This window comes from Pseudomonas sp. Larv2_ips, from assembly GCF_963879675.1.
GTDB lineage: Bacteria > Pseudomonadota > Gammaproteobacteria > Pseudomonadales > Pseudomonadaceae > Aquipseudomonas.
Genome location: NZ_CAWOAW010000027.1, coordinates 1,774,564 through 1,829,601 on the forward strand (window position 1 = coordinate 1,774,564; position 55,038 = coordinate 1,829,601).

Genomic DNA, 55,038 nt, shown 5'->3' on the forward strand with positions numbered 1-55,038 from the left:
GAGTAACCCAGTTCCTGCAGCCCATTGAGCAGGTAATTGCCGGCCTTGGGTTCGTCTTCGACTACGAGGATATGCATGGGAAGTGCCCTGGTTCTGTGCGTGGCGCAAGTGTAGCCCGATCAATTGTCACTGGCGCAACCGATGCCCTGTACTTGGTAGTCCAGCACATGTTCGCGACCCTGGTGGTCGAGGTAATCGAGGCGAGCGGGGACGATGCCACACTGCCCGTAGGTGTCGGTGCTCGACAGCACTTTGTCGACGTCCAGGTGCACGAAGAAGCCGGTCTTGTCGTGGATCACGTTGGGGGCGGAAGGGGCGTCGGCAGCAAATGCAGAACCGGTGGCAAGCAGTGCGGCGAAGCCCAGAATAAACAGTTTCATGGCAGTAGTTCTCTTAAAGGGTCGGCTGCCGGGATTGGCAGTGAGTTCACAGTAACCAGGCGCCCCAAACAGCCAACCAACAGGATCATGACAAGTTCGTAATCAACGGATTCAAGGCTGGCGACCGGACGCTTCGAGGATCAGGTCAGTGATTTCCTTGGCGTGGGACACCAGCGACAAGTGGCTCGAAGGCAGCTCGATGGTGGTGGCGTTCATGCGCTTGGCGAGGAAGCGCTCCAGGTCCGGGTTGATGGTCTGGTCATTGCTCGACACGGCGTACCACGACGGTTTGGTGTGCCAGGCGGCATTCACGGTGCGACCACTGAACAGCGTTTTGGTGATCGGTTGTTGTACGGCGTACAGCTCCAGTGCTTTGGCGCGGGGCACGTCGGCGGCGAAATACTTGAGGAAAGCGTTCTGGTTCAAGGTCAGGTAACCGTCGTGCTCTTCAACGCCGGCTCGCACCGGCATGCTCGGGTATTTGGCAGAGAGCGCGACGAAGTCTTCATTGGCGTCCGGCGCGCGGGCTGCCACATACACCAGGGAGCTGACCTTCGGGTTCGCGCCGGCGTCGCTGACCACGGTGCCGGCGTAGGAATGGCCGACCAGTACGGTAGGACCGTCCTGTTGATCAAGTACGCGGTTGGTGGCGGCGACGTCATCGGCCACCGAGGTCAGCGGGTTCTGTACGGCGGTGACATGCAGGCCGGCGGCCTGAAGACGGGTGATCACCTCGGACCAGCTCGAGCCGTCCGCCCAGGAGCCGTGTACCAGGACCACGTTGTTGGCTTTGATCGGTGCGACGGTGCCGGCCATGGCGGTAGCGGTGCCCAGCATCAACAAGCTGGCGGCGATCAGGCAGAGTGTGCTTGCAGGTTTCATCGTGCGGCCCTTCATCAGTGTGCAGGTGTGTCACCCGGTGTGGGTGACTGACGACTCCACTGTATGAAGTGAGGGTGCTGACAAGACTTACAGCTTCATTACAAGCTTGTAATGCAAAGGGGGAGGGCAGTGCTCTGCAGCGTTTACAAGTGTTGACGTGATCCGTAGATTGCATCGGGGTCAGCATTTGTTACCGATAAAAAGGAAATCCCACAGTGTCTATTCAAGGTCCAGCCGCCTTTACCCAGCGTTACCGCGCCTTTTTATTCGACATGGATGGCACCTTGCTCAACTCCATCGCCGCCGCCGAACGGGTGTGGAGTATCTGGGCTGAACGCCACGGCCTCGACGTGGCGGCCTTTCTGAGCACCATTCACGGTGCACGAGCCATTGATACGATTACCCGGCAGGCATTGCCAGGCGTGGACGCTGAAGTTGAAGCGCAGTGGATAACCGAGGCGGAAATCAACGATGTCGAGGGTGTCGTCGCGATTTCGGGCGCGGTCGAGTTTCTGAACAGTTTGCCTGGCGATCAGTGGGCGCTGGTCACGTCTGCGCCCAGGGAGTTGGCGATGCGCCGCCTGCAAGCGGCGGGCATTGCGCCGCCGGTAGTGCTGGTGACGGCTGAGGATGTCGCCAGCGGCAAGCCGGACCCAGCTTGTTATGTGCTGGGTGCGCAACGTCTGGGCGTACCGGTGCAGGACTGCCTGGTGTTCGAGGATGCGACGGTGGGGATTCGCGCCGCGGAGGCGGCGGGGGCTGACGTGGTAGTCGTGACTTCGACGCACTTGCAGCCGATGGCCACGGTACATACGTCGATTGAGGGGTATGAGCAGGTGCGCGTGCATCGTAACGATGACGGTTTGCTGCGTTTATCGATCGCCGTGGCTTGATACGCGAAAGCCAACCGCGTTATGGCCAAGGTTTTATCAGCTGTCAGGTCTGTTCGGTCTTACGCTGTTTTCCGGTAGGGCGTGCAGTCGGCTGCTGCGAAGGCCCTGCCGGGACATCACCATTTCCCTGAGGATTTCGTTCGCCAGCCGGGCTATCGCTTCTGCGCCGCGATAGTGCGCGCGGACGATGCCGGTGATTGCAAAGTGGTCAGTTTCAGGGCCGCTGAGAACAGCCGACAATGTGCCGTCAGCGTGCAGTGTGCAGGCGATTGTGTAACTGGGCAGGCGGGCCGCCAGCGCAGTTTCGATTTCGGATTTACTCAGGGTATCCATCTGTTTCAGCCCTTAATACTGACCTTGCAAGCCCAAGCATAGGTCTTGCCACGACACTGTAAATACCGGTGATCTGATTGCCCGCAAGGAGGCGTCATCGTGCAGTTTTGTGATGCGTTCGTTGGGCCGCGCGTTGGCATAACTTGCGCAGAATTGCCTTCTGAATAGGCTTGAGGCAGAACGCAAACAGGTAAGCGCATAGAAACAGCGCCAGATCAGGCCAAGAGCTGCCACTGGAGGCGCTGGTACTTTCAATTTCGTATCTCAGGCCATAACCCACCGTCACGAAGACCAGCCCTATCAGCAGGACGATCCACCAGGACTTGGAAACTAGGGGCTTGGGGGCGGTAGGCCTCATCGACGTGCTCCTGAATGCACTCGGACGGCAGGATAATAGTCAGAAGATTCGGCTGTGGATTACGCAACAAGTTCCAGTCGTCAAGACAGTTTCATCTTGGGGCGAAGCGCGAGGCGCAAAGCGAGCTGTTCACGCAAGAGAGGCGAGCAGGCTTGAAGGGTCTTCGCCAGCCGTTACAGTGAACGAAAGGGCTGGCTACTGAGAGTGCGTCAAGGAGTCTGATTTTTGTCCGGAGCCGTCAGGCCAGCCTGGATGCGCTGGTAAATCTCCTCGCGATGCACGGCAACGTCCTTGGGTGCGTTGATGCCGATTCGTACTTGCTGGCCGCTGACGCCCAGAATGGTGATCGTGATGTCATCACCGATGTTTATGCTTTCACCGACTTTGCGGGTGAGTATAAGCATGGACTTCTCCTTGATTACTTTTAAGGACACATGTTTCAGACAGGGCAGATGTCGGATGTGTGTAGCTTACTGCTAAGCGCTTCCCTGTGACTGCCTCTTTTAGGACGCATAGAGGCGACATTAATTCCCATGGCGGCATCATACAGGTCTGCGATACATCATTCGCATTGTTTAAGCCAACGTTTATGACGGCCAGAATAGACAGTGAATGATAAAGTTGCCTCTTTATCCTCAAAGGAGCAGGGCAGTGCGTAAAGTAGCGATGGCAATTGCGGTGTTGGCATTGGCCGGTTGCGGTGAAGGCAAACCTGTCGAAGCGCCCAAGGCCAAGCCTGCCGTGACTGAAAGCCAGCCAGAAACCGGCGCGATTGCCGCTCAGGAATGGGACGTGCGGGTTGGCCCGCCGGACCATAAGCTCCAGGCAATCACTGACTTGACCGCCTGGTTGCTGGAACATGGGTTTAGCTTTTATATCGTGAAAACAGACGGCAAGGACGATGTCCTGCTGGGGCCGTTCGCCAGTAAGGCCGAAGCCGAAGCCAAGCAAGCGCAGCTGACCGAAAAACTGGCGCGCGCCAAGAAAAATGACACCGAGTCGCAGGTGATTGAACACAAGGTTGCGCAGTAACCAAAAGCGGGCGGGAGCCTCTCCCGCCTTCAACCACAGGCTTTGAGGTTAACCGGGCCGACAAATTCGTTGCCCCGACCCATCACGCAGGCCACGGTCTGGTTGCGCTGGCGTTCCCAGGTTTGTACCGGGTAAGTCCTGTTCCAGGCTTCATACAGTTGGCGGTCCTGTTTCGACAGGCGCAAGCCATATTGTTTGCTCATGTAAAAGTAGGTTCGGGCAATCATTCCGCGAATGGACGGGCGTGGCATGACCTTTTTTGCCTTGAAGTCCACTTGGGTCAAACAGGAACCGTACTGTCCGGTTTGCACCGGCAGCCAACCGAAACTGAAGTTATTGCGGTCACCATTGACCTCCCCGATGCTCGGCACCAGGTTGTGCAAGTCGGCCTCTGCACGCTTGAACACATCATCGCGGCGCGTACAGTTCTTGCGTCCACCGTTCTGCCAGCATTGGCGCTGATGTCCGATCTGCCAGGCTGGAACGATATGCTCCCACTCGATGCGTGCGGCACGGTTGGCATTTTTGCGCGGAATGTACCCGCAGGCTTTCAAATCCACCCGGTTGCCGGTGTATTTACAGCCGCAGTAAAACTCTGTGGATTGTGGGGCATAGAGCTTCCAGGCGACTTTCTTGGCCTCGCTGAAGGTTCGAGGCGCCTGGGCGTTGGCGGTAATGGCAAAAAACAGACAAAACAAAGCAGTAAAGCGAACACTCATTGAATCAATCTTCCTTCGGCACAACCCAGAAAATCTGCACGCCACCGTCGTCCCGATAAGCGAGGGTGACGTTGTCGTTCTCAGCAATTTCTTCCAGCAAGCGCGCCCATTCATCTTCCGGCTCTTCCGGTAAACGGAAGATCAAGGCTGCCTTGGCTTTCTGGGCATTGGTCGAATTGATGATTTTTTGCACGCGAACGGCTAAGCGTGCGTAAGCATCAGGCGGAGTTGGGGCTGCGGAAGAAGACTTTGCCACGGAGCATTCCTTAGTTTGCTGTATGTGCATACAGTATTTAATTATAAGGAATTTCGCAACTGCTTAAAACTCAGGACATTCGCGGGGAAGTTGTAGCGGGGAAGTCTCAAGGGAAAGTGGAGGCGAGTAAACCCGCCTCCACAGTGTTACCAGATATCAATATTCCCAGAACATCCGTTGCAGCTCTTTGCTGTCCTGGGTCTTGGTCAACGCAACCATCGCCAGGATCCGCGCTTTCTGCGGGTTCAGGTCATGGGCAACCACCCAGTCGTACTTGTCGTCAGGCTGTTCGGCGTTACGCAGCACGAAACCGCCAGCATTCACGTGGGACGAGCGAATGATTTGTACGCCTTGTTTGCGCAGTTCCTGCAGGGCAGGGACGACCTTGGAAGACACCGAACCATTGCCAGTGCCAGCATGGATGATGGCTTTGGCGCCAGCCTGAGCCAGGGCCTTGACGGCGGTGTCGCTCACATTGCCGTAGCCATAAGCGATTTCAACGTCCGGCAGGCTTTTGATGGTCTTGATATCGAATTCAGAATCCAGGGTGTGGCGCTTGGCCGGCAGGCGGAACCAGTAGGATTTGCCTTCAACCACCATGCCCAACGGGCCCCATGGGCTCTTGAACGCTTCGGTCTTGATATTGATCATCTTGCTGACGTCACGACCCGACTGAATCTCGTCGTTCATGGTGACCAGCACGCCCTTGCCGCGTGCATCCTTGCTGCCGGCGACGGCGACGGCGTTGTACAGGTTGAGCATGCCGTCCGCCGACATGGCGGTGCCTGGACGCATCGAGCCGACCACCACGATTGGCTTGTCGGTTTTTTCCACCAGGTTCAGGAAGTAGGCGGTTTCTTCGAGGGTGTCGGTACCGTGCGTAATCACGATGCCGTCGACGTCCTTGCTGTCGGCCAGTTCGGCAACACGGCGACCCAGTTGCAGCAGGTTTTCATTGTTGATGCTTTCTGACGCAATTTGCATCACTTGCTCGCCGCGCACATTGGCAATCTGGCTAAGCTCAGGAACACCAGCGATCAATTGCTCGATGCCCACCTTGGCCGCCTGATAAGTGGCGCTGTTGGCAGCGCTGGCGCCAGCGCCGGCAATAGTGCCGCCGGTGGCAAGAATCACCACATTGGACAGTTTGGTCTTGGTTTCAACATCCTTTGCCTGAGCGGCAACGGGGAACAGCAGCAGAAGGGCGAGTGCGCCCGGAACAAAAGACTTCAGTGCAGATTTCATTATTTTTCTCTCTGGTTTTTGATGAGTGCGGTCGCAGGTTCATCTAGAACACCCGGCGGTTCTCAACGCCGCGAGGTGCCAGGAAAGAGCAGGATTTGTACCAAGCTGATTGTGTTCGTGTTTATAAATTAAGGCATTGATTTAAAACAGTATTCATAGATATTTCAGATGACGTGAAAGCTCGTTCGTCCGGCTTTCCGAACGGGAAGGCAGTACCGTGTTCGGTTGTCCGAAAGCCATGAGGGTTAATCGACGGGTTGCGTATGACATGAGTGTCACAGGCTGTCGTTTTAGAGAACGGACGGGCGAGGGCGATGTTTAATCGCATCCATCCAATAGCGTAATGGCAGGTAGCAGTGGGCTTGGATGAAAGGCGGTTTTCACCCGTTGACAAATCTCGACAAGGTTCTCATAGTTTGGCTAACGCAAACGTTTGCGAGACGGTCTGCCGTGCAAGCGTTGCTCACAATAATCATAAGATCGGAGTGAACCCATGAAGCTGCCATTTGCTGGACGTCTTCTTGCTGTCGCTGTGCTTGCCGCTGCATCCGCTGCGCTACCTCTTTCCTCTGCCTTTGCTGATGACGCCGCCACCAAACCCAAGGTCGGCCTGGTGATGAAATCCCTCGCCAATGAATTCTTCGTCACCATGCAGGATGGCGCCAAGTCCTATCAGAAAGACCATGCTGCCGACTTCGACATGATCACCAACGGTATCAAGAACGAAACCGATACCAGCGCGCAGATCGATATCGTCAACCAAATGATTCTCGCCAAAGTCAACGCCATCGTAATCGCCCCGGCTGACTCCAAGGCGTTGGTCACCGTGTTGAAGAAAGCTTCCGATGCGGGCATCAAGGTCGTCAACATCGACAACCGCCTTGATCCGGAGGTATTGAAAAGCAAAAACCTCGATATTCCGTTCGTAGGCCCGGATAACCGTAAAGGCTCCAAGCTGGTTGGTGACTACCTGGCCAAGCAACTGGCCGCGGGTGACAAGGTCGGCATCATCGAAGGTGTCCCGACCACCACCAACGCGCAGCAGCGCACCGCAGGCTACAAGGACGCGATGGACGCTGCCGGCATGAAGATCGTCTCCACTCAGTCGGGCAACTGGGAAATCGACCAGGGTCAGAAAGTCGCCTCCGCCATGTTGAGCGAATACCCGGACCTCAAGGCACTGTTGGCGGGTAACGACAACATGGCCTTGGGCGCTGTCTCTGCCGTACGCGCTGCGGGCAAAGCCGGCAAAGTGCTGGTCGTAGGCTACGACAACATCGAAGCCATCAAACCAATGCTGCAAGATGGCCGTGTGCTCGCGACCGCTGACCAGGCTGCAGCCCAGCAAGCCGTGTTCGGTATCCAGAACGCGCTCAAGCTGGTCAAGGGTGAGAAAGTCGATGCCAAAGACGGCGTGATCGAAACCCCAGTCGAACTCGTCCTCAAGAAGTAATCCTGGCAGCACCCAACAGCGCCCGCTCGTCCTGAGTGGGCGCCTGGAGATTTTCCTATGTCATCTTCCGCCCCGAACGCTGTCCTCTCGGTCAGCGGTATCGGCAAGACCTATGCCCAACCGGTTCTGTCCGACATCACCCTGACGCTCAACCGCGGGGAAGTGCTGGCGCTGACCGGTGAGAACGGCGCGGGTAAAAGTACCCTGTCGAAAATTATCGGCGGGCTGGTCACGCCGACCACCGGGCACATGCAGTTCAATGGTCAGGACTACCGTCCCGGCAGCCGCACCCAGGCTGAAGAGCTGGGCGTGCGCATGGTCATGCAGGAGCTCAACCTGCTGCCCACACTGACCGTGGCCGAAAACCTGTTCTTGGATAACCTGCCCAGCAAGTGTGGATGGATCAGCCGCAAACAGCTGCGCAAAGCCGCGATCGAAGCCATGGCTCAGGTCGGTCTGGATGCGATCGACCCGGATACCCTGGTTGGCACCTTGGGCATTGGCCATCAACAGATGGTCGAAATCGCCCGCAACCTGATCGGCGACTGCCACGTACTGATCCTCGATGAACCCACGGCGATGCTGACCGCGCGTGAAGTCGAAATGCTCTTTGAACAAATCACCCGCCTGCAGGCTCGGGGCGTGGCGATCATTTATATTTCACACCGGCTCGAAGAGCTGGCCCGTGTTGCCCAGCGTATTGCGGTATTGCGCGACGGCAAACTGGTCTGCGTCGAGCCGATGGCCAACTACAACAGTGAGCAACTGGTCACCCTGATGGTCGGTCGCGAGCTGGGTGAAAAAATTGACCTGGGCCCGCGCACTATCGGCGGCCCGGCCTTGACCGTGAAAGGGCTGACCCGCTCGGACAAGGTGCGTGATGTGTCTTTTGAAGTGCGCGCCGGTGAGATCTATGGCATCTCCGGCCTGATCGGCGCCGGCCGCACTGAGCTGCTGCGCCTGATCTTCGGCGCGGACCTGGCGGACAGCGGCACCGTCGCTCTGGGATCGCCGGCCAACGTGGTGAGCATTCGCTCCCCGGTAGATGCGGTCGGCCATGGCATTGCCCTGATCACCGAAGACCGCAAGGGTGAAGGCCTGCTGTTGACCCAGTCGATCAGCGCCAACATTGCCTTGGGCAACATGCCGGAAATTTCCGGCGGTGGCGTGGTGAACAGCCGCGATGAAACCGCCTTGGCCAAGCGCCAGATCGACGCCATGCGCATCCGCAGCTCCAGTCCGGCGCAGTTGGTGTCTGAGCTGTCGGGCGGTAACCAGCAGAAAGTCGTGATCGGCCGTTGGCTGGAGCGCGATTGCGCGGTGATGCTGTTCGATGAGCCGACCCGAGGCATCGACGTCGGTGCCAAGTTCGACATTTATGCCTTGCTCGGCGAATTGACGCGCCAGGGCAAAGCGCTGGTGGTGGTGTCCAGCGACCTGCGGGAGCTGATGCTGATCTGTGACCGCATCGGTGTGCTGTCCGCTGGGCGCCTGATCGAAACCTTCGAGCGCGACAGCTGGACCCAGGACGAATTGCTCGCCGCCGCCTTTGCCGGCTATCAAAAACGTGACGCGCTGCTCAACGACGCAGTGCTTAGGGATACCCCATGAAAACCACACATTCCCCGGGTAAAACCGGCGGCAACTTCTACGGCCTGGGCACTTACCTGGGCCTGGCCGGTGCCTTGCTGGCGATGATTGCGCTGTTCTCAGTGTTGAGCGATCACTTCCTGTCCTACGACACCTTCAGCACCCTGGCCAACCAGATACCGGACTTGATGGTACTGGCGGTGGGCATGACCTTCATCCTGATTATCGGTGGCATCGACCTGTCGGTTGGCTCGGTGCTGGCATTGGCCGCGTCGGCGGTCAGCGTGGCGATTCTCGGCTGGGGCTGGAGCGTGCTCCCGGCAGCGTTGCTGGGCATGGGCTGTGCGGCAGTGGCAGGCACCATCACCGGCTCGATCACCGTGGCCTGGCGAATCCCATCGTTTATTGTGTCCCTCGGTGTGCTGGAGATGGCGCGTGGTGTGGCGTACCAAATGACCGGCTCGCGTACCGCGTATATCGGTGATTCGTTTGCCTGGCTGTCGAATCCGGTTGCCTTCGGGATTTCGCCGTCGTTCATCATTGCCTTGCTGGTGATCATTGCCGCTCAGTTGGTGTTGACGCGCACGGTATTTGGTCGCTACCTGATCGGCATCGGCACCAACGAAGAGGCCGTGCGCCTGGCCGGGATCAATCCCAAACCCTACAAAATCCTGGTGTTCAGCCTGATGGGGCTGTTGGCCGGTGTGGCGGCACTGTTCCAGATTTCGCGCCTGGAAGCGGCGGACCCGAATGCCGGCTCCGGCCTGGAGCTGCAGGTGATCGCCGCTGTGGTGATCGGCGGCACAAGTTTGATGGGCGGGCGCGGTTCGGTTATCAGTACCTTTTTCGGTGTGTTGATCATTTCGGTACTGGCCGCAGGCCTCGCGCAGATCGGCGCTACGGAGCCCACCAAACGCATCATCACCGGTGCGGTGATCGTGATTGCCGTGGTCCTCGACACTTACCGCAGCCAGCGCGCCAGTCGGCGAGGCTGAGCCATGGCAACGATCAAGGATGTGGCAGCGCTTGCGGGTATTTCCTACACCACTGTGTCACACGTGGTGAACAAGACGCGGCCGGTGAGTGAGCCTGTGCGGATCAAGGTCGAAGCTGCGATCAAGCAGCTCGACTATGTGCCCAGTGCGGTCGCGCGATCGCTTAAGGCCAAGACCACCGCCACCATCGGCCTGTTGGTGCCGAACAGCCTCAACCCGTATTTTGCCGAGTTAGCCCGCGGGATCGAGGATTACTGCGAGCGTAATGGTTATTGCGTGATCCTCTGTAACTCCGACGACAACGCTGAAAAACAGCGCAGCTACTTGCGCGTGTTGCTCGAAAAGCGCGTCGACGGCTTGATCGTGACCTCGGTGGGAGGCGACGACAGTGGCCTCGCCGCTGGCTTGAGCGCGGTGCGCACGCCTATGGTGATCGTCGACCGTGCACTGGATGGTATCGATGTCGATCTGGTGCGCATCGACCACGAGGAGGGCGCCTACCTGGCGACCCGGCACTTGCTTGAACTCGGTCATCGCGACATCGCCTGCATTGGCGGCCCCGGCCACACCCGCGTGGCGCAAATGCGTCTGGCGGGGTATCACCGGGCGCTGCGTGAGGCGGGTGTGCAAGTGGCGGTCAATCGCACTCAAGAGAGCGACTTCACCAGCACCGGCGGGTATGCCGCAGCCGTGCAGTTGCTGGCGGACAATCCACCGAGCGCGATCTTCGCCAGTAACGATATGATCGGTTTTGGCGTGTTGCGTGCTGCGGCAGAGCGCAATATTCGCGTGCCCGGCGATTTGTCGGTGATTGGTTTCGATGACATTCAAATGGGCCGTTACGTTTACCCGGCGCTGACCACGGTCGGTCAGTCGATCGTGCAACTGGGCGAAACGGCGGCCGAGCTTTTGCTGCGAAGAATTGCAACCCCCCAACTGCCGATCGATCAACGTATCGTGACGCCGAGTATTGTTTTGCGTGAGTCAACGGCGCCGGTCGCCGGTGTGTTCGCCCAATACCGCTGAACCGAATTGATGAGTACTGATGTATGCCAGCAAAAGTAGTGGTAATAGGCAGCTTGAACATGGACTTGGTCACCCGCGCCAGTCGGTTGCCGCGTGCCGGTGAAACCCTGATCGGCCAAACGTTCTCTACCGTCCCCGGCGGCAAGGGCGCCAACCAGGCGGTGGCTGCTGCGCGTCTGGGCGCTGATGTGGCGATGATTGGCTGTGTCGGCACGGATGCCTACGGCGCCCAGTTGCGTGATGCGCTGGTGGTGGAAGGCATTGATTGCCAGGCCGTAAGCACGGTAGACGGCTCCAGCGGCGTGGCCTTGATTGTGGTGGATGACAGTAGTCAGAACGCGATTGTAATCGTGGCCGGCGGCAACGGTGCGCTGACACCAGCCTCGTTACAACAGGCTGACGCAGTGTTGCAGGCCGCCGACGTCATCGTCTGCCAGCTGGAATCGCCGATGGACACGGTGGGTCAGGCCCTCAAACGCGGACGTGAACTGGGCAAGACGGTCATCCTCAATCCGGCACCCGCCAGCGGCCCTTTGCCGGCCGAATGGTACGCCTCGATTGACTACCTGATTCCCAATGAAAGTGAAGCCGCCGCCTTAAGCGGCGTGACGGTCGACTCTCTTGACAGTGCCAAAGTCGCTGCGACGCAGTTGATCAAGGCAGGCGCGGGCAAGGTCATCATCACCCTCGGTGCCCAGGGCGCATTGTTTGCCGATGGCCACGGCTTTGAGCATCTGGTGGCGCCCAAGGTCAAGGCGGTAGACACCACGGCGGCGGGCGACACCTTTGTCGGTGGGTTTGCCGCCGCGCTCGCCAATGGCAAGAGCGAAGCCGAGGCCATCCGCTTTGGTCAGGTGGCCGCAGCACTGTCTGTGACTCGCGCTGGTGCGCAACCCTCTATTCCCAAGCTGCACGACATTCAAGGTTTTGTGCCCTCATGAAAAAGACACCGCTGCTCAATATTGCCCTGTCGCGTGTGATTGCGTCTCTCGGTCACGGTGACGTCCTGGTGATCGGCGATGCCGGCTTGCCCGTGCCGCCGGGTGTCGAGCTGATCGACCTGGCGCTGACCCAAGGTATTCCTGACTTCATCAGCACCCTGCGCATTGTGCTCAGCGAGATGCAGGTGGAAAGCCACGTGCTGGCCGAAGAAATCCTGCTCAAGCAACCGCCTGCACTCACAGAGCTCAACACCCTGACCGAGCAGGCAGCACTGGGCGAACGACGCCTGGTCAGCCACGAAGAGTTCAAGCAACTGAGCCGCAAGGCTCGCGCCGTCGTGCGCACCGGCGAGTGCCAGCCTTATTGCAATATCGCGCTGGTCTCCGGCGTAACCTTCTAGAGTTTTCCTACGACAAGGAGTGTTTCATGCAACGTGGTCTTCCATCCCTGAAAAACCTGTTTCGGAGTGTCCTGCTTTTGTCCGCGCTCACAGCAGCCAGCGCCCACGCGGCGGAAAAAATCGACCTGATCATCGATACCGACCCGGGTGCTGATGATGTAGTGGCCTTGCTTTTTGCAATGGCCTCTCCACAGGAATTGAATATTCGTGCGCTGACCACCGTCGCCGGTAACGTGCGCCTCGACAAAACCTCTCGCAATGCGCGCCTGGCCCGCGAATGGGCAGGGCGCGAGGATATCCCGGTGTACGCAGGGGCGCCAAAACCGATGCTGCGCACACCGATCTACGCCGAGAATATTCACGGTAAAGAGGGTATTTCGGGCGTCACCGTGCACGAGCCGAAAAAAGGCCTGGCCGAAGGCAATGCCGTTGATTACCTGATCAAGACCCTGAGCACCGCCAAGCCCCACAGCATTACCATCGCCATGCTTGGCCCACAGACCAACCTGGCGCTGGCGTTGACCCAGGCTCCGGAAATCACCCAAGGCATCAAGGAAGTGGTGGTGATGGGCGGTGCACATTTCAATGGCGGCAATATCACGCCGGTGGCCGAATTCAACTTGTTTGCCGACCCTATTGCGGCTGAGGTCGTGCTCAAAAGCGGCGTCAAGTTGACTTACCTGCCACTGGACGTAACCCACAAGGTGTTGACCAGTGAGGCGCGCCTCAAGCAAATCGCCGATATCAACAACAACGCGAGCAAGGTTGTCGGCGATATTCTGAATGAATACGTCAAAGGCGATATGGAGCACTACGGCATTCCAGGCGGCCCGGTTCACGATGCTACCGTTATTGCCTACCTGCTCAAACCTGAGCTGTTCAGCGGCCGTGAAGTCAATGTGGTGGTAGACAGCCGTGAAGGCCCGACCTTCGGCCAGACCATCGTCGATTGGTACGACGGCCTGAAGCAGCCGAAAAATGCCTTTTGGGTCGAGAACGGCGATGCTCAGGGCTTCTTCGATCTGCTGACCGAGCGTCTGGCGCGTCTGAAGTAATGTGTAGGCCGGTCGGCGTTCGCCGGCCGGTTCTTATTCGCGCGCGGGGTTGTGTGCGCCCATGTGATCGGGCGGGTATTTTTCGAATACCTGACCGATGAAGGCCTGTGCAGCCCGAGTGCCGAGTTCCTTGACCAGCAGGTCGATTCCGATGATTGCCAACTCCTCCGGGCTTCCGGGGCTGTAGGAACTTTGTCCTTGGGGCCACTTGGCTTTGATGTCGGCTTGGAGGGTAACAGTGGTCATGGGGGTCTCGCGGAGTTGGAAGTACTGGGCAGTGCGCTAAAACGCGGCTCTTACCGGCGCAGTTAACCATTTTTGGGCAGCGTTTGGCACTGCTACTTAGGCATGAGGCATGTGCTGTGCGACACTGTGCCTCTGTTTAATTGCTGGGGAACGCCAGGTGCAGATCGATTTGAACAACCCCGAGAACCTGACGCTGGAAGCTGTTCGTCAGTTGCTGGCCAGCGCCAGCGATGACGAGCATACCCAGTTGCGTGTGACCAAGGCCGGGATTGCCTACATTTCGTCAGGCGTGGTGGGCGGCACTGATATCGCCGGCTTGCTGTTTCGCCTTGAGACCTGGGCCAAAGGCTCCGGTTATGTCGGTAACGTGGCGGCCAGTGATGAAGTCTGGGTCATGCAGATATTCAACGCGCTCAAGCAGAATTGGCCGAACCCGCCGTTCGACTACATCGACATCTACTGAATACATTCATATCTGGTGACGATTGACCGAGCGAATGCTCGGCCTGAGTCAGGCAGACTTGCCCGCGGGCGATTCACGTCTTGAAACCAATCCCCCGGATCGCTGTCGCACGATCTCTGTCCATTTTTATCATAGGAGGCTTCATGCCTTGGAAGCTCGCATCATTCGGTACTTTGTTGGCAGCATTCGCGTTGGCGGGTTGCAGCACCCCGGGTACCTCTGAGCCAGCCAAAGACGCCGCCGTGGCCGATGCCGGTCATAGCCGCTGTGAGGCTAAGGCCGCCGAGTTCGCGATCGGCCAGAAAGCCTCGCCCCAATTGCTGGAACAGGCGCGTACACGTGCCGGTGCGCAGAACGCACGTATCCTCAAGCCTAATGACATGATCACCCTGGAATACCGTTCCGACCGCCTGAACCTGAACACCGATGACAATCTGGTGATCACACGAGTCAACTGCGGCTAAGAACTTCGCGGCTTTTGTAGCGCCCATAAAAAACCCCGTCACATGGACGGGGTTTTTTTTAGCTCAGCGGAGAATTACTCGCCGCGAACCTGTGCAGCTTGCATACCCTTTTGGCCTTTCTCAGCCACGAAGGAAACGGTTTGGCCTTCTTTCAGGCTTTTGAAACCGTCGCTTTCGATAGCTTTGAAGTGTACGAACAGGTCGTCACCGCCACCTTGAGGAGTGATGAAGCCGAAGCCTTTTTCATCGTTGAACCATTTAACGGTGCCGGTTTGGCGATTAGACATGGTGTATCTCCAAGAAACATATATTTTCAGTAGTGCTGTGCTGCTCAGGCCAACTGGGCACACTTGGCTATCATAGTCGAAATGTTCGACTTGGGAGCCCCCCCAAGGCATTGTTTGCTAATCAATAGCGTTGCATTTACTGCCTGGGCTGGCTGAAAGCCCCGATCTACGGGGCTTTGGTGCGAAATATCAGCTGTTAAAAAAAGCCGTAAAAGCTGCGTAATTTGTGCGAAATGGCAATTTTTGGGCTGTTTTTTCAGCGCGACGGCCGTCTGATCAGTGATCGTTCTGATTATTTCTTCACGACTTTGCAGGACGAAATAGCCGCGACAGCTTTGTTCTTAAGCGCCGGATCTGCGTTCTGGTTGGTCATGAGCTCCTTGATCTCAGCGGTGCTCAATTCGGCGTTGATCTTGTCAGCGCCACATTCGCAATGGTCTTTGGCAGTTTTGGCGTCCACGCTTTGCTGGGCTGCCGAACTGCAATCTTTGATGAAGTTGTCGCGAGCGCCGTTTGGCCAGTTCGATGGGGCGGCTGCCTGGGCGCCAAGCGACAGGAAGGCCAGGGAAGCAGCGAGAGCGAGGGTCGAGGTGAAACGCATCATGTGGATGCTCCTTTGGGTCGAGGACGAACAGCGATTCTCGGTGTGTTTGAGGCATGGCGTACAGCTCAAGTTCACTTTTGCACCTATAAAGCCTGGAATTTGTCTTTTCAGAAAGTCGGCGCCAGCGCTATGACCGTTCATCTGTGCTAGCATCCTCGGCCTGGCTATTTACAGGCGTGCCAAATTGCCGCCTTGCCATGTTCTTTTTAGCTCACTCCAGTCACTCTGGTTCGATTATCGGTTGGCCGAAAGGCTCCTGCCGCTGTAAGGCAGGCGTTCATCATTGAACGGCCTGGTGTTGGATCTTGTACTGGCTCATCCCAACCCACGTGACCTTTGGTAGGGGTCACCACTAGGAGAGGAGGCGCCATGCCAACTATTACTCTTCCCGACGGCAGTCAACGTTCATTCGATCATTCGGTATCTGTAGCCGAAGTCGCCGCGTCCATCGGTGCAGGCCTGGCCAAGGCCACCGTAGCCGGCAAAGTCGACGGCAAGCTGGTTGACGCCAGCGACCTGATCACCAGCGACGCCAGCCTGCAAATCATCACGCCCAAGGATCAAGAGGGGCTGGAGATCATTCGCCACTCTTGCGCGCACCTGATTGGCCATGCGGTCAAACAGCTGTACCCCACCGCAAAAATGGTGATCGGTCCGGTCATCGATGAAGGCTTCTATTACGATATCGCCTACGAGCGTCCCTTCACGCCGGACGACCTGGCCGCTATCGAGGCGCGCATGCATGCGCTGATCGAAAAAGACTACGACGTAATCAAGAAGGTCACGCCGCGCGCCGAAGTGATTGATGTGTTCACCGCGCGTGGTGAAGACTACAAGCTGCGTCTGGTAGAAGACATGCCGGACGAGCAGGCGATGGGTCTGTACTACCACGAAGAATACGTCGACATGTGCCGTGGCCCGCACGTGCCGAATACGCGCTTCCTCAAGTCGTTCAAGCTGACCAAGCTGTCCGGCGCCTACTGGCGCGGCGACGCGAAGAACGAGCAACTGCAGCGGATCTACGGCACTGCCTGGGCTGACAAAAAGCAGCTGGCGGCCTACATCCAGCGCATTGAAGAAGCCGAAAAACGTGACCATCGAAAGATCGGCAAGCGCCTGAACCTGTTCCACCTCCAGGAAGAAGCGCCTGGGATGGTGTTCTGGCACCCGAACGGCTGGACCCTGTACCAGGTGCTTGAGCAGTACATGCGCAAGGTTCAACGCGAAAACGGCTACCTGGAGATCAAGACTCCGCAGGTCGTTGACCGCAGCCTGTGGGAAAAGTCCGGGCACTGGGCCAACTACGCCGACAACATGTTCACCACTCAGTCGGAAAACCGCGACTACGCCATCAAGCCGATGAACTGCCCATGCCACGTGCAGGTGTTCAACCAGGGCTTGAAGAGCTACCGCGAGTTGCCGATGCGTCTGGCCGAGTTTGGTGCCTGCCACCGTAACGAGCCGTCGGGTGCACTGCACGGCATTATGCGCGTGCGCGGTTTCACTCAGGACGACGCCCACATCTTCTGCACCGAAGAGCAGATGCAGGCTGAATCCGCCGCGTTCATCAAGCTGACCATGGACGTTTATCGCGATTTCGGCTTCACCGAAGTCGAAATGAAGTTGTCCACTCGTCCGGAAAAACGCGTCGGCTCCGACGAGCTGTGGGATCGCGCCGAAGCTGCACTGGCCGCCGCCCTAGACAGCGCGGGCCTTGCGTACGATCTGCAGCCGGGTGAGGGCGCCTTCTACGGTCCGAAAATCGAGTTCTCGCTGAAAGATTGTCTTGGTCGTGTCTGGCAATGTGGTACTTTGCAGCTCGATTTTAACCTGCCGATCCGTTTGGGAGCCGAATACGTCTCCGAAGACAACAGCCGCAAACACCCGGTTATGTTGCACCGAGCGATCCTTGGCTCGTTCGAACGGTTTGTCGGAATCCTGATCGAGCACTACGAGGGTGCGTTCCCTGCGTGGCTGGCTCCGACTCAGGCAGTGATCATGAATATCACTGATAAACAGGCAGATTTTGCAGCTGAAGTTGAAAAAACTCTCAACGAAAGCGGATTTCGTGCCAAGTCCGACTTGAGAAATGAAAAGATCGGCTTTAAAATCCGCGAGCATACTTTGCTCAAGGTCCCCTATCTTTTGGTTATCGGAGATCGGGAAGTCGAGATGCAGACTGTCGCTGTGCGTACTCGTGAAGGTGCTGACCTGGGCTCGATGCCCGTCGCCCAGTTCGCTGAGTTCCTCGCGCAAGCGGTTTCCCGGCGTGGTCGCCCAGATTCGGAGTAATTATTATTAAGCGTGAAATGAGACAAGATAAACGAGCTGCACCGAAAGCCCCGATCAACGAGAATATCTCGGCACGCGAGGTTCGGTTAATTGGCGCTGACGGCGAGCAGATTGGCATCGTCTCGATTGATGAAGCGCTTCGTATTGCTGAAGAGTCCAAATTGGACCTGGTGGAAATCTCCGCCGATGCAATCCCACCCGTTTGCCGGGTGATGGACTACGGCAAGTCGATCTTCGAGAAGAAGAAGCAGGTTGCCGCAGCGAAGAAGAACCAGAAGCAGATTCAAGTAAAAGAAATCAAGTTTCGTCCAGGGACGGAGGAAGGGGATTACCAGGTAAAACTGCGCAACCTGGTACGTTTCCTGAGTGATGGGGACAGGGCCAAGGTATCCTTGCGATTCCGCGGCCGTGAGATGGCCCACCAGGAGCTGGGGATGGAACTCCTCAAGCGGGTTGAAGCTGACCTGCTGGAGTACGGTTCCGTCGAGCAGCATCCTAAGATGGAAGGACGCCAGCTGATTATGGTCATCGCCCCGAAAAAGAAGAAGTAATCAACAGGGCACGGCAGGCCTTCTGATTATGTTTATCAACTGAATGCGGAGTATCCGAACATGCCAAAGATGAAGACTAAAAGTGGTGCTGCTAAGCGGTTTCTGAAAACTGCTAACGGTATCAAGCACAAGCACGCTTTCAAGAGCCACATCCTGACCAAAATGTCGACCAAGCGTAAGCGTCAACTGCGCGGTAGCAGCTTGCTGCATCCGTCTGACGTGGCAAAAGTCGAGCGCATGCTGCGCCTTCGTTAATTTTTGGATCAAGACTAGAGGAAGTAACTCATGGCTCGTGTAAAGCGTGGCGTCATTGCCCGTAAACGTCACAAAAAAATTCTGAAACTCGCTAAAGGCTACTACGGCGCACGCTCGCGCGTATTCCGTGTTGCCAAGCAAGCGGTAATCAAGGCAGGCCAATACGCCTACCGTGACCGTCGTCAGAAAAAACGTCAGTTCCGCGCTCTGTGGATCGCTCGTATCAATGCTGGTGCTCGTGTTAACGGTCTGTCCTACAGCCGTTTCATCGCTGGCCTGAAAAAAGCGTCCATCGAAATCGACCGTAAGGTTCTGGCTGAACTGGCCGTGAACGATAAAGCGGTGTTTGCTGCGATTGTCGAGAAAGCTAAAGCCACCTTGGCTTAAGTACCCCCGACAGTCACCTTGGGCTACTCCTGTAGCCCACGGTGGTAAACGTCATAAATAGGGGAAGAGCCTTCAAGCTCTTCCCCTATTTTGTATCTGGAGTCTGTACATGGAAAACCTGGACGCGCTCGTCGCTCAAGCCCTTGAGGCTGTGCAAAGCGCTGAAGATGTAAATGCCCTGGAGCAAATCCGGGTTCACTACCTTGGCAAGAAAGGTGAATTGACTCAGGTGATGAAGACCCTGGGGAATTTGCCGGCTGAAGAGCGTCCGCAAGTCGGTGCGCTGATCAACGTTGCCAAGGAGCGTGTCACAGAGGTTCTCAATGCGCGCAAGGCGTCGCTCGAGGAGGCCGATCTTGCGGCCAAACTCGCCGCCGAGTCCATTGACGTGACCCTGCCTGGCCGTGGTCAGGCCTCGGGCGGTCTGCACCCGATCACCCGAACTCTGGAACGTATCGAGCAGTTCTTTACCCACATCGGCTACGGCATTGCCGAAGGCCCTGAGGTCGAAGACGACTATCACAACTTCGAGGCGCTCAACATCCCAGGCCATCACCCGGCCCGGTCGATGCACGACACCTTCTATTTCAACGCAAACATGCTGTTGCGCACCCATACCTCGCCGGTACAGGTCCGCACCATGGAAGCGAACAAGCCGCCGATCCGCATCGTCTGCCCAGGCCGTGTGTACCGTAGCGACTCGGATATCACCCACTCGCCGATGTTCCACCAGGTCGAAGGCCTGCTGGTTGATCGCGACATCAATTTTGCCGACCTCAAAGGCACCATCGAAGAATTCCTGCGGGTGTTCTTCGAGAAAGAGCTGGCGGTGCGTTTCCGTCCTTCGTTCTTCCCGTTCACCGAGCCGTCCGCTGAAGTCGACATGGAATGCGTGATGTGCAGCGGCAAAGGCTGCCGCGTCTGCAAGCAGACCGGCTGGCTGGAAGTGATGGGCTGCGGCATGGTTCACCCTAACGTGCTGCGCATGTCCGGGATCGACCCGGAAGAGTTCTCGGGCTTTGCCTTCGGCATGGGCGTTGAGCGTCTGGCCATGCTGCGTTACGGCGTGAACGACTTGCGTCTGTTCTTCGACAACGACTTGCGGTTCCTCGCGCAATTTCGCTAGTCGTAACGAATCTTTAGGAGAGCAGGATGAAATTCAGTGAACAATGGCTGCGTGGCTGGGTAAGCCCGCAGGTAGATCGCGACGAGCTGGTTGCTCGTCTGTCGATGGCCGGTCTTGAGGTCGATAGCGTCACGCCGGCCGCCGGTGTTTTCAGCGGCGTGGTCGTAGGCGAGGTGCTGAGCACCGAGCAGCACCCTGATGCTGATAAATTGCGCGTGTGTCAAGTCAGCAATGGCACCGAAACCTTCCAGGTCGTATGCGGAGCGCCAAACGTGCGCCCGGGCCTGAAGATTCCGTTTGCCATGATCGGCGCCGAACTGCCAGGCGACTTCAAGATCAAGAAAGCCAAGCTGCGTGGCGTTGAATCCAACGGCATGCTGTGCTCCCAGGCTGAACTGCAAGTGGGCGAGGGCAACGATGGCCTGATGGAACTGCCGGCCGACGCGCCAGTGGGCCAGGACATTCGTGTCTACCTGGAGCTCGAAGACGCCAGCATTGAGGTCGACCTGACCCCGAACCGCGGCGATTGCCTGTCCCTCGCTGGCCTGGCCCGCGAAGTAGGTGCGTTGTACAACGCACCGGTAACCCGTCCTGTGGTTGCCGCAGTAGCTGCCGTGCACGAGGAAGTACGCCCGATCGAAGTGCTGGCGCCAAACGCTTGCCCACGCTACCTCGGCCGTGTCATCCGCAACGTCGACCTTTCCAGGCCAACCCCGCTGTGGATGGTTGAGCGCTTGCGCCGCGCCGACGTACGCAGCATCGACGCTGCCGTCGACATCACCAACTACGTGATGTTGGAGCTGGGCCAACCGCTGCACGCGTTCGATCTCGCCGAAATCAATGGCGGCATCCGCGTACGCATGGCCGAAGAAGGCGAGAAGCTCGTCTTGCTCGACGGCCAGGAAGTCAGCCTGCGCGCCGATACCCTGGTCATCGCCGACCATTCCCGGGCCCTGGCGATTGCCGGCGTGATGGGTGGCGAGCACAGCGGTGTGTCCGCGACCACTCGCGATATTTTCCTCGAAAGCGCGTTCTTTGATCAGATCGCCATCGCTGGCAAGGCCCGTTCCTACGGCTTGCACACCGATGCCTCGCACCGCTATGAGCGTGGCGTGGACTGGAAGCTGGCCCGTGAAGCCATGGAGCGCGCCACTGGCCTGCTGCTGGAAATCACCGGCGGCGAAGCTGGCCCGATCACCGAAACCGTGAACGAGCAGCACCTGCCGTCCGTTGCTCCGATCACCCTGCGCGCCAAGAGCGTTGAGCAAATGCTCGGCCTGGTGATTGAGCCGGCTCAAATCGAGCAGCTGCTGTCGGCTCTCGGCCTGAGCATTACCGCGGGCGGGGAAGGGCAGTGGCACGTTGAAGTGCCAAGCCATCGCTTCGATATCAGCCTGGAAGTTGACCTGATCGAAGAACTGGCCCGGCTGTATGGCTACAACCGCCTGCCGGTTCGCTACCCGCAAGCACGCCTGGCGCCGCAGCCTAAAGCTGAGGCCCGTGCGCACTTGCCGGAGTTGCGTCGCCTGCTGGTCGCCCGTGGCTACCAGGAGGCGGTGACCTACAGCTTCATCGATCCTAAACAGTTCGAGTTGTTCAACCCTGGCGTCGAGCCACTGCTGTTGGCCAACCCGATCTCGAACGACATGGCGGCCATGCGTTCGTCGTTGTGGCCGGGCTTGGTAAAGGCACTGTCCCACAACCTGAACCGTCAGCAAGACCGCGTGCGCATGTTCGAAAGCGGCCTGCGTTTTGTCGGCCAACTCGACGGCCTGAAACAAGAGCCGATGCTGGCTGGCGTGGTGTGCGGCAGCCGCCTGCCTGAGGGCTGGGCCCAAGGCCGCGACGCCGTGGACTTCTTCGACGTCAAGGCTGACGTGGAAGCAGTATTGGGCTTTGCTGGCGCGCTCGACGATTTCACGTTCGTGCCGGGCAGCCACCCAGCGTTGCATCCGGGCCAGACTGCGCGTATCGAACGCGAAGGGCGCCTGGTGGGCTACGTAGGTGCCATCCACCCGGAGTTGTCGAAAACCCTCGGTCTGGACCGTCCGGTATTCGTTTTTGAGCTAGTCTTGGCGGAAGTCGCGTCGGGCAAGATGCCTAAATTCAGCGAGTTGTCGCGCTTCCCTGAAGTGCGTCGTGACCTGGCCCTGATCGCCGATCGCGAAGTCGCCGCCACTGCCGTTCTGGATGTAATCCGTGAAAATGCAGGGGAGTGGCTGACAGACCTCAGGCTATTTGACGTCTATCAGGGTAAAGGCATTGATCCGCATAGAAAAAGCCTTGCAGTTGGCTTGACCTGGCAGCATCCATCGCGCACTCTTAATGACGATGAGGTGAATACCACGACACAAAATATCCTCACCTCGCTCGAACAAAGGTTGAACGCCACGTTAAGGAAGTGACGTATGGGGGCTTTGACGAAAGCTGAGATGGCGGAACGTCTGTACGAAGAGCTGGGTCTGAACAAACGCGAAGCCAAGGAATTGGTCGAGCTGTTTTTTGAAGAAATCAGGCACGCTCTGGAAGACAACGAGCAGGTCAAATTGTCCGGTTTCGGCAATTTTGACCTGCGGGACAAACGCCAGCGGCCTGGCCGCAATCCAAAAACGGGAGAAGAAATCCCGATCACGGCTCGCCGTGTGGTCACCTTTCGTCCAGGGCAGAAGTTGAAGGCCCGAGTTGAGGCTTATGCTGGAACCAAGTCATAACGACGAACTACCCGTCATCCCAGGCAAACGCTACTTCACCATTGGTGAAGTCAGCGAGCTTTGTGCGGTCAAGCCGCACGTGCTGCGCTATTGGGAGCAGGAGTTTCCTCAACTCAACCCCGTCAAACGCACCGGGAACCGTCGGTATTATCAGCGCCAGGATGTGCTGATGATCCGACAGATCCGTGCGTTGCTGTACGACCAGGGGTTCACCATCAGTGGCGCGCGCCAGCGCATGTCCGGTGATGAAGCCAAAGACGACACCACCCAATACAAGCAACTGATCCGCCAGATGATCTCCGAACTCGAAGATGTGCTGGTGGTTTTGAAGAAATAACGTCGGCTTTTAAAATACTTCCACATTTCAAAAGCTTGCGGTATATTCCGGATCGCTTCGTAACGAAGCGAACCCAGTAACACGCCTAGTCGGGGCGTAGCGCAGTCCGGTAGCGCACTAGCATGGGGTGCTAGGGGTCGAGTGTTCGAATCACTCCGTCCCGACCATATTCTTGATCAAGCCCAACCTGAAAAGGTTGGGCTTTTTCATGCGCGCTAGTTTTGCGTGGCTGCCTGTCGGCACGCGTCAGGCGTCGGTGGCGCGCTGCTTGAGGTAATCCACAAACGGGTCGATATCCGTGCTGCAGAGCAAATGAGCGATCGCCCGCACCTCGGTTTCCGGCCATTCCCACCAGGCGGACTGTTCGAGGATCTGGCGGGTGGGCTCATCGAAGCGCCAGCGGATATGTTTGGCGGGGTTGCCGCCCACGATGGCGTAAGGGGCAACGTCCTTGGTCACAATCGAGCCCGCCGCGACGACCGCGCCATTGCCGATGGTGACGCCGGACAGAATCTTCGCGTGCGAGCTGATCCAGCAATCATTGCCAATGATCACGTCGCCCTTGCTGCCACCAAAATCAGTGATGTGCGCGAGGCTTTTAACCTTGGCCGGGAAGGGATAGCAGCTGAGCCAATCAGTGCGATGGTGGCCGCCGAGATACACTTCGACGTTGCCGGCAATGGACGTGTAGGCGCCTACGCGCAAGGTCGTACCTTCATGCCAGTCGTGAACCTTCAGGTCTCCGTAGGTGCCGATGCCAAAGCTGTAGTCGGGGTAACGGTTGCGCAGTTTTTGCGTCGAACGCTCCAGGGGGGAGAGCGCGCGTAATGCCTTGCGCGCTTGGTGTTCGCGCCATTTACGCAATAGTTTCATGCGTCGAGCCTTCTTGCAGAGGTTGAAATCAGGCCGCCATCCTGAGCAATGGGTGGCTTCTATGCAAGACGAAAATACCCAGGGTATTTGCCGGGATAACCCTGACACGTAAGCGCTTAACCGCCAGGCACCGCCAACAGCGACAGTCCCATCACTGCGCCACGGGCGACGTGGATGTCGTGCTGATACTGAATGTCGCCAGCCTGCAGAAATACCAGGCGCTGGCCCGCCGGATCTTCGCCGAGCACCCCAACCTGAAGTGGTTCAAGGCTCTGATGACGCTGGACCGGGTCAAGCTGGGGCCGGAGGTACCGGTCAGTTGAGCGCTTTACTGCCTGAAAAAAATGGCCGAAGCCTGTCCCTTTTTTTCACCTCGCCTGTCATTCATGGCAAGTGAATCAAATCGAGAGCTTCCGCCAATGCCCGCCGTCCCACCTTTGCGCCTGCGCCCGTTATTGAACTTGAGCTTGATGCTGAGCCTCAGTGCCAGCCCATTATTCGTCCCGATCAGCTATGCCGAAGACAGCAGTGCTCGGCGCAGCTACCAGGTGCCGGCCGGCAGCCTGAGCGCAGCCTTGACCCGTTTTGCCGGGCTGTCGGGGGTCAATCTGTCGGTAGATCCTGCGTTGGTCAGCGGTCGCAGCAGCAGCGGCCTGGCCGGCGAATATGGCGTGGAGGAGGGCTTTGCTTACTTGTTGCAAGGCTCCGGCCTGCAGTTGCAACCGATGGGTGAGCAGGCATACAGGCTGGTGCCGGCGCCCGACGGCAGCAGCCTGCAATTGGCGCCGACTTCAATCATCGGCAGCACCGGGCAGGAGGGCGGCGATACCTACGCCGGCGGCCAAGTGGCGCGTCGTGGCTCGCAGGGCTTGCTCGGTTCGCGGGACTTCATGGAAACGCCGTTCAGCATGACCACCTACACCGAGGAAGCGGTGAAGAACCAGCAGGCCCGCACCCTCGGCGACCTGATCGCCAGCGACCCTTCAGTGCGCGCCACCAACCCGGCCGGTGGACGCTATGAGCAGTTCACCATTCGCGGATTCAGTCTGTTCAACAGTGATGTGGCCTACAACGGCCTGTACGGCGTGTTGCCGACGTACACCATCGACATGGAAATGGCCGAGCGCGTCGATATCCTCAAGGGCCCGAGCCAGTTGATCAACGGCATCTCACCGCGCGGCAGCGTCGGCGGCGGAATCAACGTGGTGCCCAAGCGCGCCACCGACAAAGACATCAATTCGTTCACCGGCACCTGGGCCTCCGACAGCCAGGCCGGCGGCGCGGTGGACGTGGGCCGGCGCTTTGGTGAGGACAACAAATTCGGCATCCGTTTCAACGGCGTGAAGCAGTCCGGCGACACCGAATGGGACCACCAGAGCGTCGACCGTGAGATGGCCGTTCTGGGCCTGGATTTTCGTGGTGAACGCCTGCGCCTTTCTACCGACATCGGTCACACCGAGCGTGACACCGATGCCCCGCAGGAGCGTGTGCAGATCGGCCCCAATGCCCGCGTGCCGAGTGCCAGCGATGTGCGCCGCAACTACGCGCAACCCTGGAGCAAGGCCAGCACCGATGACACGTTCGGTACCGTCAACGGCGAGTTCGACCTCACTGATAGCGTGATGCTCTACGGCGGTGTCGGCGCGCGTAAAAGTAATCACGATTTCCTGCGCCACGCCGTGTCCGTCACCAACAATGCCGGGGATTTCAGCGTGCAGCCGCGTGACTTTACCCGCGACGAAAACGTGCGCACCGCCACGGCGGGCATGCGCAGCTGGTTCCACACCGGCCCCGTCAGCCATGAGCTCAACCTGGCTGCCAGCTACTTCTATATGGACTTTGAAAACGGCGGGGCGCGCTACGCGGCGGCGCCAAGTAACCTCTATGATCCGGTGCAAACCCCGACCCCCTCGCGGCCGACGCGCTTTGATTCCAAGGTCTACACAGAGAATAAGTTCAGCGGTGTCGCGCTGTCCGACACCCTGGGTTTCTTCGACGACCGATTGCTGCTGACCCTTGGCGCGCGCTGGCAGCGGGTGAAGGTGGACGACTGGACCGACAACGTCAAAGGTGACACCGCCTATGACGAGGAAAAAATTTCGCCGTCGGGTGGCATCCTCTTCAAGGCCACCGACACGTTGTCGCTGTATGCCAACTACATGGAAGGCCTGAGCCAAGGCAAAATCGCACCTTCTACCTCGATCAACGAAGACGAAATCTTCCCGCCGTTTATCAGCCGGCAGGTCGAAGTCGGTGCCAAATACGACGCGGGCGCCTTTGCTGTTACCGCCGCCGTATTCCGCATCAAGCAGCCAGCCTATGAAACCAACGCGACCACGCGGGTGTTCGGCCCCAACGGCAAACGCCAGAACGACGGGGTGGAGCTGAGTGTGTTTGGCGAGCCGCTCAAGGGCTTTCGCCTGCTCGGTGGCGTGATGTACATCGACAGCGAGCTGACCCATACCACCAACGGTGCGTACGACGGCAACCGCGCACCGGCCACGCCCAAGTACAACGTGAACCTGGGGGCGGAATGGGATGTGCCGACGCTCGAGGGTTTGACCCTGACCAGCCGGGGCATTTATTCCAGCTCGCAGTACCTGGATCAGTCCAATGTGAAAGAAATTGACGCCTGGAACCGTATCGACGTCGGTGCGCGTTATGCCTTCAAGGTGGATGACAAACACATCACCTTGCGCGCCAATATCGAAAACGTCGCCGATAAACGCTACTGGAGCTCGGCCGGGGCCTCGGATGACAGCGAACCGGGATTGACCCTGTCGACGCCGCGCACGTACTTGCTCTCGGCCACCGTCGACTTCTGACTGCGCAACTTGAAGGCAAGCGGGCTTGATGTGGCGAGGGGGCTTGCCCCGCGTTGGGCTGCGAAGCGGCCCCAAAACCTGCCAATGCGTTCTGACTGAAAAAATTGCGGTGACTGTATAGGGGCTGCTGCGCAGGCCGACGCGGGGCAAGCCCGCTCGCCACACCGGTCACCGCTCGCCACAGCCGCCCAACTGCCCACAGGATGTGTACAGCGCCTGTAAATGAAAAAGCGTTAATAAGAATGTTTTTTGATTGCATCGCCCTGATATGGAATAGTACCCGCCGTTTTCCCCAGCCTGTCCAGCCGGGGTGTTCCAACGCCGAGGTCCCTGTCATGCGAATGTTGCGCTCCATCCCGACCCTTGCCGCCTGCCTCCTGGCGTTCTCATCCAGTGTGTTAAGCGCCGCGCCCATCGACCTCAATGATGGCCAGCACGCAGTGCACTTGCCGGATGCGCCCAAGCGCGTGGTGGTGCTGGAGTTTTCCTTTCTCGACAGCCTCGCCGCCGTTGACGTTACGCCCGTAGGCGCTGCCGATGATGGCGACGCCAACCGAGTGTTGCCGCGCGTGCGCCAGGCCATCGGCCAATGGACATCCGTGGGCCTGCGCTCGCAGCCGAGCATCGAGGAAATCGCCCGGCTCAAGCCGGACCTGATCGTCGCCGATCTCAATCGTCACCAGGCGCTGTACAGCGACCTGTCGAGCATCGCGCCAACCTTGCTGTTGCCTTCGCGCGGTGAGGATTACGAGGGCAGCCTCAAATCCGCCGAGCTGATCGGCAAGGCCCTGGGCAAAAGCCCGCAGATGGAGGCGCGTATCGCGCAGAACCGCGAGCATTTGCAGGCAATTGCCAAGCAGATACCCACCGGTGCCAGCGTGCTGTTTGGCGTCGCCCGGGAAGACAGCTTTTCCGTGCACGGCCCGGACTCCTACGCCGGCAGCGTGCTGCAGGCCATCGGCCTGAAAGTCCCGTCGGTGCGCGCCAAAGCCGCCCCCACCGAGTTTGTCAGCCTGGAGCAATTGCTCGCGCTGGACCCGGGCTGGTTGCTGGTCGGCCACTACCGCCGCCCAAGCATCGTCGACACCTGGAGCAAGCAACCGCTGTGGCAAGTGCTCGGTGCGGTGCGTAACCACCATGTGGCCGAAGTCGACGGCGACAGCTGGGCGCGCAATCGCGGTGTGTTGGCCTCGGAGCAAATCGCCGAAGACGCCCTGGCAATTCTCAAAGGCGGCAAAGCCGTACTGAGCCAATAAGCATGGGCCGAAGTCTCGCGGCAGCGAGTATCGTGCTGCTGGGCGCTTTAGTGTTCTGGCTCTCTTTGTACAGCTGGTCACCGTTCACCATCACGGCGGCGGATGCCTGGAATGGCTTGGTTCATCAGGGCAGCGTGGGCGGCAATATGGCCTATATCGTCGCCCAGTTGCGGGTGCCGCGAGCGGTATGCGCGGCATTGGTCGGGGCCTGCCTGGGCCTGGCCGGTGCGCTGATGCAGGGCATTACCCGCAACCGTCTGGCATCGCCGTCGCTGTTTGGCGTAACGGCGGGTGCCGCGCTCGGATTGGCATTGTTCTCGACCGGCTTGGTCGCGCCACCCTTTGCCGGCGGCGCATTGTTGATGACCTGCGTGGGCGGCGCATTGGCCTGGGTCACCGTATTCAGTCTGGGCGGTGCGTGGTCGCCAACCACTGCTCAAGGTCGGCTGGTATTGGCCGGCGTGGCCGTGGCGGCGCTGTGCGCAGCATTGACCCGGCTCACGGTGATTCTGGTCGAGGCTCAGGCACAGAGCGTGCTGAACTGGCTGGCCGGTTCCCTGGCCAACGTCGGCGCGGCACAGGTGCAATTACTCTGGCCTTGCACCTTGATCGGCGGCCTGTGGGCGCTGTGGTGCGCGCCGCGCCTGAACCTGATCAACCTGGGCGAAGACGCTGCACGCTCGCTGGGCGTGGGCATCGCCAGCCTGCGTCTGCAGGTATTTTTCGCCAGCCTGTTGCTGGTGGGGGCCAGCGTCTGCGCCGTCGGCCCCATCGGTTTTGTCGGGCTGATCGCGCCGAATATCATTCGGCAATTTCTCGGCAATGACTACCGCTGGCTGATCCCGCTGAGTGCGGCCCTGGGCGCGGTGATCGTACTCGGCGCCGACCTGCTCAGCCGCGCCGTGGCCTTTCCGGTGGAGACCCCGGCGGGTGTGGTGACCGCGCTGATCGGTGCGCCGTTCTTCCTCTTTCTTGCCAGGCGCGCGCTATGAGCCAACCCCGATTGCGCCTATGGCTGCTGCTCGGCATGTTGCTGGTGGCGACCGGTGTCAGCCTCAGTGCCGGCACGGTGTGGCTCACGCCGGAAACGGTGCTGGACCGCCTGTTGGCCCACAACGCCCTCGACTTCGAAGTGTGGAACCATCGCCTGCCACGCAGCCTGATCGCCATCCTCGCCGGCTGCGCGTTCGGCCTGGCCGGGGCGATCGTCCAGGGTGTGATTCGCAACCCGCTGGCCTCGCCGGAAATCCTCGGCGTCACTCAGGGCGCCGGGCTGGCGTTGACGGTGGCGATCATCGGCTGGCCGCACATGCCGATTGCCTGGCTGCCCCTGGTGGCCTGCCTCGGCGGTGCCGGAGGCGCCTTGCTGCTCGCGCTGTACAACACCGGCGTGAGTTTTTCCGGGGTGCGTTTCGCGCTGTCGGGCGTGGCGATTGCGGTCACTTTGTCCAGCGTGACCGAGTTTCTGATCCTCTCCCATCCGCTGGATATCAACACCGCCTTGCTCGCATTGACCGGCAGTCTGTGGAGCCGCAACTGGCACCACGTGGCGCTGGTGCTGCCGTTTCTGCTGCTGATTCCGTTGGGCCTGTGCCTGGCCAAACCGCTGAACCTGATCGCCCTGGGTGACGAAGCCGCCCACAGCCTGGGCACCGCACTGACCCGCACGCGTTGGCTGGCGATGGCGTGCGCGGTGGTCCTGACCAGCCTGGGCGTGGGGGTGATCGGGCCGATTGGGTTTATCGGCCTGGTCGCGCCGCACATGGCGCGGCGGCTGGTCGGCGGGCATCACCTGTATGTGCTGCCGGCGGCGATGCTGATCGGCGCGCTGTTGCTGGTGCTGGCCGACACCCTCGGGCGCACATTGATCGCGCCCAGCGAAATCCCTGCGGGGGTTCTGACGGCGGTGATCGGCGCGCCGTACTTTCTTTGGTTGCTGGCACGGTTCAAGGGCTGATGACATGAGCATTTTAAAAGCACATCAACTCGACATCGGCTACGGCGCCACGCGCATCGTGCAGGGGTTGTCGTTCGCGCCGCCACCGGGGCGCGTCACTGCGTTGATCGGGCCCAATGGCTGCGGCAAGTCCACCTTGCTCAAGGCCTTCGCGCGCATCCTCAAGCCAACCCAGGGCGAGTTGACGTTGGGGGATGACGCCTACGCCAGCCTGTCCGCCCGCCAACTGGCACAACAGATCGCATTTTTGCCCCAGGTGTTGCCGGTGCCGGAGGGCGTCAGCGTGCGCCAACTGATCGCTTACGGCCGCAGCCCGCACAACTCGCTGTGGGGGCGCCTGAGCGGCAACGACCAGGCCCACGTGACACAAGCCATGCAGCGCCTGGAACTCGACGCCCTGGCCGACCGCGCCTTGGCGGACTTGTCCGGAGGCCAGCGCCAACGCGCGTGGCTGGCCATGGTGCTGGCGCAGAACGCACCGGTGGTGCTGCTCGACGAACCCACCACCTACCTCGACATCAGTCACCAGGTCGAACTGCTCGACCTGATGGGCGAACTGGCCGCCGAAGGCAAGACCGTAATCACCGTGCTCCACGACATTAACCAGGCCTGCCGCTATGCCGACCACCTGGCGGTGATGCACGGCGGCAAACTGGTCGCGCACGGCGCGCCCGCCGAAGTCATCAGCGCCGAACTGATGCGTCAAGTATTCGATGTGCAGGTGCAGATCATGCGCGAGCCGGTGGCCGGCACACCGATGTGCCTCGTGGAAAAAAGCACCCGAAATCAAGCCTGACGTCATTCAAAGTGTGGGAGCTGGCGTGCCTGCGAAAGCGGTGGGTCAGTGCTAAGTAGGTTGGCTGATCCACCGCTATCGCACACAAGCCAGCTCCCAAAGGTTGACCGTGTTTAGCCTGCTACTGACCGCCGTGCCCTGGATGACTTAATGTGAAATGCAGTCAAAAACTGTGGGAGCTGGCGTGCCTGCGAAAGCGGTGGGTCAGTGCTAAGTAGGTTGGCTGATCCACCGCTATCGCAGGCAAGCCAGCTCCCACAGGTTGACCGTGTTTAGCCTGCTACTGACCGCCGTGCCCGGATAACTTGATGTGACATGCAGTCAAAAACTGTGGGAGCGGGCTTGCTCGCGAATGCGGTGGGTCAGTCACCTGATGTGTTGGCTGACACGCGCTGTTCGCGAGCAATCCCGCTCCCGCACGGCTGGGCCTCAGTTGGCTTGAACGCTCCACACGGCTTTCTTCACTTCAATGGCCTTGGGCAACAAACGGTTCTGATAAAACAGATCCGCCGTCGCCTGCTGTGCCTGCACAATCGTCTCGTCAATCGGCAGGATCGGCGAAGGCGGGCGGTTATCCATATAGCGGGCAATCACCTCGGCAGGCAGGCCCATAAAGGCGGTCAGCACCTTCAAGCTGTCTTCACGCTGGCTGCGGGTGAGCGCTTCAGCGGCACTGAGTTCACCCAGCAGCGCATGGATAAACGCGCCGTTCGCCTGCGCATACTCACGCCGCGCGGTGTACATCGGCCCCGACAAACCCAGGCCCTCGCCGTTGGCCAGCAGATGGCTCGGGCTCTGGCTCAACGCCAATGACGAATAGGGTTCCCAGATCGCCCAGGCGTCCACGCTACCTTGCTCGAACGCGGCGCGGGCGTCGGCCGGGGGCAAGTACACCGGTTGAATATCCTGATAGCGCAGGCCGGCTTTATTCAAGGCGCGCAGGATCAGGTTGTGGGCGCTGGAGCCCTTCTGGAACGCCACTTTCTTGCCCTTGAGGTCGGCAACCGAGTGCAGCGGGCTGTCGTTGCGCACCAGGATTGTTTCGGCGGTTGGCTTGGGCGGTTCGGCGCCGATGTAGACCAGGTCGGCACCGGCCGCTTGTGCGAACAGCGGCGGGATATCGCCGGTAGAGCCTACATCCAGTGCGCCCACGTTCAGCGCTTCGAGCATCTGAGGGCCGGCGGGGAATTCGACCCATTTCACCGCGGTGTGCGCAAAGCGTTTTTCCAGCAAACCATGTTCCTTGGCGAGCACCAGGGCGATAGAGCCTTTCTGATAGCCGATGCGCAGGGTGGCGGGGTCGGCCGCCAGCGCGGTGTGGGTGACGGCCAGCAGAGTCAGCAACAGCAAAGGGATTTTCATGCCTGAGCCGCCTTGAAACGATTCTCCGGGCGGACTAAACCGAGGTGTTCCCTGAGTGTGCTGCCGGTGTATTCGGTCCGGAACAGGCCGCGCCGCTGCAGCTCGGGCACCACCCATTGGGCAAAATCCTCAAGCCCTCCCGGCAAATGCGGCACCAGGATATTGAAACCGTCGGCCGCACCGTTTTCGAACCAGCGTTGCAGCTCATCGGCAATCTGCAGCGGCGTGCCGATCAGGCTGTAATGCCCGCGACCACCGGCAATCCGCCGGCCCAGTTGTGCCAGCGTCAGTTGCTCCTGGCTCGCCAGGTCACTGAGCAATTGCTGGCGGCTGCGTTGCCCACTGTCGGTCAATGGCAGCGACGGCAACGGCCCGTCCAACGGGTATTTGGACAGGTCGAAATTACCCAGCATCCGCCCCAGCAAGGCCACGCCCACCTCGGGCTCGACCAACGCCTGGAACGCCTCGAATTTCGCCTGTGCCTCAGCCTCGGTTGGCCCCACCACCACAAACACGCCGGGCATGATTTTCAGCGCGTCGGCCTCACGCCCATAGCCGCCCAGGCGCCCTTTGAGGTCGGCATAAAACGCCTGCGCATTGGCCAGCGACGTTTGCGCGGTGAACACCACCTCGGCGGTCTGCGCGGCCAGCTCCCGGCCGGCTTCGGAAGAACCCGCCTGCACGACCACCGGCTGGCCCTGCGGAGAGCGGGCCACGTTCAACGGACCCTTGACCCGGAAATGCTCGCCGACGTGGTCCAGCACATGCAATTTCGCCGGGTCATAGTAGTGGCCGCTGGCCTTGTTGCGCACAAAAGCGTCGTCTTCCCAGCTGTCCCACAGCCCGGTCACTACCTGATGAAATTCCCGCGCCCGGCTGTAACGCTCGCGATGGCCCAGGTGTTCGTCCCGGCCAAAATTCTGCGCCTCGGCGGCATTGTCCGAGGTCACCAGGTTCCAGCCCGCGCGCCCGCCGGACAGGTGATCCAGCGAGGCGAATTTGCGGGCCACGTGGTAGGGCTCGTTGTAGCTGGTGGTCGCCGTGGCGATCAGACCGATATGCGCCGTTACCGCACTCAACGCCGAGAGCAACGTCAGCGGCTCGAAGTGATCCGAACGCGCCATCTGGCTGGCGATCTCACCCGTGGCGGCGGCAATGCTGTCGGCCACGAACAGCGCGTCGAACTTGGCCGCCTCGGCGATCTGCGCCAGGCGTTTGTACTGGGCGAAATCCAGCCCGGCGTTGGCCGGCACGTCCGGGTGGCGCCAGGCGGCGACATGGTGCCCGGTGGCCATGAGAAAGGCGCCGAGTTTCAATTGACGGCTCATGCTTAAAAATCCTTACGCAGTTGCACGCCGAAGTAACGTTCATCGTCACGGGGCACGGCGCGGTAGATGTAGTTGCCGCCGCTGGCCAGCAGCGGTGAATAAGACTTGTCGGCGAGGTTCTTCGCCAGCAGCGCCACGCGCCAGCCATTGCTGTAATCGGCCAGGGCCACGCTGGCGTTCCAGATGCCATAGGCGCCTTGTTTGGTGTCGACGTTCTGGCTGATGTCGTACTGCACTTCGCTCTGCCAGCTGTAGTCGGTGCCCAGCTCGACGTCCAGGCCGTTCTCCAGCGGGATGCTGTAGTCGGCGCGCACGTAGCTTTTCCAGTCCGGGCTGAACGGCAGCGGTTTGCCATTCACGTTGCACGTTGCCGCCGCACCGGCGGGGCAGGCGAATTCGTCAATACGCGCACGGGTGTAAGCCAGGGCCCCGGACAGCTTGAGTTGATGGGTGGCCTGCAAGGCGTAATCGAGTTCGACACCTTCAGTGCTGACGCTGCCGGCGTTGATCAGGCGCGTCACGACTTGGCCTGCGACCGTGTCGAAAAAGTTGGCCTGGTAGTTGTCGTAGTCGCTGTGGAAGACCGCAAGGTTGGTGGTCAGGCGATTGTTCCAGCTGGTGGCCTTGATCCCGGCTTCCCAGGTGTTGGAGGTTTCCGGCTTGAGCGCATCGGTGTCGCGCGGCTGCATATTGAAAAACACGTTGTACGCCGGGCCTTTGTAGCCACGTGAGTAGGTCAGGTAGCTGGTGATGCTGTCGCTGATGTCGTATTGCACGCCCAGCCGCCCGGACCAGCCGTCCTCGTCTACCGAACCGGCACTGCGGGTGGAAGGTTGAATGCCACTCACCGTGGTGGCGGAGGTGGAAACGCGGCGGTGATCGTATTTCAGGTCGTCGTGGGTATACCGCAGGCCGGCGATGCCGCGAAAGCGTGAGGTGAAATTCAGCGTGGTTTCACCGAATGCCGCGTAGCTGTCGCTGGTGGTGCTGTAGTCGGCAATCCCGCGGTCGGTGCGCGTCGGGGTGGTCAGCGTGCGCTGGTAGGTCTCTTCGTCCTTGCCATGCATGTAGAACAGGCCACCGACGTACTCCAGGAATTCACCCTTGGGCGAGGCCAGGCGCAGTTCCTGGGAGTACTGGTCGAAGGCCAACTCGCCCTTGTCGGCGGTGCCGGGGAAGGCGGCGGTTACGGTGCTTAGGCGGTCGCCATCCTGGTATTGGGTGTTGTCCCAGCCGCGCCAGGCGGTGATCGAGGTCAGGGTGTAGTCGCCCAGGTTCCAGTCCAGCTGCGCCGATAACCCTTTATTGGTGTCTTCGACATGGCTGCGCGTGTCGGTGTTGATATTGCGGTTGTCGCTGGACGCACGCACCGGGCTCAACGCATTGGCAAACGCGGGTGTCAGCGACTTGCTCACCACGCCGTTCGGGCCGTCATCGTGGGCCTGCATATAGTCGGCGATCAAGGTCAGTTTCACCTCATCACTGGGGGTGAATTCCAGCTTGCCGCGAATACCTTTGTGGTTGTAGCCGTTGACCTCCTGGCCGTTATTTTTGTTATCCACATTACCGTCGTAACTGCCGAACAGCGTGCTGATCGAGCCCTTGAGCACGTCCGGCACCAGGCTGCCGCCAATACCGAAACGCGTGCGGCTTTCATTGCCGCTGTAATACGACTGGTCGATATAGCCGTGGGTCTCGGCGGTGGGGGCCTTGCTGGTGATGTTCAGTACACCGGCCGAGGCGTTCTTGCCGAACAGGGTGCCTTGCGGGCCGCGCAGCACTTCGATGCGCTCAAGGTCCAGCAGGTCGAGGGTGGCCTGGCCCGGACGCGCATAGACCACACCGTCGATCACGGTGGCCACGGTCGGTTCAACGCCTGGGGAGGTGGAAATGGTGCCCACGCCGCGCACGAACAACGAGGTGTCCTTGTTCGACGCGCCGGTGCGAAAGTTCAGTGACGGCACTTGATGCACGATGCTCGCCACGCCGTTGCGGTTGTCGCGCTCCAGTTGTTCGCCATCGAGCACCGAAACCGCCACCGGGACTTTTTGCAGCGACTCTTCACGCCGCGTCGCGGTGACCGTGACGGATTTGAGCGTGGGCTCCTGCGTATCGGCAGCAAATACGCCCGGCGCGGGGAGGGCGGTCAGCCCTGCGAGAAACAATAAATGAGTGTGACGTGGAAAGTTGTGCATGCTGTGCCCGCTCGAAAAATGCCCTGAACCGCTGCGGTTCTGCGACCGTCAGCGCCTGTGTCGTGTCTTGGGCATTCGCTCGAGCGAGTAGCAGACAAAGCGCTTTGTTAGCGCTAACATCGGCATTATTGGTAGGTCTGGTTTAGAGCGTCAAATACTAAAAAATTAGTCCTATATGCCTTTTTGTGTTTAACAGGATTGCCTCTTGAGCGAAGAAAAACCGCGCAAACGCCGTGGCGCCGGGCGCGTCACTCTTAATACCGTGGCGCGCCAGGCCGGGGTGTCGGCGATCACCGTGTCGCGCTATTTCAATCAGCCAGAGCAGGTCTCGCCAGAGCGCCGGGAGCGCATCGCAGCGGTGGTGGCCGAGTTGGGTTATGTGCCCAATCTGGTGGCCGGCGGGTTGGCCTCGGCGCGCGGCCGCATCGTGGCCATGGTGATTCCCAACATCTCCGGGCCGATCTTCGCCAACACCATTCAGGGCTTCAGTGACACGCTGAGCCGCCATGGTTATCAGCTGCTATTGGCGTCCAGTTACTTCAGCGCCGACCAGGAAGAAAGCGCGGTGCGCGCGTTTCTCGGGTGGTCGCCGGCGGCGTTGGTGCTGACCAGTCGTTTCCACAGCGCGGGCACTGAAAAGATGATCGCTGAGGCAGACATTCCGGTGGTGGAAACCTGGGATTACGTGCCCGCGCGCGACCCCTTGCAGATTGGCTTCTCCCATTACGAGGTGGGCGTCCGCGCTGCGCGCTACCTGCATGTCAAAGGGTATCGGCGTATCGCCTTCGTGCAGAACAGTGCGCCCGGCGACTTCAGCGCGCTGGAGCGGCGCGACGGTTATGCCGCCACTGTCACCGAACTGGGTATGCAGCCTTGGGTGTATGCCCCGGAGGCGGACCTGGCGCCTTTCGAAGCCGGCAAGCAGGCAATGCAGGTGCTGATGAGCCACGCCACGCCGCCGGATGCGATTTTCTTCGCCAACGACAACCTCGCCGCCGGTGGTTTGCTGGCGGGCCAGCGTGCCGGGTTAAACATCCCGCAAGACTGCGCCGTGCTCGGTTTTGGTGATTACCCCTTTGCCGAAATGCTTTTGCCGAGTCTGAGCACGATAAAACCGCCGGCTTTGGAAATCGGAATATTAGCCGCCACGCGGGTACTTGAAAGTTTGGGTGTTCTACCGGTGGAGGATGAAGTTGTGCGATTGAATCTTCTGGAGTGTCGCTTGATTGAACGTGAGAGCACTTGAATAACTAGCGAAGTGGCTAATTGCAACTAGCCCAATTCTGTTGATTCACTTAAAGGCTCTAAATCAAGGGCTGTACCGGAAATCCGGGACAGCTAATGCGTATTCTTTTCAGTTTGTTTCCAGCCATCAGGAACTAGATTTACAACTTTCAGTCGATTAACCCGGTTAACCCCGACTGCGGCGTGGCGAACTAATGGCACTTCTCCGGTATTGGCCAGTAGTTCCAAATAGCCATACTTTCTCGCAACTAGACACCCCACACTATGTCGTCAATGCCCACCGATGCCTGCACTCTGCAGATCCCGCACACCGACCACGTGTGCGCGTGGCTGATGCGGCACGCCGGGCTGAAAACGGTCGACCTGGAGCGCGCCCGGCGTCTGTCTACGGACGCCGGCGACCTGCTCGGGCTGCTCGCGCGTCTGGGGCTGGTTTCCGAAATCGAACTGGCCCGCGCCTGGGCGGACCTGCTTGGCGCGCCGCTGTTGCTGGCCGATGCCGCGCCGCCGCTGCTCGACCCGTTGCCCGCCCTCACTGAACGCTTTATGCGCCACTACCAAGTGGTGCCCATGGGCTGGGCGCAAGGTGGCCTGCGCGTATTGGCGGCCAACCCGGCGCACCTCTATCCCTTTCAAGCCCTGGCCTACGCCTGCCAGGTGCCGGTGTGGCTGGCCATCGGCCCGCGCACTGAAGTCGACACGCTGATCGAGCGTTACTACGGCCAGGGCCGCTCCGCCATGGGCACCCTGATCGAAAACCTCGATGAGCAGGGCGGGGCGCTGGAAGATATCGAACACCTCAAGGACATGGCCTCCGAAGCGCCGGTGATTCGCCTGGTCAACCTGATCCTGCAGCGTGCGGTGGAACAGCGCGCGTCGGATATCCACATCGAACCCTTCGAAAACCAGCTCAAGGTGCGTTACCGCATCGACGGTGTACTGCACGATGCCGAAGCGCCACCCGCCAGTTCATCGGCGGCGGTGATCTCACGGGTCAAGATCATGGCGCGCCTGGACATCGCCGAACGGCGCCTGCCCCAGGACGGGCGGATCATGCTGCGCGTCCAGGGCAAGGCGCTGGACCTGCGCGTGTCCACGGTGCCCACCAGCTTCGGCGAATCGGTGGTGATGCGCCTGCTCGACCGGCAAACCGTGCAGTTCGACTTCCAAAGCCTGGGCTTTGACGGCCAGCGCCTGGCGGCGTTTCTCGACCTGCTCGAACGTCCTCACGGCATCCTGCTGGTCACCGGGCCCACCGGCTCGGGCAAAACCACCACGCTCTACACCGCGTTGTCGCGGCTCAACACCGCTGAACGCAAGATCATCACCGTCGAAGACCCGGTGGAATACCAGCTCGAAGGCATCAATCAGATCCAGGTCAAACCCGCCATTGGCCTGGACTTCGCCGGCGCGCTGCGCTCCATCGTGCGCCAGGACCCGGACGTGATCATGGTCGGCGAAATCCGCGACCTGGAGACCTGTCGCATCGCCATCCAGTCCTCGCTCACCGGTCACCTTGTGCTCTCCACCCTGCACACCAACAGCGCCGCCGCGAGCATCACGCGCTTGCTGGACATGGGCGTGGAAAGCTACCTGATCGCCTCGACGGTCAGCGGCATTCTCGCCCAGCGCCTGGTAAGGCGCCTGGACCCGGCGACCCGCCTGGCATTTGAAGCCACGCCGGAACTGATCGAAGAACATGGCCTGGATCGCTTGACCGACCAGCGCCCGATCTTGCTCTACAAGGGCAGCTATCGCGGTCGCAGTGCAATCACCGAATTGCTGGTGATGAACGACGAACTGCGCAGCCTGTTGATGCGCCACGCCGACGCCGCCACGCTGGAGCAGGCTGCGCGCCGCGCCGGTCTGCGCACCTTGCATGAAGAAGGCCTGCGCCAGGCGCTGGCGGGCGTCACCTCGCTGGAAGAAGTGCTGCGCGTCACCCGTGGAGAGGGCGCGTGAGCCTGTTCAGGTTTCGCGCGCTGGACAGCCAGGGCGTGGCCCACAACGGCACGCTGCAAGCCCAGGACCAGGCGGCGGCCATCGCCGTCCTGCACAAACGCGGTTTACTGCTGTTGCACATCGAAGTGGCCGGCAGCCCGCTGCTGCGCACTGCGCGCGGGCCGTTGAAGGGCGCAGCCCTGGTGAGCTTTACCCAGCAACTGGCCACGTTGCTCGGCGCCGGCCAGCCGCTTGAGCGTTCGCTGGGCCTGCTGCTCAGGCAACCCGGCCAACCCCAGGTGCGGGCGCTGATCGAGCGTATCCGCGACCACGTCAAGGCGGGCAAGCCGTTATCCGCCGCACTGGAGGAGGAGGGCGACACGTTCTCGGCGCTGTACTTGAGCATGGTGCGCGCCGGTGAGGCCGGTGGCGCGCTGGAAAGCACCTTGCACCAGTTGGGCGACTATCTGGAACGCAGCCAATTGCTGCGCGGCGACGTCATCAATGCGCTGATCTACCCGGCGTTCCTGGTGGTCGGTGTAGTGGGTTCGCTGGCGCTGTTGCTGGCGTACGTGGTGCCGCAATTCGTGCCGATTTTCCAGGACCTGGGCGTGCCGATTCCGCTGATCACCGAGGTCATTCTTGCGCTTGGCCAGTTCCTCGGCGCTTATGGCTTGTGGGTTCTGGGCGCGCTGGTTGCGGCCATCTGGATCGTGGCGGCACGCCTGCGTGATCCGCTGCGCAGGCAGCGCTATGACCGCCGCCTGCTCGGCATTCGTGTGATCGGCCCGCTGCTGCAACGCGTCGAAGCAGCCCGACTGACGCGCACCCTCGGCACCCTGCTCAGCAACGGCGTGGCCTTGCTGCAGGCACTCGTCATTGCCCGCCAAGTCTGCACCAACCGGGCGCTGCAAGCCCAAGTGGCGGAGGCGGCGGAATCGGTAAAAGGCGGCGGCACCCTCGCCAGCGCCTTCGGCGCGCAACCGCTGCTGCCAGACCTGGCCCTGCAAATGATTGAAGTCGGCGAACAGGCCGGTGAACTGGACAGCATGCTGCTCAAGGTCGCCGAGGTGTTCGACGTCGAAGCCAAACGCGGCATCGACCGCCTGCTCGCCGCGCTGGTGCCGTCGCTGACCGTGGTCATGGCCGTGCTGGTGGCGGTGATCATGCTGGCGATCATGCTGCCGCTGATGAGCCTGACCAGCAATATATGAACCTTCAAGGAGCCACTCCCATGCGACACCTTCAACTCAGATCGACACGCCGCCAAAGCGGTTTCACCCTGCTCGAAATGCTCGCGGTGATCGTGTTGCTGGGCATTGTCGCAACCATTGTGGTGCGCCAGGTCGGCGGCAACGTGGACAAGGGCAAGTACGGCGCAGGCAAGGCGCAACTGGCCGGCCTGAGCATGAAAATCGACAGCTATGCCCTCGACGTCGGCGCACCGCCCAACAGCCTGCAACAGCTGGTGGACAAGCCCGCCAACGCAGCCAGCTGGGCCGGCCCCTACGCCAAGCCATCCGACCTCAAAGACCCGTTCGGCCATGCCTTCGGCTATCGCTACCCGGGCGAGCACGGCGCCTTCGACCTGGTTTTCTACGGTCAGGACGGCCAGCCGGGCGGCGATGGCTACAGCGCCGACCTGGGCAACTGGGAATAACCTCGCCATGGCCCAGCGCGGCTTTACCCTGCTGGAAATGCTGGTGGTCATCCTGTTGATCGGCCTCGCCGCCGGGTTGTTGGGGTTGGGCGTGCGCCAGGGTTTGCAGGCGGCGCAAGAGCGCCGTGTGGTCGGGCAGATGGTTGATGCACTGCGCACCACGCGGGCCGGGGCGGTTGTCAGCGGCGCGGTGGCGCGCACTGAGTTCGATCTGCAAAAAATGACCTTCCAGGCACCGGGCCGCGCGCTGCAACGCTGGCCGGCTGAGTTGCACGTGAGCCTGCACACTGCCGAACAGGCGGGCTCGGCTGTCGAGTTTTACCCCGACGGCAGCTCAACCGGCGGCCACCTGTTGTTGGCCAATGGCAGCCGGCGCTGGCGCATCGACGTGGGCTGGCTGACCGGCAGCGTGCAGTCCAGGGCGCTGCCATGAAATACCAGACGGGCTTCACCTTGATTGAAATGCTCGCCGCGCTGACCTTGATGGCGGTGTGCGGCACAGTGTTGCTGGTCGCCTTTGGCCAAAGCGCGCGCTCGTTGTCGCAAGTCGCCCACAGCGACCGCCTCACCCATGCGGCGTTGACGGTGCTCGACCAGGAGGCGGCGGGGCCGCTGACTGAGGGGGTCAGTGAAGGTCACCTGCAGGGCATCCACTGGCAACTGACCCAGACCCGACAACAGCCCCACGTGTTTCGCCTCGACCTGACCGTGAGCGAAGGGCCGCATCAGGCTCGTTTCAGTACCTTGAAGGCGCGCCTGTGAAGCGCCGCGAGCAGGGCTTCACCTTGCTGGAAATCCTCGTGGTGCTGAGCCTGCTCGCGGTGTTGCTGGTGCTGGTGGGTGGCGCGTTGCTGGGCGCCAATCGTGCCGTGTCCAAGGCCCAGCGCTACACCACCAGCCTGGATGAGATGCGCGCCGCCCAGCAGTTTTTACGCACGGCGATCAGTGAAGCGCTGCCGCTGGACGTGACCGAAGATGACAGCCAGACCGATGGTTTTTTTGTCGGCATGCCCCAGCGATTGCAGTTTGTGGCGACGCTGCCGGGTGTGCTCGGCGGCGGCATTCAGCGGTTCACGCTGCAAGCACAAAAACAGGCGTTGCAGGTGTCGTTTTCTCAGCTCGAATCGCACACCAACGTCGCCCGCAGTGAGCCGCAAGTGCTGCTCAAGAACCTCCAGGACGTGCAGTTCAGTTACCGCGGCGTATCGCCTTTGGGCCAAGCCACCGGATGGGTCAGCCAATGGCCGTGGCCCAAGCGTTTGCCCGCTGCGGTGCGCATTGCCGCGCGCGTCGACGGCCCGCTGCCGTGGGTTACCCAGGTGATTGCCCTGCGTCTGAACCTCGCAAGCGGAGCGCTGGAGGAATGAGGCGCCAACGCGGCGCCGCGCTGTTGCTGGTGCTCTGGGCGCTGGCCTTGCTCAGCGTGCTGCTCGGCGGCCTGGCCGGTTGGGTACAGCTGCAAAGCCGCCAGGCCCTGTGGTTGCGCCAGCACACCCAGACCGTGCTGGCTGCCGAAGCCGGCATCGCCCTGGTCATGGCCGATCGACGCTGGATTGCCGACGGCCGTGACATCGCGCTGACCTTCGACGATGCCCAGTTGCACGTCAGCCTGCGCAGCGAGCGCGGCAAGCTTTACCTGATCAACGCCGAGGCCGATGACTTGATGCGCCTGGCCCTGGCCTGCGGCGCCACCCAGGCCCAGGCCGACCAATTGATCAAAGCTTTTGAGGCGCGCCGCAAGCACGGCCTGCCGCCGTTTCGGGTGCTGGAAGAAGTGCGCCAGCTGCCCGGCATGACACAAACCCTGTACAGCCAATTGCTGCCGCAAATCACCCTGTGGAGTGACCTGGATCGACCCGACCCGGCCTTCGCCAGCCCGCTGATGCGCAAGGCGCTGAACTTGCCGCGCCAGAACGCCGAAGGCGCCGACCCAGGTGTGGTGCTGGTGGTCGACAGCCACGCACAGCGTCCCGGCGGCTATCAGGCACGCCTGCAACTCACCGTTTTATTGAGCCCCTCGGAGGACAGCGCGCAACCCTACCGGGTGCTGCGTTGGCAAGAATGAATCGACTGGAACCCATCGCCCGGCACTGGCGTGGCAGCCTGCTGCAACAGGGCTGGCGCCTGTGGCTCGCGGAGTTGCGCGCCTGTGTACCGAAATGGCTGGCCCTGAGCGAGCCGCCTGAGCAGGTCTGCCACTGGCCACTGAGCGAACCGGTCGCACTCGGTAGCGCGCGCCAGGTGCTGATGCTCGCGCCCGATGCGGTGCTGCTGCAAACCGTGCAACTGCCGCTGGCCGCCGCGCGCAACCTGACCGCCGTGGTCGGGTACGAGCTGGATCGCTACACGCCCTTCGAGGCTGACCAGCTGTACTTTGTCGCGCGCCAGGATCAACGCACCGCCACGCACCTGCAAGTCACACTGGTGGCGATCCTGCGCGAACAGCTGGACCAGATCCTCACCGACTGCGCCGCCCTCGGCGTGCACCCTCATCGGGTGGACGTGAACCACCTGGGCATCGACTTGCTCCCGGCGCCGCTGCGACCGCGCCAACGCCACTCCGGCAAAGGCTTGCAACGCAGCCTGCCGTGGCTGTGTGGCGCCTTGCTGATTGCGGCGATGTGGCTGTGGCTCAACGACCGCCAGCGCGTGCTCGAAGCCATGCACGCCAGCGAGCAGCAGCAAAAAGCCCAGGTTGCCGAGGTGCACGCCCTGCGCCAGCAACTGCTCAATACCCGTGGCGCGGCGCAATACCTGACCCAGCGCAAACTGGCGCAGCCGCCCTTGGCCGCGTTGCTCAATGACCTCACCACCTGCCTGCCCGCCGACACCTGGCTCGACCAGTTGGACGTCAAGGACGGCGAGATTTCCATCTCCGGGCAAAGCGCCAAGGCCAGCGCGCTGATCACCCGCATCAAGGGTTGCCACAGCCTGGAAAACGCCCAGTTCGAAGGGGTGATTCAACCCGATGCGCGCACCGGCAAGGACCAGTTTGCCTTGCGTGCCCACCTACGCCAGGAGGCCGCCGATGCGCCGACCCCTCACACCCCGTGAACGTCGCGGCGCGGCCTTGTTATTGCTGGCCGTGGTCGTCGGCGCGGCCTACTGGCTGTTGATCGACAGTTGGTTCGCCGGCCCCTTGCGTGACATGGGCGAACAGGCCGAGCAGTTGCGCGAGCAGCAGCAACGCTACGCCGGCGTGGTGCGCCAGGGCGATGCGCTGCGCCAGCAACTTCAACAGGCCCGCCAGGACCCGGCGAGCAGCACCAGCCTGTTGCCGGGCGATGACCCCGACGTGGTGGCCGCCGACCTGATGCAGCGCCTTGCCGACCTGATCAACAGCCACGCCACGCTCGGCGGCGGCTGCAGCCTGACCCAACGCAAGCCCATCACCCCGGAGCAGGACGAGGGCGAGCCGTATCGCCAGGTCAAAGTCAGCCTGACCCTGAACTGCGCCATCGAGCCTTTGGAAGCCGTGCTGCATGAGCTGGAGTACCAGCCGCCGTTTTTGTTTGTGGATGAGCTGCGCATCCGCCGTGGCCAGCAGGCGCCCGCCACCGGTGGGGCGGGGAAACTGCTGGTGCAGCTGTTGGTGCGCGGCTATCTGCAACCGCAGGTGGCGCGATGATCGGCGCCCTGCGCCCCCTGGAGTGGGGCTTGCTCGGCTTGGCCGGGGTACTCGGCGTGCTGATGGCGGTCATCCTCAGCAGCATCGGCGATCAACCGCAGTGGCTGCCCGAACCCGTCGCGCGCGCGCACCCTGTGGTCAGTGCGCGCGTGGCGCCAAGCGTCACACTCGACAGCCTTGCCGCCACCTGGCAAACGCCGCTGTTCAGCCCTGATCGCAGCCCCGACAGCGTGGTGGGCAAAGCCCGGGTCTCGAGCCTGGCCAACCTGACCCTCAGCGGCGTCATGATCACCGGCAACCTGCAACTGGCGATGCTCAAGCAGGCCGACGGCCGTCCGCTGACCGTGCGCCTGGGCCAGACGCTGCCCAACGGCTGGCGCCTGGAACACCTGACGCCGCAATACGCCCGTTTTGCCCTGGATGGCCGTACGCAAACCTTGAACCTCTATGCCAAGCGCCTGCCGCCGCCGTCCCCCCGGCCCCCGATTACTCTTCCCCGCGAGCCCCTCCCTTGATCGACATGCGCACTTCAACATTTTGCCTGGCCACCGCCCTCGCACTGGGCGGCTGTGGCGCCTTCCCCGACCGCCCCGACCCGGACGACGAGCTGCTGCACGAAGCCATGCAGGGCACCGGTTCGCAACGACCGCCGACTGAGGCGCCTGCACCGCAAAGCCCGCCGCTTGCAACCCGGTCAGCGCCACAGCGCCAGGTGATCCGTGGCAACCAGCAATTCGTGCGCCCGCCCAGCGCAACGCCGAGCGCGAAGGAGCAGGGCGGCGACATCGTGTTCAATTTCGCCGACCAGCCCATCGAGGCAGTGATCAACAGCGTGATGGGCGACCTGCTGCACGAAAACTACAGCATCGCCCAGGGCGTGAAGGGCAATGTCAGCTTCTCCACCTCCAAACCGGTGGACAAGCAGCAGGCGTTGTCGATTCTGGAAACCCTGCTGTCCTGGACCGACAACGCGATGATCCGTCAGGGCCAGCGCTATGTGATCCTGCCCGCCGACCAGGCCGTGGCCGGCAAGCTGGTGCCGCAAATGCACGTGGCGGCGCCGTCCAGCGGCCTCTCTGCGCGGTTGTTCCCACTGCGGTATATCTCGGCCACCGAGATGCAGAGGCTGCTCAAGCCGTTTGCGCGCGAGAACGCGTTTTTGCTGGTGGACCCGGCGCGCAATATCCTCAGCCTGGCCGGCACCCCGGAGGAGCTGGCCAACTATCAGGAGACCATCGACACCTTTGATGTGGACTGGCTCAAGGGCATGTCGGTGGGCGTGTTCGGCCTGCAACGCGCGTCAGTCGCCGAGTTGATGCCCGAGCTGCAAGCCATGTTCGGCCCGGACAGTGGCATGCCGTTGGCGGGCATGCTGCGGTTTTTGCCGATTGAGCGCACCAATTCGGTGGTGGCGATTTCTTCACAGCCGCAGTACCTCAGCGAGGTGGGTGACTGGATCCGCACCATCGATGAGGGCGGCGGTAACGAGCCGCAGATGTATGTCTACGATGTGCGCAATATGAAGGCTTCGGACCTGGCCAAGTACCTGCGCCAGATCTATGGCAATGACGCGATCAAGGACGACGCGCCGGCGAAGGTTGCGCCGGGCTTGCGCACGGCTACGTTGTCGTCGCTCAACAGCAATGCCGGCGGGTTGCAAGATGCGCCGCCGCCCGCCGACGAGCCTGAGCAAGCACCGGACGTTGCTGCGCCTGCGCCGGATAAAAGTCTTGAAGCCGGTACTCGGATTACGGCGCAGAAGAGCAGTAACCAACTGTTGGTGCGCACGCGTCCGGCGCAGTGGAAGGAGATCGAAGCGGCGATCAAACGCCTTGATAATCCGCCGCTTCAGGTGCAGATCGAGACGCGCATTCTTGAGGTCAAGTTGACCGGGGAGCTGGACCTTGGGGTGCAGTGGTATCTGGGACGCCTGGCGGGGAACTCGGGAAGTAAGACGGTGGCGAATGCCACGGGTAGCCAGGGGGCGCTAGGGGGCGGCGGCGCAGGGCTGGGGGCGTCGGATTCGTTGTTTTACTCGTTTGTCAGCGCCAATTTGCAGGTGGCGTTGCATGCATTGGAGACCAATGGGCGCACTCAGGTGCTGTCGGCGCCGTCGTTGGTGGTGATGAATAACCAGCCGGCGCAGATTCAGGTGGGGGATAACATTCCTATCAGTCAGACCACGGTGAATACCGGCAACGCCGATTCCACTTTGAGCAGCGTCGAATACGTGCAGACCGGGGTGATTCTGGATGTGGTGCCGCGCATTAATCCGGGCGGGTTGGTGTACATGGATATTCAGCAGCAGGTCAGTGATGCCCAGACTCAGAGTGGTACCAGTGATACGCCGGTGAATCCGCGGATATCGACGCGGTCGGTGTCGACGCAGGTGGCGGTGCAAAGTGGGCAGACGGTGTTGCTGGGCGGGTTGATCAAGCAGGACAACGCGCAGAGTGTCAGTGCTGTGCCGTATTTGGGCAAGATTCCTGGGTTGCGGTGGTTGTTTGGTAACATCAGCAAGTCCAAGGATCGCACGGAGTTGATTGTGTTGATTACGCCTCGGGTGATTACCAGCAGCAGCCAGGCGCGGCAGGTGACGGATGATTATCGCCAGCAGATGCAGTTGCTGCGGCCGGCGAGATGAAGTGAGGGAGGCGGTAGAGAATGTGGGAGCAGGGTCGCCTGCGATGGCGGTCTTTGGGCTTGCGCTTTTTTAGGTCGATTGGGTGCATATCCGTTGCTGTGGTAACGGCTGCTATTGGTTCCGCTCTTACAGCGGGTCACTTTTGGAGGGACCCAAAAGTAACCAAAAGGTCCTCGCCCCACCACTCGGCACCTCGCCTGGGCTCGGTGTGCCCTCACGCAGGCTTTGGAGCGTGGGCCGCCGCGATGGGCCATCCATGGCCCAACACGGCTAAACCGGCGTCCTGCCGGTTTACCCACGCTCCAAAACCTGCGTTCGGCCAGCGTGGTTTAACGGGGCGCCTGAGATCAAAGTCCAAAGCAGATCAAGATCAAGATCAAAAGCAGAGCACGGCGGCCTGGTAGCCGACCTGAGTGGTAGAAGCAAAAGCATAGCAACCCATCTTTGTCTGATGCACAGAGCTCCAAGTGTGGGAGCTGGCTTGCCTGCGATGGCATCAACCGGGTATGGCTGATACACCGGGTTGTCTGCATCGCAGGCCAGCCTGCTCCCACATTTGATCGAGTGCAGCCTCCAGGGTCAGGTCGGCTGTCAGGTTGCCGTGCTGTAGATTTTGATCTTTGGCGCTCCGTTAAACCGCGCTGGCAACCCGCGCCTGATCTCAAGAAGACATTACCAATACGAATAAAATTATTAATAAATAATGAAATTAGAGAATATTAGCTTATGCCCAAATAGCATTATATTTTTGAAATCCATTCCGTTATGTTTGATCGCAACAGCCTACCCCTCACCTCGGATGGTACCCAGCGTGATTCAGATTCTGCGCGCCATAACCGGGTAAAGACCCTGCGGCAGAATCGTTGGAACGGAGTTCAACGTATGTTGCCCATTCAAACCCCTCGCTCGCCCCACACCTAGTTTCCAATCGCCGAAACACCTTCGAAAAATCCGAGCACCGCGCACGACCGCGCGAGCGCCCGACTTCGCGATCTGGAAAGTCTGGAGTGGCCATGAAGCACGTTTTACACCCCACCGCCGCACTGGCGCTGGCCTTACTGACACACACGGCCCAGGCCCAGGACGACAGCACCCTGTCCACCGTAGTGGTCACCGGCAACCGTGGCGCCGAGCAGCGCACCGTCACCAGCAGCCCGGTGCCAATCGATGTCGTCAGCGCCAAGCAACTGCAAAGCACCGGCAAGCCCGGTTTGATGGAAGCCCTGAGCGCGGTGATCCCGTCGCTGACCCTGCCGGAAAAAACCGGTTGGGACGCCAGCGGCATTGCCCGCGCCCCGAACCTGCGCGGCCTGAGTGCCGCCGAAGTGCTGGTGCTGGTCAACGGCAAACGCCGTCACACCAGCGCCACCTTGAACATCAACGGCATCAACACCGGCGCCGCACCGGCCGACCTCGACCTGATCCCGATCAGCGCCATCGACCACGTTGAAGTGCTGCGTGACGGCGCTGCCGCCCAATACGGCTCGGACGCCATCGCCGGGGTGATCAACGTGATCCTCAAGGCCGACACCAGCGGCACCGCTGTGACCAACATCGGCCAGGGCTACGACGGCAAAAAACAGACCGTGCAGCAAAGCCTCAACAAGGGTTTCGAAATCGGCGACGGCGGCATCGTGCAGTTGGCCCTGGATGCACGCAGCCAGAATGACGACAACAAGGCCAGCGCCAACGGCTACACCTACGAGCAAGCCTACGGCCTGGCGGGCAAGTCCACTTATGGCGGCTACGGCACGCCCAAGACCAACCTGCTGACCCTGGGCTACAACGCCGAGCTGCCGATTGATGACAGTTTGAGCCTGTATTCCTTCACCACTTACTCGCGACGCAAGGCCGAGCAAGGCCAGAACTTCCGCTTGCCGACCATCACCAACACCATCACCACCGGGCCCAATGGTTACCCGGCCGGCTACACGCCGACCTGGTACATCGACGAGGATGATTTCCAGGCCGCGTTCGGCGGCAAGGGCACGGTCGGCGCGTGGGACTGGGATTTGTCCACCACCTACGGGCGCAACGAAGCGGAGCAGGGCACCACCCACAACCAGAACCCGTCGCTGGGCGAGTACACGCCCAACAGCTTCACCTCCGGTACCTGGATTTCCACCGAGCTGACCACCAACCTCGACTTCAAGCGCGGCTTCGACATTGGCCTGCAAAAGCCGCTGGACCTGTCTTATGGCTTCGAGCATCGGCGCGACACCTATGAGGTGCAGGCCGGTGACTACGCCTCGTATGCCAATGGTGGCTACTGCGTGGCGCCGGGCAATTGCGCGTCGTCCGGGGCGCAGGTCACCAACGGCATTTCACCGGCTGAAGAAAGCAGTGCCTCGCGCAACAGCCTCGCCAGCTATGTGGATGTTGGGTTCAACCCCCTGCCGGACTGGTACGTGGGCACCGCGTTTCGCTATGAGCATTACAACGAAGGCGTCGGCGCGACCCGCAGCGGCAAGCTGACCACGCGCTACGATTTCACCCCGCAATTCGCCGTGCGCGCTACGGTCAGCAATGGTTTTCGCGCGCCGTCCCTGGCCAACAGCCTGTTCAGCGCGCGCTCCACGACCTATGGCGTGGTCGACGGCGTGTATCAATCGATCAACTACGGCGTGTTGCCCGTGGGGTCGGCGGCGGCCAAGGCCTTGGGCGCCGAGGGCTTGAAACCCGAGCGCTCGACCAACTTCAGCCTCGGTTTCACCCTCACGCCCACCGACCGCTTGAACTTCACCGCCGACGCCTACGTGATCAACCTGCGTGACCGCATCACCCTGACCGGCACCTTGCTCGGCCCGGAAGTCACCCAGGTCTTGCAGAACAACGGCATCAACTCCACCTCCGGCGGCCAGTACTTCATCAACGGCGCCGACACCCGCACCAAAGGCGTGGACCTGGTCAGCAACTACAACCAGGACATCGGCCCGTACGGCTCGCTGAAGTGGACGGCGGCGTTCAACTGGAACCAGACCAAGATCCTCAACTACAAGGCGTCCACCGACATCCTTGGCACCTCCTATGACCTGATGGACCGTCAGGCCCGCGGCCTGATCACCGACGTGCAGCCCAAGACCAAGCTGATCCTGGGCGGTGACTGGAGCATCGACCGCTTCAACCTCAACCTGGCCCTGACCCGTTACGGCTCGTACAAAGAGGTCAACGTCTCCGCCGACCGCAGCCTCGACCGGGTCTACAGCGCCAAGTGGATCACCGACCTCGACCTTGGTTACAACCTCACCAAAGACCTGAGCGTCGCCGTCGGCGCCAAGAACCTGTTCGACCAATACCCCAAAAAACAAGGCGTGCCGAGCAGCACCATGCTCGCCAGCTACGGCACGTATTCGCCCTACGGTTTTACCGGCGGGTACTACTACACCCGGCTGACTTACGCCTTCTAAGGCCGCAACTCGCGAGGAATAGACCATGCCCATTGTCGCCAAAACCTATGACCTGATCGATGAGGTCACCGACTACCCGGTTCGCCAGGCGCGTGTCGCAACGCCGATCAAAGCCTTGCACGTGGTGCCGGCCCGGCATCCCTGGCGCTGGGCCGGGTCGATTTTCGCCGCGCTGGTGCTGCTCGCCATCGTGCATTCGCTGGCCACCAACCCGCGTTGGGAGTGGGGCGTATTCGGCCAGTGGTTCTTCTCGCCGTCGGTGCTGCGTGGCCTGGGCCAGACGCTGTTGCTGACATTGCTCAGCACCGTGTTCAGCATCATCCTCGGCACTGCGTTGGCCCTGGCGCGGCTGTCGGGCTCGCCGCTGCTGGCGGCGTTGGCCTGGGGCTATATCTGGTTCTTCCGCTCAATGCCGGCGCTGTTGGTGCTGATCATCCTCTACAACTTTGCCTACCTGTATGACCACATCGTGCTCGGCGTGCCGTTCACCGGCGTGGTGTTTGCCGAATGGTCGACGGTGGATGTGCTCAGTCAATTCACCGTGGCGGTGTTGGGCCTGAGCCTGATGCAAGCGGCCTACGCGGCAGAGATCATTCGCGGCGGCCTGATCGGCGTAGATGCCGGCCAGCATGAAGCGGCGGCGGCCTTGGGCTTGCCGGCTTCGCGCCGTATCTTCCGCATCATTCTGCCCCAGGCCTTGCGCTCGATTCTGCCCTCGGGTTTCAACGAAATCATCGGCCTCGTCAAGGGCACCTCCATCGTCTACGTGCTGGCCTTGCCGGAGCTGTTCTACACCGTGCAGGTCATCTACAACCGCACCCAGGCGGTGATCCCGCTGCTGATCGTGGCCACCGTGTGGTACCTGATCATCACCACCGTGCTGACCAGCGCCCAGTACTACGTCGAGCGCCACTTCGCGCGTGGCACCGCACGCGTGTTGCCGCCGACGCCGCTGCAACGCATCCGTCGCTGGCTCAAGGAGAAAACCCATGAGTGACGCACGCGCGGGGCGCATCCAGATCCAGGGCGTGGGCAAGCGCTTTGGCAACCAGCAGGTGCTCAAAGACATCGACCTGACCATCGACCCGGGCAAGGTCACGGTGATTCTCGGGCCGTCCGGCTCGGGCAAATCCACCTTGCTGCGCACCATCAACCACCTGGAGAAGATCGACAGCGGGCACATCACCATCGACGGTGAATACGTCGGTTACCGCCGCAAGGGTGACCTGCTCTACGAATTGAAAGAACGCGAGATTCTCAAACGCCGCATCGACGTGGGCTTCGTGTTCCAGAACTTCAACCTGTTCCCGCACCTCACCGCCTGGGAAAACATCGCCGAAGCGCCGCTGGCGCACAAGCGCTGGAGCAGGGCCGAGGCGCAGGCCAAGGCGTCCGAACTGCTGGCCAAGGTCGGCCTGGCAGACAAGGTCGATGCCTACCCACGCCAGCTCTCCGGCGGCCAGCAACAGCGCGTGGCCATCGCCCGTGCCCTGGCGCTGGACCCCAAGGTGCTGCTGTTTGACGAACCCACTTCAGCCCTCGACCCGGAACTGGTGGGCGAGGTGCTCGATGTGATCAAGGGCCTGACCCAACTGGGCGTGACCCTGGTGATCGTCACCCACGAGATCGGTTTCGCCCGCGAGGTGGCCGACCACGTGGTGTTTCTGTGCGACGGCCAATTGATCGAAGAGGGCCCGCCCGAACAGATTTTCCGCCAACCCCGACATCCCCGCACCGTGGCCTTTCTCGGCAAGGTGCTTTAGTTCAAGGAGTGACTGCCATGTTCATCCATACCGCTCGCGTGGCCTTGCTGGCGCTAGCCGTCAGCACCGCGCAAACCGCTTTCGCCGTGCAACAGGTCGACCTCAGCCCTGACCGCGTGCGCATTCATGTGCCGCGCAACGAAGCGGCTATCGCGCAGATTCCGCCGGGCTTCAAGTTTGCCCAGCCGGGCAAGTTCACCGTGGCCGTGTCCGGCGTGGCCGGGCCACCGCTGGCGCTGCTGGCCAATGACGACAAGACCACCATCGGCAGCGAGGCCGACACCGCGCAGCTGGTCGCCGACAGTCTTGGCCTGCAACTCAACGTGGTGCAGACCAGTTGGGAAGATTGGCCGCTGGGTGTCAGCTCGGGCAAATACGACGCGGTGATCAGCAACGTCACCGTGACCGAAGCACGCAAGAAGCGTTTTGACTTCGCCACGTATCGCCAGGATGTGCTGGGGTTTTACGTCAAGAGCACCAGCAAGATCACCGAGATCAAACAAGCCTCCGATATTGCCGGGCTGAAGATCATCGTCGGCTCCGGCACCAACCAGGAAAAGGTCCTGCTGGCGTGGAACGAGGCGAATGAAAAGGCTGGTATCAAGCCTGCGCTGCTGCAGTACTTCGACGACCAGGCCGCCGCGCAGCTGGCGGTGCAATCGGGGCGCAGCGATGCGCTGTTCGGGCCCAACTCGGTGTACGCCTATTCGGCGGCCATCACCGGCGGCATCAAGCGTGTCGGCACGGTCAATGGTGGCTGGCCGCTGAAAGCGGATATCGCCGTGACCACGCGCAAGGACAACGGCCTGGTCCAGCCGATTCACACGGCACTTGAAGGCGCGATTGTCGGTGGCCAATACGAACAGGTGCTGCAACGTTGGGGCCTGGACATCGAGCGCGTCGACACGTCGCTGATCAACCCACCGGGCCTGCCGGACTAGGAGCATCGATCATGGGACTGACACGACGTGAAGCGCTGTCGAGCATCGCCGCAGTCGGCGGCGAGCCGGCCGTCAAGGATGCACTCGCAGCACTGGGCCTGGGGCCGTCGTCGCACCGACGCCCACAGCCGCTGAAACTCAAGCCCGGCCTGGGGCAGGGCACTCGCGTGCTGGTGCTGGGCGCCGGCATTGCCGGGCTGGTCACTGCGCTGGAACTGACCCGCGCCGGGTTCAGTGTGCAAGTGCTGGAGGCGCGCGATCGCGTCGGCGGGCGCACCTGGACCCTGCGCCATGGCGACCGCGTGGACTACAAGGACGGCCGCACGCAAACCGTGGCATTCGATCAGGGCCTGTATTTCAACGCCGGCCCGGCCAGGATTCCCAGCCAGCACCGTACGATTCTGGATTACTGCAGCGAGCTGGGCGTACCGCTCGAAGTGCTGGTCAACAGCAGCCATGGCGCCCAGGTGCGCCCGGACCTGCAACAGCCGGCATTCACCGTCGGCCAGGCGATCAACGATACGCGCGGGCACTTGTCCGACTTGCTGGCCAAGGCCGTGCAGCGCGATGCGCTCGATGATGTGTTGAGCAGCGAAGAGCGCACGCGCTTGCTGGCGTTTTTGCAGGTGTACGGCGACCTGTCGCAAGAACTGGCCTATGAAGGCAGCCTGCGCGCCGGTCACCTGGAATCGCCTGCGCACCCCGGCGCATTGCCCGCCACGCGAAGCCCGCTGGCACTGGATCGGCTGCTGCATCCCGAGCTGTGGGGCGCGTTATTGCACACGGAGTTCCCTGAGTTTTCGGCGACCATGTTCCAACCGGTGGGCGGCATGGACCGCATCACCGATGCCTTTTACCAGCGCGTCAGCGAACACGTGCAATTGGGCGCGCAGGTCAGGCAGATCCGCCAGCTGGAACACGGCGTGGCAGTGACTTATCACGACCAGCACAGTGGCCGCGAACAGGTGGTGCGCGCCGACTATCTGGTCTCGACGTTGCCGCTGCCGCTGCTGGCCAAACTCGATACTGATTTCAGCGACCCGATCAAGGCCGCGTTGCTCAGCACCCGCAGCGACCAGGCCACCAAAGTGGCGTGGCAGTCGCCGCGCTTCTGGGAAACCGACTACCGCACCTACGGCGGCCTGTCCTGGATCGAACACCCGGCGCGCCTGCTCTGGTACCCAAGCAACGACCTCAATACCCGCGAAGGGTTGCTGGTGGCCGGTTACGTGACCGGGGAGGGCGCCGACGTGTTTGGTGCGCAGCCGTTCGATCAGCAGTACGCCACCTCCAGGGAGGCCGTGGAGCTGTTGCATCCGGGTTACTCAAAACACCTGCGCAACCCGCTGGCCGTGTCCTGGGAACAGATCCCCTACAGCGAAGGCCCGTGGCTGCAACGCGAACACTTCCCCGCCGACGCCAGCGCCTTGCTCGAACAGGCCCATGGCCGCGTGTATTTCGCCGGGGACGGTCTGGTGCAAAGCGGTGTGGGTATCTGGCAGGAATCGGCGGCCAACTCGGCGCGCCATGTGGTTGCGCAACTGGCGGACCGCGTGACGCAACAAACACAGCGTGCGGCATTGGCCGCGTCTTAAGGAGCATTCTCATGAGCGACAGCATCCAACGTACCAGCGTCGGTGATTTTCCGATCTCGCAAACCGTGACTGTGCCGGCGTCTGCCAGCCTGATTTTCGTCAGCGGCACCTTGCCGGATCTTGCCGACGTCCAGGCCCCTGCGGGTACGCCAGCCGCGTACGGCAGCACCGAAGTGCAGACGGTGTCGGTGTTCAACAAACTGCGCAAAATCCTTCAACAACAAGACCTGGACCTGGGCGATATCGTGCAGTTGCGGGTTTTTCTGGTCGGTGCTGAAGAAACCGGTGGCAAGCTCGACTTTGCCGGGTTGCAGCGTGGTTATACGCAGTTCTTCGGCAC

59 protein-coding genes and 1 tRNA gene (2 of these 60 cut by a window edge) are annotated in these 55,038 nt (G+C 60.9%); 44 read left to right on the plus strand and 16 right to left on the minus strand.

What is annotated here, in order from left to right; all coding sequences use genetic code 11:
- The 3 genes from AACV02_RS24950 to AACV02_RS24960 all read right to left on the minus strand — a co-directional run.
- On the minus strand, positions 1 to 77 hold the start of the coding sequence (locus AACV02_RS24950) for a heavy metal response regulator transcription factor (protein ID WP_106580517.1). It extends 595 nt beyond the left edge of the window; 77 of the gene's 672 nt are visible here — the first part of the coding sequence; the start codon lies at positions 75 to 77; its stop codon lies off the left edge, out of view.
- A gap of 42 nt (positions 78 to 119) precedes the next feature.
- A complete protein-coding gene (locus tag AACV02_RS24955) occupies positions 120 to 380 on the minus strand; it encodes a DUF2790 domain-containing protein (protein ID WP_119742650.1) in 261 nt (86 codons plus the stop codon).
- A 111-nt stretch (positions 381 to 491) separates the two neighbouring features.
- Positions 492 to 1,262, minus strand: a complete 771-nt coding sequence (locus tag AACV02_RS24960) for an alpha/beta fold hydrolase (protein WP_119742653.1) — start codon at positions 1,260 to 1,262, stop codon at positions 492 to 494.
- A 215-nt stretch (positions 1,263 to 1,477) separates the two neighbouring features.
- Between AACV02_RS24960 and AACV02_RS24965 the strand changes: the two genes are divergently transcribed.
- Positions 1,478 to 2,155 (plus strand): HAD family hydrolase, encoded by a 678-nt coding sequence (locus AACV02_RS24965; protein ID WP_119742655.1) that lies wholly within the window; start codon positions 1,478 to 1,480, stop codon positions 2,153 to 2,155.
- Between the two features lie 36 nt (positions 2,156 to 2,191).
- Here AACV02_RS24965 and AACV02_RS24970 read toward each other — a convergent pair whose 3' ends face one another.
- The 3 genes from AACV02_RS24970 to csrA form a co-directional block, all read right to left on the minus strand.
- A complete protein-coding gene (locus tag AACV02_RS24970) occupies positions 2,192 to 2,488 on the minus strand; it encodes a hypothetical protein (RefSeq protein WP_106580521.1) in 297 nt (98 codons plus the stop codon).
- Between the two features lie 94 nt (positions 2,489 to 2,582).
- Positions 2,583 to 2,846 carry a hypothetical protein gene (locus AACV02_RS24975; RefSeq protein ID WP_106580522.1) on the minus strand — a complete coding sequence of 88 codons (264 nt, stop codon included), beginning with the start codon at positions 2,844 to 2,846 and terminating at the stop codon, positions 2,583 to 2,585.
- Positions 2,847 to 3,055: 209 nt separating this feature from the next.
- The gene (csrA, locus tag AACV02_RS24980; protein WP_003192511.1) at positions 3,056 to 3,250 is read right to left on the minus strand and encodes a carbon storage regulator CsrA; all 195 of its coding nucleotides are present in this window, start codon (positions 3,248 to 3,250) and stop codon (positions 3,056 to 3,058) included.
- 247 nt (positions 3,251 to 3,497) lie between these two features.
- On the opposite strand from csrA, the gene AACV02_RS24985 reads away from it, so the two are divergent.
- The gene (locus tag AACV02_RS24985) at positions 3,498 to 3,878 is read left to right on the plus strand and encodes an SPOR domain-containing protein (RefSeq protein WP_119742657.1); all 381 of its coding nucleotides are present in this window, start codon (positions 3,498 to 3,500) and stop codon (positions 3,876 to 3,878) included.
- A gap of 29 nt (positions 3,879 to 3,907) precedes the next feature.
- On the opposite strand, the gene AACV02_RS24990 is transcribed toward AACV02_RS24985, so the two are convergent.
- The 3 genes from AACV02_RS24990 to AACV02_RS25000 all read right to left on the minus strand — a co-directional run bounded on the left by AACV02_RS24990 (position 3,908) and on the right by AACV02_RS25000 (position 6,098).
- Positions 3,908 to 4,597, minus strand: coding sequence for an endonuclease (locus AACV02_RS24990; protein WP_119742659.1), 690 nt, complete (start codon positions 4,595 to 4,597; stop codon positions 3,908 to 3,910).
- Positions 4,598 to 4,601: 4 nt separating this feature from the next.
- The gene (locus AACV02_RS24995) at positions 4,602 to 4,853 is read right to left on the minus strand and encodes a DUF1654 domain-containing protein (protein ID WP_106580525.1); all 252 of its coding nucleotides are present in this window, start codon (positions 4,851 to 4,853) and stop codon (positions 4,602 to 4,604) included.
- Between the two features lie 156 nt (positions 4,854 to 5,009).
- Positions 5,010 to 6,098 carry an asparaginase gene (locus tag AACV02_RS25000; RefSeq protein ID WP_119742661.1) on the minus strand — a complete coding sequence of 363 codons (1,089 nt, stop codon included), beginning with the start codon at positions 6,096 to 6,098 and terminating at the stop codon, positions 5,010 to 5,012.
- 493 nt (positions 6,099 to 6,591) lie between these two features.
- Here AACV02_RS25000 and AACV02_RS25005 point away from each other — a divergent pair, with 493 nt between their 5' ends.
- The 7 genes from AACV02_RS25005 to AACV02_RS25035 are packed head-to-tail and all read left to right on the plus strand — an operon-like array spanning position 6,592 to position 13,559.
- Positions 6,592 to 7,551 (plus strand): sugar ABC transporter substrate-binding protein, encoded by a 960-nt coding sequence (locus AACV02_RS25005; RefSeq protein ID WP_106580527.1) that lies wholly within the window; start codon positions 6,592 to 6,594, stop codon positions 7,549 to 7,551.
- A gap of 57 nt (positions 7,552 to 7,608) precedes the next feature.
- The gene (locus AACV02_RS25010; protein ID WP_106580528.1) at positions 7,609 to 9,162 is read left to right on the plus strand and encodes a sugar ABC transporter ATP-binding protein; all 1,554 of its coding nucleotides are present in this window, start codon (positions 7,609 to 7,611) and stop codon (positions 9,160 to 9,162) included.
- The gene (locus tag AACV02_RS25015; RefSeq protein ID WP_106580529.1) at positions 9,159 to 10,136 is read left to right on the plus strand and encodes an ABC transporter permease; all 978 of its coding nucleotides are present in this window, start codon (positions 9,159 to 9,161) and stop codon (positions 10,134 to 10,136) included. The genes AACV02_RS25010 and AACV02_RS25015 overlap by 4 nt, the downstream gene beginning before the upstream one ends.
- Positions 10,137 to 10,139: 3 nt before the next feature.
- On the plus strand, positions 10,140 to 11,162 hold the full coding sequence (locus AACV02_RS25020) for a LacI family DNA-binding transcriptional regulator (protein WP_119742663.1): 1,023 nt from the start codon (positions 10,140 to 10,142) through the stop codon (positions 11,160 to 11,162).
- Positions 11,163 to 11,185: 23 nt separating this feature from the next.
- A complete protein-coding gene (gene rbsK, locus AACV02_RS25025) occupies positions 11,186 to 12,103 on the plus strand; it encodes a ribokinase (RefSeq protein ID WP_119742665.1) in 918 nt (305 codons plus the stop codon).
- Entirely contained in the window at positions 12,100 to 12,504 is a 405-nt protein-coding gene (gene rbsD, locus AACV02_RS25030) for a D-ribose pyranase (protein WP_106580532.1), read from the plus strand. Before rbsK ends, rbsD begins: the two co-directional genes overlap by 4 nt.
- Positions 12,505 to 12,530: 26 nt before the next feature.
- On the plus strand, positions 12,531 to 13,559 hold the full coding sequence (locus AACV02_RS25035; protein WP_106580533.1) for a nucleoside hydrolase: 1,029 nt from the start codon (positions 12,531 to 12,533) through the stop codon (positions 13,557 to 13,559).
- 33 nt (positions 13,560 to 13,592) lie between these two features.
- Here AACV02_RS25035 and AACV02_RS25040 read toward each other — a convergent pair whose 3' ends face one another.
- Complete coding sequence (locus AACV02_RS25040; protein ID WP_119742668.1) at positions 13,593 to 13,805, minus strand: hypothetical protein; 213 nt, start codon at positions 13,803 to 13,805, stop codon at positions 13,593 to 13,595.
- A gap of 157 nt (positions 13,806 to 13,962) precedes the next feature.
- On the opposite strand from AACV02_RS25040, the gene AACV02_RS25045 reads away from it, so the two are divergent.
- Positions 13,963 to 14,268: a hypothetical protein gene (locus AACV02_RS25045; RefSeq protein ID WP_106580535.1), complete on the plus strand. Its 306-nt coding sequence runs from the start codon at positions 13,963 to 13,965 to the stop codon at positions 14,266 to 14,268.
- A gap of 143 nt (positions 14,269 to 14,411) precedes the next feature.
- Complete coding sequence (locus AACV02_RS25050) at positions 14,412 to 14,732, plus strand: I78 family peptidase inhibitor (RefSeq protein WP_106580536.1); 321 nt, start codon at positions 14,412 to 14,414, stop codon at positions 14,730 to 14,732.
- A gap of 74 nt (positions 14,733 to 14,806) precedes the next feature.
- Here the strand turns inward: AACV02_RS25050 and AACV02_RS25055 are convergent, their stop codons facing one another.
- Entirely contained in the window at positions 14,807 to 15,019 is a 213-nt protein-coding gene (locus tag AACV02_RS25055; protein WP_003234260.1) for a cold-shock protein, read from the minus strand.
- A 292-nt stretch (positions 15,020 to 15,311) separates the two neighbouring features.
- On the minus strand, positions 15,312 to 15,623 hold the full coding sequence (locus AACV02_RS25060) for a hypothetical protein (protein ID WP_119742670.1): 312 nt from the start codon (positions 15,621 to 15,623) through the stop codon (positions 15,312 to 15,314).
- Between the two features lie 369 nt (positions 15,624 to 15,992).
- Between AACV02_RS25060 and thrS the strand changes: the two genes are divergently transcribed.
- From thrS to AACV02_RS25105, 9 genes are all read left to right on the plus strand, one after another.
- Complete coding sequence (thrS, locus tag AACV02_RS25065) at positions 15,993 to 17,915, plus strand: threonine--tRNA ligase (protein ID WP_119742672.1); 1,923 nt, start codon at positions 15,993 to 15,995, stop codon at positions 17,913 to 17,915.
- Positions 17,915 to 18,466, plus strand: a complete 552-nt coding sequence (gene infC / locus AACV02_RS25070) for a translation initiation factor IF-3 (protein WP_015884933.1) — start codon at positions 17,915 to 17,917, stop codon at positions 18,464 to 18,466. Before thrS ends, infC begins: the two co-directional genes overlap by 1 nt.
- A gap of 60 nt (positions 18,467 to 18,526) precedes the next feature.
- Positions 18,527 to 18,721, plus strand: a complete 195-nt coding sequence (gene rpmI / locus AACV02_RS25075) for a 50S ribosomal protein L35 (RefSeq protein ID WP_002553160.1) — start codon at positions 18,527 to 18,529, stop codon at positions 18,719 to 18,721.
- Positions 18,722 to 18,751: 30 nt separating this feature from the next.
- A complete protein-coding gene (gene rplT, locus AACV02_RS25080; RefSeq protein ID WP_053257052.1) occupies positions 18,752 to 19,108 on the plus strand; it encodes a 50S ribosomal protein L20 in 357 nt (118 codons plus the stop codon).
- 109 nt (positions 19,109 to 19,217) lie between these two features.
- Positions 19,218 to 20,234, plus strand: a complete 1,017-nt coding sequence (gene pheS, locus AACV02_RS25085; RefSeq protein WP_003192486.1) for a phenylalanine--tRNA ligase subunit alpha — start codon at positions 19,218 to 19,220, stop codon at positions 20,232 to 20,234.
- Positions 20,235 to 20,260: 26 nt separating this feature from the next.
- Positions 20,261 to 22,639 carry a phenylalanine--tRNA ligase subunit beta gene (gene pheT, locus AACV02_RS25090; protein ID WP_119742674.1) on the plus strand — a complete coding sequence of 793 codons (2,379 nt, stop codon included), beginning with the start codon at positions 20,261 to 20,263 and terminating at the stop codon, positions 22,637 to 22,639.
- Positions 22,640 to 22,642: 3 nt separating this feature from the next.
- Positions 22,643 to 22,945, plus strand: a complete 303-nt coding sequence (gene ihfA, locus AACV02_RS25095) for an integration host factor subunit alpha (protein WP_002553164.1) — start codon at positions 22,643 to 22,645, stop codon at positions 22,943 to 22,945.
- Positions 22,926 to 23,282, plus strand: coding sequence for a MerR family transcriptional regulator (locus AACV02_RS25100; RefSeq protein WP_003174972.1), 357 nt, complete (start codon positions 22,926 to 22,928; stop codon positions 23,280 to 23,282). Before ihfA ends, AACV02_RS25100 begins: the two co-directional genes overlap by 20 nt.
- Positions 23,283 to 23,372: 90 nt before the next feature.
- Positions 23,373 to 23,449: transfer RNA gene (locus AACV02_RS25105), tRNA-Pro, on the plus strand.
- A gap of 79 nt (positions 23,450 to 23,528) precedes the next feature.
- On the opposite strand, the gene AACV02_RS25110 is transcribed toward AACV02_RS25105, so the two are convergent.
- Positions 23,529 to 24,155: a CatB-related O-acetyltransferase gene (locus AACV02_RS25110; protein ID WP_119742676.1), complete on the minus strand. Its 627-nt coding sequence runs from the start codon at positions 24,153 to 24,155 to the stop codon at positions 23,529 to 23,531.
- A 179-nt stretch (positions 24,156 to 24,334) separates the two neighbouring features.
- Here AACV02_RS25110 and AACV02_RS25115 point away from each other — a divergent pair, with 179 nt between their 5' ends.
- The 6 genes from AACV02_RS25115 (at position 24,335) to fecE (ending at position 30,989) form a co-directional block, all read left to right on the plus strand.
- Positions 24,335 to 24,478: a hypothetical protein gene (locus tag AACV02_RS25115; protein WP_177413711.1), complete on the plus strand. Its 144-nt coding sequence runs from the start codon at positions 24,335 to 24,337 to the stop codon at positions 24,476 to 24,478.
- A 96-nt stretch (positions 24,479 to 24,574) separates the two neighbouring features.
- A complete protein-coding gene (locus AACV02_RS25120; protein WP_119742678.1) occupies positions 24,575 to 26,980 on the plus strand; it encodes a TonB-dependent receptor in 2,406 nt (801 codons plus the stop codon).
- A 341-nt stretch (positions 26,981 to 27,321) separates the two neighbouring features.
- Positions 27,322 to 28,236, plus strand: a complete 915-nt coding sequence (locus tag AACV02_RS25125; protein WP_372239742.1) for a Fe(3+) dicitrate ABC transporter substrate-binding protein FecB — start codon at positions 27,322 to 27,324, stop codon at positions 28,234 to 28,236.
- A gap of 2 nt (positions 28,237 to 28,238) precedes the next feature.
- On the plus strand, positions 28,239 to 29,228 hold the full coding sequence (fecC, locus tag AACV02_RS25130; RefSeq protein WP_106580543.1) for an iron-dicitrate ABC transporter permease FecC: 990 nt from the start codon (positions 28,239 to 28,241) through the stop codon (positions 29,226 to 29,228).
- Positions 29,225 to 30,193, plus strand: coding sequence for a FecCD family ABC transporter permease (locus tag AACV02_RS25135; RefSeq protein ID WP_106580544.1), 969 nt, complete (start codon positions 29,225 to 29,227; stop codon positions 30,191 to 30,193). The genes fecC and AACV02_RS25135 overlap by 4 nt, the downstream gene beginning before the upstream one ends.
- A 4-nt stretch (positions 30,194 to 30,197) precedes the next feature.
- On the plus strand, positions 30,198 to 30,989 hold the full coding sequence (gene fecE, locus AACV02_RS25140; protein WP_119742682.1) for a Fe(3+) dicitrate ABC transporter ATP-binding protein FecE: 792 nt from the start codon (positions 30,198 to 30,200) through the stop codon (positions 30,987 to 30,989).
- A 429-nt stretch (positions 30,990 to 31,418) separates the two neighbouring features.
- Here fecE and AACV02_RS25145 read toward each other — a convergent pair whose 3' ends face one another.
- From AACV02_RS25145 to AACV02_RS25155, 3 genes are read right to left on the minus strand one after another with little or no spacing between them, the layout of a single operon-like run.
- Positions 31,419 to 32,351 (minus strand): sulfonate ABC transporter substrate-binding protein, encoded by a 933-nt coding sequence (locus tag AACV02_RS25145; RefSeq protein WP_119742684.1) that lies wholly within the window; start codon positions 32,349 to 32,351, stop codon positions 31,419 to 31,421.
- On the minus strand, positions 32,348 to 33,679 hold the full coding sequence (locus tag AACV02_RS25150) for an LLM class flavin-dependent oxidoreductase (RefSeq protein ID WP_119742686.1): 1,332 nt from the start codon (positions 33,677 to 33,679) through the stop codon (positions 32,348 to 32,350). Before AACV02_RS25150 ends, AACV02_RS25145 begins: the two co-directional genes overlap by 4 nt.
- A 2-nt stretch (positions 33,680 to 33,681) precedes the next feature.
- Positions 33,682 to 35,874, minus strand: coding sequence for a TonB-dependent receptor (locus AACV02_RS25155; protein WP_119742688.1), 2,193 nt, complete (start codon positions 35,872 to 35,874; stop codon positions 33,682 to 33,684).
- 205 nt (positions 35,875 to 36,079) lie between these two features.
- Between AACV02_RS25155 and AACV02_RS25160 the strand changes: the two genes are divergently transcribed.
- The 18 genes from AACV02_RS25160 to AACV02_RS25245 form a co-directional block, all read left to right on the plus strand.
- A complete protein-coding gene (locus AACV02_RS25160) occupies positions 36,080 to 37,120 on the plus strand; it encodes a LacI family DNA-binding transcriptional regulator (protein WP_119742690.1) in 1,041 nt (346 codons plus the stop codon).
- A gap of 263 nt (positions 37,121 to 37,383) precedes the next feature.
- A complete protein-coding gene (gene gspE, locus AACV02_RS25165) occupies positions 37,384 to 39,081 on the plus strand; it encodes a type II secretion system ATPase GspE (RefSeq protein WP_119742692.1) in 1,698 nt (565 codons plus the stop codon).
- Positions 39,078 to 40,274 (plus strand): type II secretion system inner membrane protein GspF, encoded by a 1,197-nt coding sequence (gene gspF / locus AACV02_RS25170; RefSeq protein ID WP_119742694.1) that lies wholly within the window; start codon positions 39,078 to 39,080, stop codon positions 40,272 to 40,274. The genes gspE and gspF overlap by 4 nt, the downstream gene beginning before the upstream one ends.
- Before the next feature lie 20 nt (positions 40,275 to 40,294).
- Positions 40,295 to 40,720, plus strand: a complete 426-nt coding sequence (gene gspG, locus AACV02_RS25175) for a type II secretion system major pseudopilin GspG (protein WP_119742696.1) — start codon at positions 40,295 to 40,297, stop codon at positions 40,718 to 40,720.
- Positions 40,721 to 40,727: 7 nt separating this feature from the next.
- A complete protein-coding gene (locus AACV02_RS25180) occupies positions 40,728 to 41,153 on the plus strand; it encodes a prepilin-type N-terminal cleavage/methylation domain-containing protein (protein WP_106580553.1) in 426 nt (141 codons plus the stop codon).
- The gene (locus AACV02_RS25185; protein WP_119742698.1) at positions 41,150 to 41,482 is read left to right on the plus strand and encodes a type II secretion system protein; all 333 of its coding nucleotides are present in this window, start codon (positions 41,150 to 41,152) and stop codon (positions 41,480 to 41,482) included. The genes AACV02_RS25180 and AACV02_RS25185 overlap by 4 nt, the downstream gene beginning before the upstream one ends.
- Positions 41,479 to 42,087 carry a prepilin-type N-terminal cleavage/methylation domain-containing protein gene (locus tag AACV02_RS25190; protein ID WP_119742700.1) on the plus strand — a complete coding sequence of 203 codons (609 nt, stop codon included), beginning with the start codon at positions 41,479 to 41,481 and terminating at the stop codon, positions 42,085 to 42,087. Before AACV02_RS25185 ends, AACV02_RS25190 begins: the two co-directional genes overlap by 4 nt.
- Positions 42,084 to 42,785 carry a general secretion pathway protein GspK gene (locus tag AACV02_RS25195; RefSeq protein WP_106580556.1) on the plus strand — a complete coding sequence of 234 codons (702 nt, stop codon included), beginning with the start codon at positions 42,084 to 42,086 and terminating at the stop codon, positions 42,783 to 42,785. The genes AACV02_RS25190 and AACV02_RS25195 overlap by 4 nt, the downstream gene beginning before the upstream one ends.
- On the plus strand, positions 42,782 to 43,774 hold the full coding sequence (locus AACV02_RS25200; RefSeq protein WP_119742702.1) for a type II secretion system protein GspL: 993 nt from the start codon (positions 42,782 to 42,784) through the stop codon (positions 43,772 to 43,774). The genes AACV02_RS25195 and AACV02_RS25200 overlap by 4 nt, the downstream gene beginning before the upstream one ends.
- The gene (gspM, locus tag AACV02_RS25205; RefSeq protein WP_106580558.1) at positions 43,749 to 44,348 is read left to right on the plus strand and encodes a type II secretion system protein GspM; all 600 of its coding nucleotides are present in this window, start codon (positions 43,749 to 43,751) and stop codon (positions 44,346 to 44,348) included. Before AACV02_RS25200 ends, gspM begins: the two co-directional genes overlap by 26 nt.
- Entirely contained in the window at positions 44,345 to 44,863 is a 519-nt protein-coding gene (locus tag AACV02_RS25210; protein ID WP_119742704.1) for a general secretion pathway protein GspN, read from the plus strand. The genes gspM and AACV02_RS25210 overlap by 4 nt, the downstream gene beginning before the upstream one ends.
- A 5-nt stretch (positions 44,864 to 44,868) precedes the next feature.
- Positions 44,869 to 46,992, plus strand: a complete 2,124-nt coding sequence (gene gspD / locus AACV02_RS25215) for a type II secretion system secretin GspD (protein ID WP_119742706.1) — start codon at positions 44,869 to 44,871, stop codon at positions 46,990 to 46,992.
- Positions 46,993 to 48,005: 1,013 nt separating this feature from the next.
- Positions 48,006 to 50,399, plus strand: coding sequence for a TonB-dependent receptor plug domain-containing protein (locus AACV02_RS25220; RefSeq protein WP_119742710.1), 2,394 nt, complete (start codon positions 48,006 to 48,008; stop codon positions 50,397 to 50,399).
- A 25-nt stretch (positions 50,400 to 50,424) separates the two neighbouring features.
- Positions 50,425 to 51,396 (plus strand): amino acid ABC transporter permease, encoded by a 972-nt coding sequence (locus AACV02_RS25225; RefSeq protein ID WP_106578952.1) that lies wholly within the window; start codon positions 50,425 to 50,427, stop codon positions 51,394 to 51,396.
- Positions 51,389 to 52,162: an amino acid ABC transporter ATP-binding protein gene (locus tag AACV02_RS25230; protein WP_106578951.1), complete on the plus strand. Its 774-nt coding sequence runs from the start codon at positions 51,389 to 51,391 to the stop codon at positions 52,160 to 52,162. Before AACV02_RS25225 ends, AACV02_RS25230 begins: the two co-directional genes overlap by 8 nt.
- Positions 52,163 to 52,179: 17 nt before the next feature.
- Positions 52,180 to 53,103, plus strand: coding sequence for an ABC transporter substrate-binding protein (locus tag AACV02_RS25235; RefSeq protein ID WP_119742712.1), 924 nt, complete (start codon positions 52,180 to 52,182; stop codon positions 53,101 to 53,103).
- A gap of 11 nt (positions 53,104 to 53,114) precedes the next feature.
- Positions 53,115 to 54,698, plus strand: a complete 1,584-nt coding sequence (locus tag AACV02_RS25240; protein WP_119742714.1) for a flavin monoamine oxidase family protein — start codon at positions 53,115 to 53,117, stop codon at positions 54,696 to 54,698.
- 11 nt (positions 54,699 to 54,709) lie between these two features.
- A protein-coding gene (locus AACV02_RS25245) for a RidA family protein (RefSeq protein WP_119742716.1) crosses the window boundary here: on the plus strand, positions 54,710 to 55,038 show its 5' portion. It continues 106 nt past the right edge of the window; only the first 329 of its 435 coding nucleotides appear in the window; its start codon is at positions 54,710 to 54,712; the stop codon falls past the right edge of the window.

Excerpts from the sequence above, each read along its gene's own strand:
- AACV02_RS24955 (WP_119742650.1), bottom strand. The coding sequence starts at position 380 with ATGAAACTGTTTATTCTGGGCTTCGCCGCACTGCTTGCCACCGGTTCT.
- AACV02_RS24960 (WP_119742653.1), bottom strand. The coding sequence starts at position 1,262 with ATGAAACCTGCAAGCACACTCTGCCTGATCGCCGCCAGCTTGTTGATG.
- AACV02_RS24970 (WP_106580521.1), bottom strand. The coding sequence starts at position 2,488 with ATGGATACCCTGAGTAAATCCGAAATCGAAACTGCGCTGGCGGCCCGC.
- AACV02_RS24975 (WP_106580522.1), bottom strand. The coding sequence starts at position 2,846 with ATGAGGCCTACCGCCCCCAAGCCCCTAGTTTCCAAGTCCTGGTGGATC.
- csrA (WP_003192511.1), bottom strand. The coding sequence starts at position 3,250 with ATGCTTATACTCACCCGCAAAGTCGGTGAAAGCATAAACATCGGTGAT.
- AACV02_RS24990 (WP_119742659.1), bottom strand. The coding sequence starts at position 4,597 with ATGAGTGTTCGCTTTACTGCTTTGTTTTGTCTGTTTTTTGCCATTACC.
- AACV02_RS25000 (WP_119742661.1), bottom strand. The coding sequence starts at position 6,098 with ATGAAATCTGCACTGAAGTCTTTTGTTCCGGGCGCACTCGCCCTTCTG.
- AACV02_RS25005 (WP_106580527.1), top strand. The coding sequence starts at position 6,592 with ATGAAGCTGCCATTTGCTGGACGTCTTCTTGCTGTCGCTGTGCTTGCC.
- AACV02_RS25010 (WP_106580528.1), top strand. The coding sequence starts at position 7,609 with ATGTCATCTTCCGCCCCGAACGCTGTCCTCTCGGTCAGCGGTATCGGC.
- AACV02_RS25015 (WP_106580529.1), top strand. The coding sequence starts at position 9,159 with ATGAAAACCACACATTCCCCGGGTAAAACCGGCGGCAACTTCTACGGC.
- AACV02_RS25020 (WP_119742663.1), top strand. The coding sequence starts at position 10,140 with ATGGCAACGATCAAGGATGTGGCAGCGCTTGCGGGTATTTCCTACACC.
- rbsK (WP_119742665.1), top strand. The coding sequence starts at position 11,186 with ATGCCAGCAAAAGTAGTGGTAATAGGCAGCTTGAACATGGACTTGGTC.
- rbsD (WP_106580532.1), top strand. The coding sequence starts at position 12,100 with ATGAAAAAGACACCGCTGCTCAATATTGCCCTGTCGCGTGTGATTGCG.
- AACV02_RS25035 (WP_106580533.1), top strand. The coding sequence starts at position 12,531 with ATGCAACGTGGTCTTCCATCCCTGAAAAACCTGTTTCGGAGTGTCCTG.
- AACV02_RS25040 (WP_119742668.1), bottom strand. The coding sequence starts at position 13,805 with ATGACCACTGTTACCCTCCAAGCCGACATCAAAGCCAAGTGGCCCCAA.
- AACV02_RS25050 (WP_106580536.1), top strand. The coding sequence starts at position 14,412 with ATGCCTTGGAAGCTCGCATCATTCGGTACTTTGTTGGCAGCATTCGCG.
- AACV02_RS25055 (WP_003234260.1), bottom strand. The coding sequence starts at position 15,019 with ATGTCTAATCGCCAAACCGGCACCGTTAAATGGTTCAACGATGAAAAA.
- AACV02_RS25060 (WP_119742670.1), bottom strand. The coding sequence starts at position 15,623 with ATGATGCGTTTCACCTCGACCCTCGCTCTCGCTGCTTCCCTGGCCTTC.
- thrS (WP_119742672.1), top strand. The coding sequence starts at position 15,993 with ATGCCAACTATTACTCTTCCCGACGGCAGTCAACGTTCATTCGATCAT.
- rpmI (WP_002553160.1), top strand. The coding sequence starts at position 18,527 with ATGCCAAAGATGAAGACTAAAAGTGGTGCTGCTAAGCGGTTTCTGAAA.
- rplT (WP_053257052.1), top strand. The coding sequence starts at position 18,752 with ATGGCTCGTGTAAAGCGTGGCGTCATTGCCCGTAAACGTCACAAAAAA.
- pheS (WP_003192486.1), top strand. The coding sequence starts at position 19,218 with ATGGAAAACCTGGACGCGCTCGTCGCTCAAGCCCTTGAGGCTGTGCAA.
- pheT (WP_119742674.1), top strand. The coding sequence starts at position 20,261 with ATGAAATTCAGTGAACAATGGCTGCGTGGCTGGGTAAGCCCGCAGGTA.
- ihfA (WP_002553164.1), top strand. The coding sequence starts at position 22,643 with ATGGGGGCTTTGACGAAAGCTGAGATGGCGGAACGTCTGTACGAAGAG.
- AACV02_RS25100 (WP_003174972.1), top strand. The coding sequence starts at position 22,926 with ATGCTGGAACCAAGTCATAACGACGAACTACCCGTCATCCCAGGCAAA.
- AACV02_RS25110 (WP_119742676.1), bottom strand. The coding sequence starts at position 24,155 with ATGAAACTATTGCGTAAATGGCGCGAACACCAAGCGCGCAAGGCATTA.
- AACV02_RS25120 (WP_119742678.1), top strand. The coding sequence starts at position 24,575 with ATGCCCGCCGTCCCACCTTTGCGCCTGCGCCCGTTATTGAACTTGAGC.
- AACV02_RS25125 (WP_372239742.1), top strand. The coding sequence starts at position 27,322 with ATGTTGCGCTCCATCCCGACCCTTGCCGCCTGCCTCCTGGCGTTCTCA.
- fecC (WP_106580543.1), top strand. The coding sequence starts at position 28,239 with ATGGGCCGAAGTCTCGCGGCAGCGAGTATCGTGCTGCTGGGCGCTTTA.
- AACV02_RS25135 (WP_106580544.1), top strand. The coding sequence starts at position 29,225 with ATGAGCCAACCCCGATTGCGCCTATGGCTGCTGCTCGGCATGTTGCTG.
- fecE (WP_119742682.1), top strand. The coding sequence starts at position 30,198 with ATGAGCATTTTAAAAGCACATCAACTCGACATCGGCTACGGCGCCACG.
- AACV02_RS25145 (WP_119742684.1), bottom strand. The coding sequence starts at position 32,351 with ATGAAAATCCCTTTGCTGTTGCTGACTCTGCTGGCCGTCACCCACACC.
- AACV02_RS25150 (WP_119742686.1), bottom strand. The coding sequence starts at position 33,679 with ATGAGCCGTCAATTGAAACTCGGCGCCTTTCTCATGGCCACCGGGCAC.
- AACV02_RS25155 (WP_119742688.1), bottom strand. The coding sequence starts at position 35,874 with ATGCACAACTTTCCACGTCACACTCATTTATTGTTTCTCGCAGGGCTG.
- gspE (WP_119742692.1), top strand. The coding sequence starts at position 37,384 with ATGTCGTCAATGCCCACCGATGCCTGCACTCTGCAGATCCCGCACACC.
- gspG (WP_119742696.1), top strand. The coding sequence starts at position 40,295 with ATGCGACACCTTCAACTCAGATCGACACGCCGCCAAAGCGGTTTCACC.
- AACV02_RS25180 (WP_106580553.1), top strand. The coding sequence starts at position 40,728 with ATGGCCCAGCGCGGCTTTACCCTGCTGGAAATGCTGGTGGTCATCCTG.
- AACV02_RS25185 (WP_119742698.1), top strand. The coding sequence starts at position 41,150 with ATGAAATACCAGACGGGCTTCACCTTGATTGAAATGCTCGCCGCGCTG.
- AACV02_RS25195 (WP_106580556.1), top strand. The coding sequence starts at position 42,084 with ATGAGGCGCCAACGCGGCGCCGCGCTGTTGCTGGTGCTCTGGGCGCTG.
- AACV02_RS25200 (WP_119742702.1), top strand. The coding sequence starts at position 42,782 with ATGAATCGACTGGAACCCATCGCCCGGCACTGGCGTGGCAGCCTGCTG.
- gspM (WP_106580558.1), top strand. The coding sequence starts at position 43,749 with ATGCGCCGACCCCTCACACCCCGTGAACGTCGCGGCGCGGCCTTGTTA.
- AACV02_RS25210 (WP_119742704.1), top strand. The coding sequence starts at position 44,345 with ATGATCGGCGCCCTGCGCCCCCTGGAGTGGGGCTTGCTCGGCTTGGCC.
- gspD (WP_119742706.1), top strand. The coding sequence starts at position 44,869 with ATGCGCACTTCAACATTTTGCCTGGCCACCGCCCTCGCACTGGGCGGC.
- AACV02_RS25220 (WP_119742710.1), top strand. The coding sequence starts at position 48,006 with ATGAAGCACGTTTTACACCCCACCGCCGCACTGGCGCTGGCCTTACTG.
- AACV02_RS25225 (WP_106578952.1), top strand. The coding sequence starts at position 50,425 with ATGCCCATTGTCGCCAAAACCTATGACCTGATCGATGAGGTCACCGAC.
- AACV02_RS25230 (WP_106578951.1), top strand. The coding sequence starts at position 51,389 with ATGAGTGACGCACGCGCGGGGCGCATCCAGATCCAGGGCGTGGGCAAG.
- AACV02_RS25235 (WP_119742712.1), top strand. The coding sequence starts at position 52,180 with ATGTTCATCCATACCGCTCGCGTGGCCTTGCTGGCGCTAGCCGTCAGC.
- AACV02_RS25240 (WP_119742714.1), top strand. The coding sequence starts at position 53,115 with ATGGGACTGACACGACGTGAAGCGCTGTCGAGCATCGCCGCAGTCGGC.